This is a genomic window from Rhodococcus sp. p52, from assembly GCF_000763325.2.
GTDB lineage: Bacteria > Actinomycetota > Actinomycetes > Mycobacteriales > Mycobacteriaceae > Rhodococcus > Rhodococcus pyridinivorans.
The window spans coordinates 1,373,205-1,429,070 of sequence record NZ_CP016819.1 but is presented as its reverse complement, the minus strand read 5'-3'; the positions used below and the strand labels follow the sequence as shown (position 1 = coordinate 1,429,070).

At 65.9% G+C, this 55,866-nt stretch carries 61 protein-coding genes and 3 tRNA genes (2 of these 64 running past the window's edge); 19 read left to right on the top strand and 45 right to left on the bottom strand.

Going from position 1 to position 55,866, the window contains the following annotated elements; all coding sequences use genetic code 11:
* From IM25_RS06590 to IM25_RS06580, 3 genes are all read right to left on the bottom strand, one after another.
* Positions 1 to 641, bottom strand: the 5' portion of a protein-coding gene (locus IM25_RS06590; protein ID WP_033098093.1) for a Dyp-type peroxidase. It extends 535 nt beyond the left edge of the window; 641 of the gene's 1,176 nt are visible here — the first part of the coding sequence; it begins with the start codon at positions 639 to 641; its stop codon lies beyond the left edge, outside the window.
* Positions 634 to 1,140: a copper chaperone PCu(A)C gene (locus tag IM25_RS06585; protein WP_019290458.1), complete on the bottom strand. Its 507-nt coding sequence runs from the start codon at positions 1,138 to 1,140 to the stop codon at positions 634 to 636. Before IM25_RS06585 ends, IM25_RS06590 begins: the two co-directional genes overlap by 8 nt.
* A gap of 77 nt (positions 1,141 to 1,217) precedes the next feature.
* Complete coding sequence (locus IM25_RS06580) at positions 1,218 to 1,718, bottom strand: hypothetical protein (protein WP_019290459.1); 501 nt, start codon at positions 1,716 to 1,718, stop codon at positions 1,218 to 1,220.
* Between the two features lie 142 nt (positions 1,719 to 1,860).
* Here IM25_RS06580 and IM25_RS06575 point away from each other — a divergent pair, with 142 nt between their 5' ends.
* Genes IM25_RS06575 through IM25_RS06565 form a run of 3 tightly spaced genes read left to right on the top strand, consistent with a single transcriptional unit; the run spans position 1,861 to position 4,272 of the window.
* Positions 1,861 to 2,991 (top strand): FtsX-like permease family protein, encoded by a 1,131-nt coding sequence (locus tag IM25_RS06575; protein WP_033098092.1) that lies wholly within the window; start codon positions 1,861 to 1,863, stop codon positions 2,989 to 2,991.
* The gene (locus IM25_RS06570; protein ID WP_006550926.1) at positions 2,988 to 3,668 is read left to right on the top strand and encodes an ABC transporter ATP-binding protein; all 681 of its coding nucleotides are present in this window, start codon (positions 2,988 to 2,990) and stop codon (positions 3,666 to 3,668) included. Before IM25_RS06575 ends, IM25_RS06570 begins: the two co-directional genes overlap by 4 nt.
* A 31-nt stretch (positions 3,669 to 3,699) precedes the next feature.
* A complete protein-coding gene (locus IM25_RS06565; RefSeq protein WP_024102552.1) occupies positions 3,700 to 4,272 on the top strand; it encodes a TetR/AcrR family transcriptional regulator in 573 nt (190 codons plus the stop codon).
* Positions 4,273 to 4,629: 357 nt separating this feature from the next.
* Here IM25_RS06565 and IM25_RS26015 read toward each other — a convergent pair.
* Positions 4,630 to 4,701: transfer RNA gene (locus IM25_RS26015), tRNA-Ala, on the bottom strand.
* A gap of 218 nt (positions 4,702 to 4,919) precedes the next feature.
* Between IM25_RS26015 and IM25_RS26010 the strand changes: the two genes are divergently transcribed.
* From IM25_RS26010 to IM25_RS06560, 3 genes are all read left to right on the top strand, one after another.
* Positions 4,920 to 5,132, top strand: a complete 213-nt coding sequence (locus tag IM25_RS26010; RefSeq protein WP_157126941.1) for a hypothetical protein — start codon at positions 4,920 to 4,922, stop codon at positions 5,130 to 5,132.
* 133 nt (positions 5,133 to 5,265) lie between these two features.
* Positions 5,266 to 5,685, top strand: a complete 420-nt coding sequence (locus IM25_RS25345) for a helix-turn-helix domain-containing protein (RefSeq protein ID WP_198162540.1) — start codon at positions 5,266 to 5,268, stop codon at positions 5,683 to 5,685.
* Positions 5,686 to 5,745: 60 nt separating this feature from the next.
* Positions 5,746 to 6,174 carry a hypothetical protein gene (locus IM25_RS06560; RefSeq protein WP_033098091.1) on the top strand — a complete coding sequence of 143 codons (429 nt, stop codon included), beginning with the start codon at positions 5,746 to 5,748 and terminating at the stop codon, positions 6,172 to 6,174.
* Positions 6,175 to 6,462: 288 nt separating this feature from the next.
* On the opposite strand, the gene IM25_RS26005 is transcribed toward IM25_RS06560, so the two are convergent.
* The 4 genes from IM25_RS26005 to IM25_RS06540 all read right to left on the bottom strand — a co-directional run bounded on the left by IM25_RS26005 (position 6,463) and on the right by IM25_RS06540 (position 8,465).
* Complete coding sequence (locus IM25_RS26005) at positions 6,463 to 7,380, bottom strand: hypothetical protein (protein WP_157126939.1); 918 nt, start codon at positions 7,378 to 7,380, stop codon at positions 6,463 to 6,465.
* Positions 7,381 to 7,504: 124 nt separating this feature from the next.
* Positions 7,505 to 7,858 (bottom strand): hypothetical protein, encoded by a 354-nt coding sequence (locus IM25_RS06550; protein WP_157126938.1) that lies wholly within the window; start codon positions 7,856 to 7,858, stop codon positions 7,505 to 7,507.
* Between the two features lie 53 nt (positions 7,859 to 7,911).
* Complete coding sequence (locus IM25_RS06545) at positions 7,912 to 8,244, bottom strand: hypothetical protein (RefSeq protein WP_157126937.1); 333 nt, start codon at positions 8,242 to 8,244, stop codon at positions 7,912 to 7,914.
* 29 nt (positions 8,245 to 8,273) lie between these two features.
* On the bottom strand, positions 8,274 to 8,465 hold the full coding sequence (locus IM25_RS06540; RefSeq protein ID WP_157126936.1) for a helix-turn-helix domain-containing protein: 192 nt from the start codon (positions 8,463 to 8,465) through the stop codon (positions 8,274 to 8,276).
* A 157-nt stretch (positions 8,466 to 8,622) separates the two neighbouring features.
* Here IM25_RS06540 and IM25_RS06535 point away from each other — a divergent pair, with 157 nt between their 5' ends.
* The gene (locus IM25_RS06535; RefSeq protein ID WP_157126935.1) at positions 8,623 to 9,147 is read left to right on the top strand and encodes a hypothetical protein; all 525 of its coding nucleotides are present in this window, start codon (positions 8,623 to 8,625) and stop codon (positions 9,145 to 9,147) included.
* Between the two features lie 230 nt (positions 9,148 to 9,377).
* Here IM25_RS06535 and IM25_RS06530 read toward each other — a convergent pair whose 3' ends face one another.
* The 14 genes from IM25_RS06530 to IM25_RS06475 form a co-directional block, all read right to left on the bottom strand.
* Positions 9,378 to 9,578, bottom strand: a complete 201-nt coding sequence (locus IM25_RS06530) for a hypothetical protein (RefSeq protein WP_033098086.1) — start codon at positions 9,576 to 9,578, stop codon at positions 9,378 to 9,380.
* A 41-nt stretch (positions 9,579 to 9,619) separates the two neighbouring features.
* Positions 9,620 to 11,128, bottom strand: coding sequence for a hypothetical protein (locus IM25_RS06525; protein ID WP_065995882.1), 1,509 nt, complete (start codon positions 11,126 to 11,128; stop codon positions 9,620 to 9,622).
* A gap of 126 nt (positions 11,129 to 11,254) precedes the next feature.
* A complete protein-coding gene (locus IM25_RS06520) occupies positions 11,255 to 11,671 on the bottom strand; it encodes a hypothetical protein (RefSeq protein ID WP_033098084.1) in 417 nt (138 codons plus the stop codon).
* Between the two features lie 679 nt (positions 11,672 to 12,350).
* Positions 12,351 to 12,947, bottom strand: a complete 597-nt coding sequence (locus IM25_RS06510) for a hypothetical protein (protein ID WP_157126934.1) — start codon at positions 12,945 to 12,947, stop codon at positions 12,351 to 12,353.
* Complete coding sequence (locus tag IM25_RS27570; protein WP_442971916.1) at positions 12,913 to 13,296, bottom strand: helix-turn-helix domain-containing protein; 384 nt, start codon at positions 13,294 to 13,296, stop codon at positions 12,913 to 12,915. The genes IM25_RS06510 and IM25_RS27570 overlap by 35 nt, the downstream gene beginning before the upstream one ends.
* Positions 13,297 to 13,352: 56 nt before the next feature.
* Positions 13,353 to 13,547 carry a hypothetical protein gene (locus IM25_RS06505; RefSeq protein WP_033098082.1) on the bottom strand — a complete coding sequence of 65 codons (195 nt, stop codon included), beginning with the start codon at positions 13,545 to 13,547 and terminating at the stop codon, positions 13,353 to 13,355.
* Complete coding sequence (locus IM25_RS25330) at positions 13,544 to 13,837, bottom strand: WhiB family transcriptional regulator (RefSeq protein WP_084294971.1); 294 nt, start codon at positions 13,835 to 13,837, stop codon at positions 13,544 to 13,546. The genes IM25_RS06505 and IM25_RS25330 overlap by 4 nt, the downstream gene beginning before the upstream one ends.
* Positions 13,838 to 14,257: 420 nt before the next feature.
* The gene (locus IM25_RS06500; protein ID WP_084294970.1) at positions 14,258 to 15,298 is read right to left on the bottom strand and encodes an AAA family ATPase; all 1,041 of its coding nucleotides are present in this window, start codon (positions 15,296 to 15,298) and stop codon (positions 14,258 to 14,260) included.
* Positions 15,295 to 15,798: a hypothetical protein gene (locus IM25_RS06495; protein WP_157126933.1), complete on the bottom strand. Its 504-nt coding sequence runs from the start codon at positions 15,796 to 15,798 to the stop codon at positions 15,295 to 15,297. The genes IM25_RS06500 and IM25_RS06495 overlap by 4 nt, the downstream gene beginning before the upstream one ends.
* Positions 15,795 to 15,974: a DUF6011 domain-containing protein gene (locus tag IM25_RS06490; RefSeq protein ID WP_033098081.1), complete on the bottom strand. Its 180-nt coding sequence runs from the start codon at positions 15,972 to 15,974 to the stop codon at positions 15,795 to 15,797. The genes IM25_RS06495 and IM25_RS06490 overlap by 4 nt, the downstream gene beginning before the upstream one ends.
* A gap of 117 nt (positions 15,975 to 16,091) precedes the next feature.
* Positions 16,092 to 16,238, bottom strand: a complete 147-nt coding sequence (locus IM25_RS26000; protein WP_157126932.1) for a hypothetical protein — start codon at positions 16,236 to 16,238, stop codon at positions 16,092 to 16,094.
* The gene (locus IM25_RS06485; RefSeq protein WP_033098080.1) at positions 16,235 to 16,486 is read right to left on the bottom strand and encodes a hypothetical protein; all 252 of its coding nucleotides are present in this window, start codon (positions 16,484 to 16,486) and stop codon (positions 16,235 to 16,237) included. Before IM25_RS06485 ends, IM25_RS26000 begins: the two co-directional genes overlap by 4 nt.
* Positions 16,483 to 16,902 (bottom strand): hypothetical protein, encoded by a 420-nt coding sequence (locus IM25_RS06480; RefSeq protein WP_157126931.1) that lies wholly within the window; start codon positions 16,900 to 16,902, stop codon positions 16,483 to 16,485. Before IM25_RS06480 ends, IM25_RS06485 begins: the two co-directional genes overlap by 4 nt.
* A gap of 65 nt (positions 16,903 to 16,967) precedes the next feature.
* Positions 16,968 to 17,183 carry a helix-turn-helix transcriptional regulator gene (locus IM25_RS06475; RefSeq protein WP_033098078.1) on the bottom strand — a complete coding sequence of 72 codons (216 nt, stop codon included), beginning with the start codon at positions 17,181 to 17,183 and terminating at the stop codon, positions 16,968 to 16,970.
* A 93-nt stretch (positions 17,184 to 17,276) separates the two neighbouring features.
* Between IM25_RS06475 and IM25_RS06470 the strand changes: the two genes are divergently transcribed.
* Positions 17,277 to 17,969, top strand: a complete 693-nt coding sequence (locus tag IM25_RS06470) for a hypothetical protein (protein WP_156665169.1) — start codon at positions 17,277 to 17,279, stop codon at positions 17,967 to 17,969.
* Complete coding sequence (locus IM25_RS06465; protein ID WP_033098076.1) at positions 17,953 to 19,032, top strand: tyrosine-type recombinase/integrase; 1,080 nt, start codon at positions 17,953 to 17,955, stop codon at positions 19,030 to 19,032. Before IM25_RS06470 ends, IM25_RS06465 begins: the two co-directional genes overlap by 17 nt.
* Before the next feature lie 99 nt (positions 19,033 to 19,131).
* Here IM25_RS06465 and IM25_RS06460 read toward each other — a convergent pair.
* From IM25_RS06460 to dnaA, 16 genes are all read right to left on the bottom strand, one after another.
* Positions 19,132 to 19,204, bottom strand: a tRNA-Ala gene (locus IM25_RS06460).
* Between the two features lie 137 nt (positions 19,205 to 19,341).
* Positions 19,342 to 19,415: transfer RNA gene (locus tag IM25_RS06455), tRNA-Ile, on the bottom strand.
* A gap of 75 nt (positions 19,416 to 19,490) precedes the next feature.
* Positions 19,491 to 20,753, bottom strand: coding sequence for a DUF3566 domain-containing protein (locus IM25_RS06450; RefSeq protein WP_065995881.1), 1,263 nt, complete (start codon positions 20,751 to 20,753; stop codon positions 19,491 to 19,493).
* Positions 20,754 to 23,258, bottom strand: coding sequence for a DNA gyrase subunit A (gene gyrA / locus IM25_RS06445; RefSeq protein WP_006550923.1), 2,505 nt, complete (start codon positions 23,256 to 23,258; stop codon positions 20,754 to 20,756).
* Positions 23,259 to 23,374: 116 nt separating this feature from the next.
* A complete protein-coding gene (locus IM25_RS06440; RefSeq protein ID WP_232333414.1) occupies positions 23,375 to 24,241 on the bottom strand; it encodes an MHYT domain-containing protein in 867 nt (288 codons plus the stop codon).
* 133 nt (positions 24,242 to 24,374) lie between these two features.
* Entirely contained in the window at positions 24,375 to 25,214 is an 840-nt protein-coding gene (locus tag IM25_RS06435) for an MHYT domain-containing protein (RefSeq protein ID WP_024102548.1), read from the bottom strand.
* 146 nt (positions 25,215 to 25,360) lie between these two features.
* A complete protein-coding gene (locus tag IM25_RS06430; RefSeq protein WP_006550920.1) occupies positions 25,361 to 26,173 on the bottom strand; it encodes an MHYT domain-containing protein in 813 nt (270 codons plus the stop codon).
* Complete coding sequence (locus IM25_RS06425; RefSeq protein ID WP_024102547.1) at positions 26,173 to 26,727, bottom strand: GTP-binding protein; 555 nt, start codon at positions 26,725 to 26,727, stop codon at positions 26,173 to 26,175. The genes IM25_RS06430 and IM25_RS06425 overlap by 1 nt, the downstream gene beginning before the upstream one ends.
* A 13-nt stretch (positions 26,728 to 26,740) precedes the next feature.
* A complete protein-coding gene (locus IM25_RS06420) occupies positions 26,741 to 27,115 on the bottom strand; it encodes a DUF742 domain-containing protein (protein WP_006550918.1) in 375 nt (124 codons plus the stop codon).
* Positions 27,116 to 27,128: 13 nt separating this feature from the next.
* Positions 27,129 to 27,545, bottom strand: coding sequence for a roadblock/LC7 domain-containing protein (locus IM25_RS06415; RefSeq protein WP_006550917.1), 417 nt, complete (start codon positions 27,543 to 27,545; stop codon positions 27,129 to 27,131).
* A complete protein-coding gene (locus tag IM25_RS06410; RefSeq protein WP_065995880.1) occupies positions 27,542 to 31,036 on the bottom strand; it encodes a sensor histidine kinase in 3,495 nt (1,164 codons plus the stop codon). Before IM25_RS06410 ends, IM25_RS06415 begins: the two co-directional genes overlap by 4 nt.
* A gap of 349 nt (positions 31,037 to 31,385) precedes the next feature.
* A complete protein-coding gene (gene gyrB, locus IM25_RS06405) occupies positions 31,386 to 33,422 on the bottom strand; it encodes a DNA topoisomerase (ATP-hydrolyzing) subunit B (protein WP_019290470.1) in 2,037 nt (678 codons plus the stop codon).
* 215 nt (positions 33,423 to 33,637) lie between these two features.
* Positions 33,638 to 34,210 (bottom strand): DUF721 family protein, encoded by a 573-nt coding sequence (locus IM25_RS06400; protein WP_019290471.1) that lies wholly within the window; start codon positions 34,208 to 34,210, stop codon positions 33,638 to 33,640.
* A complete protein-coding gene (gene recF / locus IM25_RS06395) occupies positions 34,207 to 35,439 on the bottom strand; it encodes a DNA replication/repair protein RecF (RefSeq protein WP_006550913.1) in 1,233 nt (410 codons plus the stop codon). Before recF ends, IM25_RS06400 begins: the two co-directional genes overlap by 4 nt.
* A gap of 22 nt (positions 35,440 to 35,461) precedes the next feature.
* Positions 35,462 to 36,646, bottom strand: a complete 1,185-nt coding sequence (gene dnaN / locus IM25_RS06390) for a DNA polymerase III subunit beta (RefSeq protein WP_065995879.1) — start codon at positions 36,644 to 36,646, stop codon at positions 35,462 to 35,464.
* A 502-nt stretch (positions 36,647 to 37,148) separates the two neighbouring features.
* The gene (gene dnaA / locus IM25_RS06385; protein WP_065995878.1) at positions 37,149 to 39,014 is read right to left on the bottom strand and encodes a chromosomal replication initiator protein DnaA; all 1,866 of its coding nucleotides are present in this window, start codon (positions 39,012 to 39,014) and stop codon (positions 37,149 to 37,151) included.
* A gap of 587 nt (positions 39,015 to 39,601) precedes the next feature.
* Here dnaA and rpmH point away from each other — a divergent pair.
* From rpmH to IM25_RS06345, 9 genes are all read left to right on the top strand, one after another.
* The gene (gene rpmH, locus IM25_RS06380) at positions 39,602 to 39,745 is read left to right on the top strand and encodes a 50S ribosomal protein L34 (protein WP_006550910.1); all 144 of its coding nucleotides are present in this window, start codon (positions 39,602 to 39,604) and stop codon (positions 39,743 to 39,745) included.
* Positions 39,746 to 39,765: 20 nt separating this feature from the next.
* Positions 39,766 to 40,161, top strand: coding sequence for a ribonuclease P protein component (gene rnpA / locus IM25_RS06375; protein WP_084294969.1), 396 nt, complete (start codon positions 39,766 to 39,768; stop codon positions 40,159 to 40,161).
* Positions 40,158 to 40,448: a membrane protein insertion efficiency factor YidD gene (gene yidD / locus IM25_RS25325; protein WP_084294968.1), complete on the top strand. Its 291-nt coding sequence runs from the start codon at positions 40,158 to 40,160 to the stop codon at positions 40,446 to 40,448. The genes rnpA and yidD overlap by 4 nt, the downstream gene beginning before the upstream one ends.
* A gap of 69 nt (positions 40,449 to 40,517) precedes the next feature.
* On the top strand, positions 40,518 to 41,612 hold the full coding sequence (gene yidC / locus IM25_RS06370; RefSeq protein ID WP_006550907.1) for a membrane protein insertase YidC: 1,095 nt from the start codon (positions 40,518 to 40,520) through the stop codon (positions 41,610 to 41,612).
* Between the two features lie 22 nt (positions 41,613 to 41,634).
* A complete protein-coding gene (locus IM25_RS06365) occupies positions 41,635 to 42,180 on the top strand; it encodes a Jag family protein (RefSeq protein ID WP_006550906.1) in 546 nt (181 codons plus the stop codon).
* 110 nt (positions 42,181 to 42,290) lie between these two features.
* Entirely contained in the window at positions 42,291 to 42,971 is a 681-nt protein-coding gene (gene rsmG / locus IM25_RS06360; protein WP_033098073.1) for a 16S rRNA (guanine(527)-N(7))-methyltransferase RsmG, read from the top strand.
* 624 nt (positions 42,972 to 43,595) lie between these two features.
* On the top strand, positions 43,596 to 44,567 hold the full coding sequence (locus IM25_RS06355; protein ID WP_065995877.1) for a ParA family protein: 972 nt from the start codon (positions 43,596 to 43,598) through the stop codon (positions 44,565 to 44,567).
* Positions 44,564 to 45,796 carry a ParB/RepB/Spo0J family partition protein gene (locus IM25_RS06350; RefSeq protein WP_157126930.1) on the top strand — a complete coding sequence of 411 codons (1,233 nt, stop codon included), beginning with the start codon at positions 44,564 to 44,566 and terminating at the stop codon, positions 45,794 to 45,796. The genes IM25_RS06355 and IM25_RS06350 overlap by 4 nt, the downstream gene beginning before the upstream one ends.
* Before the next feature lie 58 nt (positions 45,797 to 45,854).
* On the top strand, positions 45,855 to 46,544 hold the full coding sequence (locus IM25_RS06345; protein WP_033098129.1) for a hypothetical protein: 690 nt from the start codon (positions 45,855 to 45,857) through the stop codon (positions 46,542 to 46,544).
* Between the two features lie 75 nt (positions 46,545 to 46,619).
* Here IM25_RS06345 and IM25_RS06340 read toward each other — a convergent pair whose 3' ends face one another.
* The 4 genes from IM25_RS06340 to IM25_RS06325 all read right to left on the bottom strand — a co-directional run bounded on the left by IM25_RS06340 (position 46,620) and on the right by IM25_RS06325 (position 50,675).
* Positions 46,620 to 47,798 (bottom strand): N-acetylmuramoyl-L-alanine amidase, encoded by a 1,179-nt coding sequence (locus IM25_RS06340; protein WP_006550901.1) that lies wholly within the window; start codon positions 47,796 to 47,798, stop codon positions 46,620 to 46,622.
* 135 nt (positions 47,799 to 47,933) lie between these two features.
* Positions 47,934 to 48,263 (bottom strand): thioredoxin, encoded by a 330-nt coding sequence (gene trxA / locus IM25_RS06335; protein WP_006550900.1) that lies wholly within the window; start codon positions 48,261 to 48,263, stop codon positions 47,934 to 47,936.
* A 46-nt stretch (positions 48,264 to 48,309) separates the two neighbouring features.
* Positions 48,310 to 49,275: a thioredoxin-disulfide reductase gene (gene trxB, locus IM25_RS06330; protein WP_065995876.1), complete on the bottom strand. Its 966-nt coding sequence runs from the start codon at positions 49,273 to 49,275 to the stop codon at positions 48,310 to 48,312.
* 200 nt (positions 49,276 to 49,475) lie between these two features.
* A complete protein-coding gene (locus IM25_RS06325; protein WP_033098071.1) occupies positions 49,476 to 50,675 on the bottom strand; it encodes an NADH:flavin oxidoreductase in 1,200 nt (399 codons plus the stop codon).
* A gap of 105 nt (positions 50,676 to 50,780) precedes the next feature.
* On the opposite strand from IM25_RS06325, the gene IM25_RS06320 reads away from it, so the two are divergent.
* Positions 50,781 to 51,332 carry a TetR family transcriptional regulator gene (locus IM25_RS06320; protein WP_006550897.1) on the top strand — a complete coding sequence of 184 codons (552 nt, stop codon included), beginning with the start codon at positions 50,781 to 50,783 and terminating at the stop codon, positions 51,330 to 51,332.
* 23 nt (positions 51,333 to 51,355) lie between these two features.
* Here IM25_RS06320 and IM25_RS06315 read toward each other — a convergent pair whose 3' ends face one another.
* The 3 genes from IM25_RS06315 to murJ form a co-directional block, all read right to left on the bottom strand.
* Positions 51,356 to 52,078 carry a hypothetical protein gene (locus tag IM25_RS06315; protein ID WP_033098128.1) on the bottom strand — a complete coding sequence of 241 codons (723 nt, stop codon included), beginning with the start codon at positions 52,076 to 52,078 and terminating at the stop codon, positions 51,356 to 51,358.
* Between the two features lie 54 nt (positions 52,079 to 52,132).
* On the bottom strand, positions 52,133 to 52,681 hold the full coding sequence (sigM, locus tag IM25_RS06310) for an RNA polymerase sigma factor SigM (RefSeq protein WP_033098127.1): 549 nt from the start codon (positions 52,679 to 52,681) through the stop codon (positions 52,133 to 52,135).
* A 142-nt stretch (positions 52,682 to 52,823) separates the two neighbouring features.
* On the bottom strand, positions 52,824 to 55,866 hold the 3' portion of the coding sequence (gene murJ, locus IM25_RS06305; protein ID WP_065995875.1) for a murein biosynthesis integral membrane protein MurJ. It continues 776 nt past the right edge of the window; only the last 3,043 of its 3,819 coding nucleotides appear in the window; the start codon falls outside the window, past its right edge; it ends in the stop codon at positions 52,824 to 52,826.

Here is a 55,866-nt window from a genome sequence, read left to right as displayed (position 1 = left end):
TCTACCTGCCCCATGAGGTTGCGCATGGTCGTCCCGTCGGGTCGCGTGCCGGCCGCACGCCGGAACCCTCGCTGGATCCAGCGGACCGTCGCCACCGATCGCACACTCCTGGTGAGTGTGCGGACCGCGTGCGAGACGGTCACCGGGTCGTCGGCGCAGACCTGCAACAGCAGGTCGCCGCTGGACCATCGTTCCTCGAGCCGGTCGATCGGGAAGGCCGGCAGCGGCTTCAGCCACGCGGGTCGTCGGTCGGTCAGGCCCGCGGCGTCGAAGACCGCGGGACCGTAGCCGACCGTGACCGTCAGCCGGGCCGGGTCGACGGCGAGTTCGGGTTCGGTGTCGCCCAGCGCCGGCGTCCCGGTGGTGAGTCGCCGCGAATCCTCGGCCCACACCCGCATGATCCCGACGAGCCCGTCACGATCGACACCCTCGGCGAGGTCCAGTGCCACGAACGACGCGAAGGACTGCGCGGGGGTGTCGATACCGGCCTGATGGGTGCCGTGGATCTCCACGGTCCGCGCGCCGATCGGTTCGGAGATGCGGGACGCGACCGCCGTCCCACCTCCGACCGCGCCGAGTCCTGCTGCACCCAGCGCGGCGACACCGCCCCCGAGCAGGGTGCGTCGAGTGAACCTAGCCATCGTGGGTTGCCCCGTCGTGGGACGGCACGTACTCCTCCTGTGCCCCGGCGAAGTCGCGGACCTGGGCCGTGAACTCCTCGGTCGATCCGTCCGCGAACTCGAGTGTGAAGGTCACCGTGTTCCCGGGTCGCAGAGGCTCCACGAGGTCCATGAGCATGAGGTGGTCGCCGCCGGGCGCGAGGCTGTGCACGGTGTCCGCGGGGATGACGAGCCCGTCCCCCATCTCCTGCATCACCATCGAGGCGCCGCCGGACGACACCATCTCGTGCAGTTCCGTGGTGGCGGATGCAGGACTGGACGCGCCGACGATGTGCACGTCACTGCTGCCGGTGTTCTCGATCTCGGCGAAGGCACCGGTCATCCCGGTGTCGGATGCCTTGACCCAGGCTTCGGACACGACGACGGCCTCGGCCGAGTCGGTGGTGCCGGTGTCGGAACCGCAGGCGGCGGCGAGCAGGGCCGTTGCGGCGATCGCAGTGCCGAACATGGTCTTCTTCATGATTCTCCGTAAGTGTCGGTGCCTCTGCGGGCACACGGAACGAGCGGTCGCCGGCGGCGGCGATCGAGAAGGTTGACCTAGCGGAGAACAACGGGAGGTGCGCGGCTGCCGGTTCCGCCGACGAGTAGTACGCCGGGACCGATATCGGGGCGGTGGATCGTCGGGACAGGTTCGGCGACGGCCACGGGCAGCGTGCGGTACGTCTCGGGAACGATCCGGCGCAGCGCTGCGAGTGCTGCTTCGCAGCCCTTCTCGGCACCCCGTACCAATACTGCGGCGAGGAGGACGGCAACCGCGTGGGCGGACATCATTCCGGATCCCGGTGTGTGCAGGTGACCGTCGTGGAGTCCCAGCACGAGGTGGCCGGCGACCTGCCCGAGGACGAGGACGAGCGGCACCGGAAGCCTGGTTTCGCCGGTGAGGACTCCGACAGCGAAGGCAAGCCCGAGGAGGAACACCAGGGCGTCCTGGTGGGGAATCGCTCCGCCGGCGAAGGCGTGCGCGGCGATGCTCAGTGCGGCCGAGATTCCGCTCACGAAGACCGCGCGCATGCGCATCACGGTGTTCACCTCGGCCATGAAGTCAGAATACTTCCCTCACCTGCGATTACTACCCCATGTAGTAACTATCACCGAATATAACGACAGAGCGTCGGTAAGATATCGACGTGCCGTCGAGAAGATTGGGCACATACCCGGTCCAGCCCACGAAGGACTCCACATGTTTCTTGCCATGCGCGAACTATGGTTCGCGCGCACCCGCTTCCTGTTGATGGGCGCCGTCGTCGCGCTCATCTCGATCCTCATGGTGATCCTGTCCGGTCTGTCGTCCGGTCTCGTCGTCGACGGCGTCTCCGCACTGCAGCGCACACCGGTGCAGGCATTCGCCTTCGCCGAAGGAACCAAGGCCGACTCCGCATTCTCCCGATCCGTGGTCACGGAAGACCAGGCCGACACCTGGCGTGCCCGCCCGGACGTCGCTCGCGCCGAACTGTTCGGCAACACCATCGTCAACGCGAAAACCGAGAGCGGGGTCCCCGTGGACCTCACACTCTTCGGCATCCGGCCGGGCTCGTTCCTCGAACCCTCGGTCTCCGAGGGGGCACCGCTCGGTGGTGACACCGATGTCGTCCTCAGCGACAGCGCCCGCGCCACCGGCGTCGAACTCGGCGACACGATCGTCGTCGATCGTCTCGGTACCCGGTTGGACGTCGTCGGGTTCACCTCCGACAAGCGCACCTTCGGTCACGTCGACGTCGCCTACCTTCCCCTGAGCACCTGGCAGGAGATCCACGCCGGTGTCCGGCTCGGTGAACAGGTCCCTCCGAGCGCGTACACCGAAGCCAGTGTGGTCGCGATCGAGGGTGTGGACGGAGCACTGCCCGATCTCACCGCGGGTGACGCAGCAGCCGGTACGACAGCGAAGACCCTGGAGGAATCGTTCGATTCCTCCCCCGGCTACAGCGCCGAGATGATGACGATGTCGATGATCACCGCCTTCCTCTACGCGATCTCAGCCCTCGTCGTAGGAGCGTTCTTCACGATCTGGACCGTGCAGCGCAGCCGTGAGATCGCCGTCCTCCGCGCCATGGGCGCCTCCACCGGATTCCTCCTGCGCGACGCCCTCCTGCAGGCCGTGATCGTGCTCGTCGGCTCAGTCGCCTTCGGTGTGCTCGTCGGTCTCGGACTCGGGTCGGGCCTCGAGGGCAGCGGCATGCCTTTCGTCCTCGAATCCGGCCCCGTCGCTCGAGGTGCCGTTCTGCTCGTCGTCCTCGGCCTGCTCGGCGCCGCCCTCGCCGTGGTCCGCATCGTCCGTGTCGATCCGCTCGCTGCCCTGGGAGAGAACAGATGACCGTCACCACCTCCACCGGCCTCGCACTGTCCGACGTCTGCCTGTCCTTCGGCGACGGCGACAGCACGGTCCACGCCCTCGATCACGTCGACCTGGGCGTCGAGCCGGGTGAACTGGTCGCCGTCGTCGGGCCGTCCGGTGCCGGCAAATCGAGTCTGCTGGCGGTCGCCGGTGGCCTCGGCCGACCCACTTCCGGCACCGTGAGTGTCGACGGTATCGAGGTGACCGCACTCGACCCGCGGGCGACCGCGAAGCTGCGCCGAGAGCGGGTCGGGTTCGTATTCCAGTCCGGCAATCTCCTCCCCGCCCTGACCGCACGCGATCAACTGCTCCTCGTCGAGAAGATCGCCGGACGCCCCGGACGGAACCCTGACGAGCTGCTCGCCTCGGTGGGTATGGAGCACCGCGCCCAGCGGCGACCCGGGCAGCTCTCGGGCGGTGAGCGTCAACGTGTCGGCATCGCGCGGGCCCTGATGGCCGAACCGTCGTTGTTGCTCGTCGACGAACCCACCGCCGCCCTCGATCGGAAACGCAGCCACGAGGTCGTCGAACTGCTGGCACGGGAAACCCACACCAGTGGAGTGGCTACGATCATGGTCACCCACGACCACGAAATCCTGCGGCACTGCGACCGCGTGCTCGAAATGGTCGACGGAAGACTTCGACCACACGACTGAACGGTCGACAGCCGAACGAGGAGGGCCGGCGGTGCCGAAGATTTCCGCAGCGACGGTCGCGGAGCACCGCGCAGCGCAGCGCCGTGCCCTCCTCGACGCGGCGCTCGAACTCCTCGCCGAGAAACCGGAACAGGCACCCTCGCTCGGCGACGTGGCGCGTCGTGCGGGTCTGGCCCGGTCGAGCGTCTACAACTACTTCGATTCGCGCGACGACCTGCTGCACGCGGTCGTCGTCGACATGTTCCCGCGCTGGAACACGCGCGTGATCGAGGCGATGGAGAAGGTGTCCGATCCGACGGAGCGGGTGCTGACGTACATCGACGTCAATCTGCAGCTGGTCGCCGAGGGAGAGCACGCGATCGTCGGTGCTCTCGCCGCTTTCACGCCTCAGGCGTTCAGTGACGAGAGCATGCACGCCATGCATCAGGACCTCGTCCTCCCCCTCGTCGAGTCGCTGCGGGTCCTCGGAGTCGCGGATCCCGAACTCGATGCCGAGCTCGTCACCGCGCTCGTGCACAAGGGAACGGAATTGATCGAATCCGGCCGCAAGCTCGACGAGGTGCGCTCCTCGATCCGCAGGGTTCTCACCACCGCGCTCTCCTGATGTTTCACGTGAAACGGACCGTCGATCCGGGACCGTTCACGATCACCTCGGGGTGACAAGCTCCCGGAGCGGGTCACCACCGTCGACGAACAGGCGCGCATCCGGCCGTGTCGCCGCCGCGATCCGCTCCAGAGCGACCCTGCCGGCTTCGGGTGCCGACCGTCGAGTGCACCGACCCTGATCCAGTACACGTAGGTGCGGCTCCAGCGGCAGCGCCGCGACGATCTCGGCGAGTCGCGGAGAGAGGCGAGGCGTCACCCTTCGAGTGTGGAATGTGGGCAGACGGGCCGAGGCAGCAACAGAGAAAGGGCGCTTCCGAAAGATCGGAAGCGCCCTTTACCTGCATTCATGTGATTGTGGAGCCTAGGAGATTCGAACTCCTGACATCTGCCTTGCAAAGGCGAAACACCGTGCAGGTCAGACGGTCAAAAATCTTTTGACCTGCCGAAATGCCCTTTCGGAGCTCACTTCACATCACCCGGTTTTACGACCTAGTGTGTCCAAAATGTGTCCACACTTGAAACAATTCAAGCCAGGAAACGCTCCTCAGAGGCGAACACAGGGAGCACTGAAACGCTATCTACCGATAGAGCCGGAGGAAGGCCAGGTCATGTCTATGATCGCCTCACCCTACGGAAGGAACGATCTTGTCTACGGACTGGGAAGCCGTCGCATTCGCTGGCTACATGAATTGGGTCAACGCCAATCTTCCAGCGCCTGAAGTGGTCGGCGAAGAACTCTGGCGCGTCTACGCTCTCTACAGGAAAGCCGCGCACAATCCGCTCTCAACGGACGACCCAGCTCCTCATCTCAAACGGATGATTGAACTGGCAAAGAAGGGCATCACGTTCCAGTCCTGAGAACAGGTCTGCCGACCCGCCCTGGAATCCCCAGACCCGTAGCCGAGGCGAGCACGTATACCGAAGGCTGTTGGCTGGGGTGGGGCGGGGGGCAGTAGCGTGGCGCTGCATGAATCCTCCGAGTTCTCCATGGATGACGACGAAGGAAGCCGCCGAGTACGCGCGCGTCAACCCGCACACCATCTATGACGCACTCCGGGCCGGTGAGCTCGAGGGCCACCAGATCAACGGAAAAGCATCCAACCCGTGGCTGACCACCGCCGAATCAATCGACGCGTGGATCCGGGGGGAGAAGCCCGGCGTCAGAAGATCACCGGAGAGCCATAGGCCCCCGCAAGAGATTCTTGCGCCCGTTCGATCGGAAAGTGGGGAATCCGATTTGGGCCCCAAGCTCCTCTTGAACGCCACCGAAGCCGCCGAACTCCTCGGGGTTTCCGACACCACCATCCGTGAACTGTGGGGCGCAGGCCACCTCCGATTCGTGCGGATCGGTAAAGGCCGCAAGGTGACCCGCGCCGAGTTGGAGCGGTTCATCGCCGACCACGAAGGATGATCACATGTACTAGGCACCGACTCCTGTAACGAAGACCAGACCTAACGGGATGTTTCCGACATGAGCATCCGCGCAGCCCTCACCTTGCCGGCCTTTGCCCTCCTACTTGTTGCATGCAGCGACGCTAGCGAACCGGCCAGCCCGGAGCCCTTGTCGGGGATGCAGGAGTACACGAGCGCCGAAGAGATCTCTACGGACCTCGCAGATCGCGGGCATGAATGCCGATACGAGAAGAGGCAGGGCTCGAAGTTCGCCACCAGCTCTGGAAGCTGTTGGGTGGGCGATCACGAGCTCGTACTGTCCGTGTATACGACGCAGGACCTTGCGGAAGAAGCTCTGTCGGTGAATGAGCTCTTCGAAGACGCAGGGATCGACTACGGAATCATTGTCGGGAACCGCTGGACCGTGAACTGTGGGTCCCGGGACGAATGCTTGCCACTGCAGGACGTCCTCGGCGGTCGACTCGAAGCTCCGCTCAACATCGGCTGAGGTTGGAACCCAGGCAGAGGCAGCCCGGGTGATCACTTTGATCTACCGGCTAGGCAGAGGAGCGCTCCCACCCCCTTAACGAGGTGGGAGCGAATACGCGACTAGTAGAGCTACTTCGCGTCCTCTGCGCGTGCACTCTGCTCAGCAGTGTCTGGAGCGACGAACCCGAACGGTTGGCGTCGCGTCTGCTGGAAGTACTTCACGGGGTCGGACTTCAGGAGTCTAAGCGCTTCGGCGTCGACTACATCCCACTCAACAGCCTTGTTGCTCGACATGTTTACCTCCCCACTAGTTCCATTCCCACAGGGCGTCGGGATCGCTGGGGCTTGACGCTACCTTACCTTCATTGACGCTGGGTGACCCGTGTTCGTCGTCATCTTCACACTGGTATGTGATCGCCAACAGGCCTGCTAGGACTGCCATACGGGGTGCGTCAACCTCTTTCTCAAGTTCACCAGTGTTGAGGCAGTCGACCGTCAACGCTCCATATATCCGGTCCTGGCCGAGTGACACGGGATGAGTCATGTAGGTCCTGTACGGGAGATCCTCATCGTCCGCATCAGGCTCAAATCGAGCCCGGTTGGCCAGCGTCGCGGTCATCGTCGTGTCGCCCAGCTTGAACGTACGCCGCGACTTTTCCCCGCGACCAGCGAATCCCCCTTCCTCAAGTTCCATAGTCCATTCGTCACCAATTTGGTGAAGACGGAACAGATTAGCCCTAGTGCCAAGTTGTGCACTCTGCCCCACAATGTTTACTGCACAGTTCAAAATCGACGTTCTCGCCGCGGTATTGAGACGGGATCGCTTCCGCGGTTCTGGTTCAGCGACAGCCTCTGCCACCCACCAGATCGCCGCCGTCAGTTGGTCACGTAGAAGCCAAATTGTTTGATTCCGGTACGTAGCTTCCGCCTCTGCAAGCAAGAGATCGCTTAATCTCTTCTCTCGCTTGACCGCGTCCTCCTGGGCTTTTATTTCTCGCTTATCCGCCGAATCATGGGCTCGTGCCACGCCAGTAGCAAAGAAAAGGGTGAGAACAAGAAGTACTGCTACGGGGATGCTCCACCAGTTGATCGTTACACCGATTATTACCCCGAGTCCGCTGGCAACGGCGAAACACGTATTAGGAATCCATCGCGGCTGGCCTTCTAAGAACTTCTGCCAGACGCCACCCTCCCCCTTGGCTGAACCGGTCAATTGCTCTGTCATCGACGCCCCACCTCTCCCAAGCCCCAGTCGGTCGACAATACAGGCGAGGGTGAGTCGACCGATTCCAGAGGTGAGAGAGGTCTCGGCACCAAGGCAGCAGCACATCCACAGCGAGAAAAGCCACTCAGAACGGCGCCGGGTCACCCACACGGGCAGTTCCAGCTGCAGAATTCATGGGCCACATCGACCGGAACACGAGCTGTTTGCGTTCGCGTCGCCACTGCATGACAGGGAAGCCTGACTCTGCCATCTTCATCTGATCGGGCATCGGATGCCCTCCGTTGAACGCCGCGTTGATCCATCCCTGTTCCACGACGTACTTGTCAGCAGCGCGCATCAGTCGCTTCCAGCGCCCCAGGCGGCACACGGCTTCCTCGACCTCAGTGGGGACTGCGGTGAACAGTTCTCGCAGCAACGCCAGATCACGACGATCGTCCTGCCACACCGGGGCGTCGGGATCCAGTAGCTCGGCGGGCAATGCGGAAGAGGCCGCCTGGGGCACATACGCGTGCGGCTGCTCGTGGCATGGCGTTATCCCCTCTTGAGGTACGTCTGGGCTGCGAGTCCTCGTTCGACGCGGTCGTGGCGGAATGCTTCGTTGAGGTCGTAGCCGTGGAACTCGCTCTTGTATTGCATCGGTGGGTTGTCGACGAGTTGCTGCATGCGGTTGTTGGTGGACTTGAGGCGACTGACCATGGCGTCGAGTCGCGGGGTTGCGTCCCTTTCCGCTCGCAGTGCTGCAAGCTCCTGGAGGTCTCGCCGGTGTTGTCGGCGTTGTTCTCCGGCCTGGACCCATTCCTCTTCGCCGGAGAGGTTCAGTGCTGCGACGCCGTGCGGGAGCGGACCGCCCATGTCGCGGAGCACGGCCGGCACTCTCAGGGGTCTTGGCACGGCTACCGCGTGTACTCAGCCTCGAACCGCTCGACCTCGGAGATGGCGATGCGAATTGCCTGACCGATGTGCAGGGCGGCGAGGTTCCCCGCATTGATCTGCCGGTAGATGATTGATCGGTGGCAACTCCAGCGAACGGCCAGGTCCTTGACCGAAAGATATTTGCCGACTTCAGTGGCATCGCGATCGCCCATCACACCTGCTCTCAAACCCTTACCCAACAACTGGAGCCCTCTCCTCGACGTTGTTCCGGGCGATTGATATGAAAAACGAGATCACTACGGACATGTCACGTTGAAGGCTATGTAGGAAATCGGTAACGCGGACCAGACCGATTGGGATGATCCGGGCGTGAAACTTCGTTCTGCACTCATCGCCATCCCGGCAACCCTTGTCCTCGCCGCCTGTGGCAGTTCCACCGACTCCGACGGCACTACGAAAGAGACGGTCGCCCCTGCAACCACCACAGCGGCCGCCACCGTTTCATGCCCCGAGTTCAAATCCATCGGTGATAATCCGGCAGTTATCGAGACCGTGCGCGCGATGCCGGAGCTCACCGAGCACACTCCAGTGTCAGTGCGACAATCGACAGACTCGGATCACCCCGGCGAGTGGGCCCTGGCCGTGACCCTGTGCGACCCGTCGATCGAGAATGCGGATGATCTGCGACCGATCGCCACGAAGTTCGCGAAGGCGGTGAAAGCTCAGGCGTGGACTGAGGAAGTATTCGCGGTCTACGTGAGCAACTTGTGGCTGGTTGACGGCGAGTCCACACCGGAGTCGCGCGTGAAGGACGGTGACTTCCAGATGCATCTCTGGAACGGCAAGCCGTCGGAGAAAGCTGAGAACGAGCGATGGGAAGTCATCTCGGGTTGACATTCGATAGTATGTTCGAGCGCGGGCGGTGGGGACCGAGGCCCCGGGAAGCACCGTCCGCGTCTCTCATCTCGGTGTGTTCGGACATCACTCTGAATCGCAGCAGGTTGCGAGCCTCGTCAACCATTGTGTGAGGTTGGACGCGGACGGCACGCGATCAGTTTGGGAAACGCCCCCCACTCTCATCGGGGAGCGGGGGGCGTTTCTTGTTGACCAAAAGCTACGTGGGGTCAGTCCTCGTCACTTCCTAGAGCCGTATTAACGAACACGATGCCGGCCCCACTCTCCAGCTTCGTGTTGACGATCTGATCGATCATCTTCTTCCAATGAATCCGAACGCGTTCAGGGTCTTCACTCTTCTCGATCCGGAGGAGAATGTCGCGCTGTGCAGCGCGAAGTGCTCCGGCGGTGTCGATCTCAAGGTTGCTCATGCCATCTACCTCTCTGCCGATTCGGATGCATTACGAGCGGGTCAGGCCAGTGCGGCGCCTCCGGACAGCGTCCAGTCCGCCGCCGCGCCGTCGGTGAAGTCCTCGTCCACGTAGACGACGCTTCCGTCGAGTGAAGTGATCCGCAACGACTCGACGTCACCTGCGAAACCGCCTACCTCGATCGGAGCGGTGCCCGCGAAGATCGTCGTCGCAGCTCCCGTGACCGGGGTGCCGAGTTGCGTCCAGTTCGTGCCGTCCGTCGAGGTGTAGAACGTCACCGAGCGGACAGCTGCGTCGACGTCGAACCGCAGGCCTAGACGATCGCCGGCCGTGTAGATCGGAGGAACCGTGGCGTCGAGCGTGACGACCGGCGTGGCGGTGCCCGACTGGAACAGCTGCAAACGCGGACGCATATTCGACAAGGTCAACAATGCCCACGACCGCTGATCTCCGGCAATGGTGGACCGTCGCACAATCGACCCAAGAGAGACCAACGAATCGAAGTGACCGACCACCTGGACGGACAAGTTCTGCGCGTTCCGTAGTTCAGTGCTTGCCGCCTTCGATGCGAACGCGCTCGACGTCGGCAGATCCAGCACCGTGTCAGTCGGCGGGGTCGGTGTGCGCGACGGTGGGATGACAACCGATGCCGGATCAACCCAGCCCTTATCGACGATGAGCTGCGCGACCTTGCGGGCGATGACCCAATGCCCGTTCGCGTTGGGATGCACAGTGTCGGCGCGCAGCGAGGTCGGCACGGTGTCGTTCGCGATATCGGTGGTGTCCTGCGCGGTGGGGGGGATTCCGGCATCGGTCAGGCCGTGGTCGATGAGGTAGCGGCGCATGTCGAAATAGTTCGCGCCGAACTCGGTGGCGAGCTGGGCGTTGCGCTGCGTCCCCGCCGTGTGTCCAGCCGAGCCGCTCACGTCTGCGCCGCCGGTGAGGATCGAGAACACCAGGAACCGTTTCGGTTCGGTGAGGTAGGCCCGCATCGACCGGGTGTCCCGCAACACGGTCGAGTTGTCGTTGCGGCCACCCCAGAATGTCTGGATGTCTCCCCGGTGTGCCTTGGACTCGTCGACCCGGAAGACCGATCCCGGCGGGCAGGGGATCGCCACGGTGCCGCCGGTGGTGCGGGTGAACGTCCACGCCCCGGTGCTCTGGTCGTGCAGTAGAGTGCCGGGCACGCCGCACAGGCGACCGACGAACCGGCCCCGATCGGCGTTGCCGGGGGCGTTGGTGATCCATCCGGTCGACGGGGAGATCGCGGTGACGGTGACCGGATCGGTGGTTGCGGGGATGCTGTCCCCGGTGACCGTGAGTGCGGGGGCGAGTCCACCCTGACGGGTGGCAATGTCGGCGGGAGCCTCGCCGGGCACGGACGGGTTGTAGGCGGGGATGCCGAGCCAGTCGGAGACCAGTTCGTGCCACTTGATGCCGCCACCCTGGCCGGCTGCGGTGATCGAGTCACCGAATGTTGACAGTGCGGCGATGGCCGTGCCGCCGCCTGTGCTCGGGGTCGTCCAGGCGTAACCGTCGGCGGTCTTCACGGGGACCTGTCCTGTGGTGCCGCCTGTGGGGAGCGCGCGAGCGACCGGGGCATAAGCGGCGTTAGCCTTCGCTTCGGTTACGAGGCGCTTCGACGCCGGCTGCGTTGGTGTCGGCTGGGTCATGGATCAGACTCCCGTCACGTAGGGGACGCCGTCGGCGTCGAGTGCAATAGATCCGCCACCGGTGGCGGTTGTGTCGAAGTAGGGCACGCCGTCGGCGTCGAGGAAGATCCCCCCGCCACCCGTGCCGCCGCCTTGTTCGGCGCGGTCGGCCGCGGCCTCGGCGCGCTGCACGTACTCGAACACCTTCGACACCACAGGCGGGTCGTAGTCGACCTGCTGCTCGATCAGATCCCACAGATCTACCGCGGATCCCTCCGGGACAACAACATCCCACTTTCGCAACCGTCCACCCGTACTCAGCGTGAGGCTTGCAGGACCCGGCTCGATCGTCGGAGAATTGGTGATCGCACCGTTGATGATGTGGATATCGAACTGTCGTTCATCCACCAACCCGGTGCCGTTCGACTTCTGCCTCACCATCGGGGCACGAACTTGCAATCTTCCCGCGGCCGGACGACCGCCAACATCTGTAATCGAACCCGTCAAGACAGGCATACAAACTCCTTTCACATGCTGTAAGAAATCCCCAGACCCGTACGGAGCTTGAGCGCGTAAGCCTTCGGTGCCGTCTCTGGTGGGGGGAGGGGGCCTTGCCCCGGGGCTGGCTAGAGCAATCCGGGGTGCGGTTCGGGTGGATGCCGGTCGTTGCGTCGACGGGTGCGGCCCTGCCCGATGTCGTTTCCTCGGCGGGAGTTGCATCCGAGGTGTGCGGGCTGGAGTGGCCCGTGGTTGTGCCCGCCTCGGCTCACAGGCTCAAGATGATCTGCGCTGCCACTCAGCGGATCCGGCCATTTGAGAGTGCGGTCGATGGGCTCTCCGCACAGGTGGCAGATGGGACTGCCTCTGAGGACACGGGCACGGTTGCGCTGGTATCGGCTGTCATTGGTGCGGCTCATTCGATCCTCTTCGGGGTGAATGCATGGTGCAGGGGGTAACGGGGGGAGATGGGCCGAATGCCACAGGCCTGCCCTACCGCGGCGGGAGGGGAGTCGAAAGCGTGGTGGAAAAAACGACGGAGGGGGCGCTCGCCTCTGCCGGAGGTGGCGCCGTGGTTGAGGCTGGTCGAACCCCCCTGGGGTGCCGGCACGTTACGCCGTCGTCAGATACCCCATTCGTCGGCGAGCTCGGAAGGCTTGATGAGCCAGGTGGTGACCGTCGTGCGCAGTGGCCGATTGGAATTGGTGGACGCTTTGCTGAGCTCCAGTAATTCCCGCAGGTCGTCCTCAGTCGTGGGGTGCTCGTCGACGTAGGCGTTGATCACGTCGAGCCAGTGCTGCGGTCTGCCGTTGAACGGGTTCAGCTCGGCGCCGGCCTCGAATGCGCGGCGGAGGATGGCGCGCTGCAGCATGCGGTCCTGGAAGGTGATGGCGCTCTGCATCATCGCGAGGGCTTCTTCTTCGCTGGTCAGGGATGCTGCTCGATCGTTCGCGTCCCGCTGCGCAATGACGTCCTGGGCTGAGGTTCCGACTGTGCCGAACAGTCGTCGCTGCAACGTGGTGATGCGGTTCGCCTCGTCCTGCTCTGTTTGCGTCTTGAGCTTGTCCATCTTGGATTTTGAGCTGATGTACAGGTCTCGGATGCGCGACTTCTTACCTTCGTCGCTGAGCATGCGGTCGGATCGGATCTCTTCGAGCGCACGGGCGAAGCTCGCCTGGATCTTCTCAGCTTGCACGCGCAGATCTTCCATGGTTGCCATGTGTGTCTCCTCTGGCTTGGTAGTGGGCGAGGTCTTCTCTGTTGATGAACCAGCGTCCTTCGATGTTTTCGGCGGGGATCGCTCCGCGGTCGATCGCTTTCCGCACGGCACGGTCTGTGATCCCTAAGCGGCTGGCGACCTGGGCGGTGCTCAACCACTGGGGACAGGGTGCCGGTGGTTCCGCGGGTTCCGCTGGTGCAGTTCCGTCTACGGAATTTCGCCAGACCAAAGCGCCGAGGTGCAGTGCTCCTAGGACGGCGTCTACTTCAGGGTCGAGGCCGCGGTTGTTGATGCGAAGTGTGTTGAGGCCGGCTCGTCGTTCCAGCCAGGCGGCGACTCGCCCGGGCACGATCACCACGTGGCCGTCGCCGTGTAGGTAGTGCTCGATGGGGCGTGGCGAGGGGGTCACATCAGTCTCCTGTGGTCTCTCATGTGTTCGCCTGTTGTGGTGAGTTTTTCGGTGGCGTCAACGAGAAGGTCTGCCATTTGGATTGCTTCGGATGCGGTCAGTACGTAGTGGTCGTGCCCGATCTCGAGCAGGACACGGTCGGTTCCGGCGTAGATACGGGGTCGCATACCGGAGATGCCGGCGCGCTTCATCCCGCGGTCCTTCCGGGATGACCGGGTAGGCCGTGGACCTTGCCGCCCCACATTCCGAGGGGGTGCTCCTGCTCTCCTGCTGCGGTTCGGCATGGCCCTTGGACGGGGCATCGGGTGCATTGTCCGCGTGCCCACGAGAGGCGTTCGGAGCGTTCCTCGGCGGTCTCGTTGTCGAGTTCGGCATCGAACAACGGTGACTTGCCAGCACATCGAGCACCGGCGAGACGTTCGTCGATGAGGCTTGCGATGGGATCAAGGATCTGTGGAAGCCGTGAGGCCCTGCGGGTCATGGCACATTCCGAAGCTGATGTGCGATCGCTGCACGTGTGCTGCCGATGCGTCGGATGTGGTCAAAGTTGTCATGCCAGGAATGGGGGCAGTCCGGCCACCAATCGGAGTGAAGATTCCGACGGTTGAGGCAACGACTGCACATCACCCGTCCGTGGTCGGTGACGTTGTGGCCGGCGTTCTTCCCGATCGTCCGATGGCACGCCTGGCACTCGAATTCGGTCATGATCACCTCGATTCGAAGCTTGCTACGGTAGCGCTACGCGGTAGCGGAGTAGCGTCCTCGGCGCTGCTACTCGCTACTCCGCCCCGAGTAGCGCTCTTTTCAGATGTTTGTGCTGGTGAAAGCGATTTCGGTGCTACTGCTACTCGCTACCGCACCTAGGGTTACGAGTAGCGAGTAGCAGCCCGTAGCGCTCCGGCTACTCCCGCCTGGAATCACGCCAGGCGCGTAGCGCTTCCGCTGCCCGGTTGCCACCCCACGACATACGCGCGCACACGTCTCGCTGAGAGCTCGGAGGCGGGTCGAGAGCATCGAGTGTGGCTACATCCTCAGCGAGCCGTTGCGGATCACCACCGCTGATACCGAAGTCGGTCGGCGCCGACTGTCCATCCTTCGGCGCGTGAATGACCGGTTCGAGAACGCCGCCGTCGAACACCCTCAGCTCGAACAGGCCGGCCAGTGGTTCACGGTCACCTGACGGGCAATGCTCCCTGAGTCCTCCGTGACGGTCCTTGTTGATCGTCAGATACGCAGAGCCACCCTTGCCAGGGGTGAAGGCGTCCTTGGCCCGTACACGCAGCGAGACGCCTCCGACGGCGCGTTTCTTCGCTGCGGTTCCGCCGGCCCCGAACGTGCGCGAGTCCGAACCTTTTGACAGGTGGTCGATCACGATGACGCACGCACCGGCCTTCGCCAACGGTTTGAGGATCCGCGAATGCACCGTGGTGAAGTCGTCAGCAGAGTTGCTGGAACTTCCGAACAGGGGCAACAGCTCCCCCATCGAGTCCACTACGGCGATGGCCGGTTTCCAGGCCGCCATATCCGCGACAACTTCCGTGGCATGAAGCCGATCTTCGGGTTCGACGTACAGGAACCGTTCAGGATCAGCGAGGGCGTCCCGGTCGGCTCCGAGTGCGAGCAGCCTGGTCACCGTGGCTGCTGCACCGTTGTGGTCGAGGTCGATCACGAGCACTCGTCCCGTCGCGCCAAGGCGGAGCAGTTCGGAAGCCGCGGTCAGGGCAAGCCATGTCTTTCCACCTTCGGGGTCTCCGAAGACGAAGTTCACCTGTTCGTCGTAGAACAGCGCGTGCCCATCGTCGCGGATGCCGTACTTTGGCACCGGAGATGGTGGAAGTTCACCCTTCAGTAACGCAGCAATGTCGAAGTATCGGTTGTAGTCGATGTCGGTCTCGTCGGCCCACGGCGCTTCGTCGTAGTTCTTCCCTACTGGAAGGCTCATGCTGCCTCCCCGCGAAGTGTCGTGAGTCGCTGAGCGTGCGTCACAGCTTCGGTTCCGGCCTGGCGCAACATCGGGAGAAGGTCGTCCTCAGGCATCGTGTCGGCAGCCTCGACGAGCGACTTCCCCAGCAGCTCGTAGCGGCGACGGTAGGCGTCGGAAACCACTGCGCGGGCGTATGTCGCCGGAGCGAGATGGTTCGAGGCGGCGCCTGAGGTGATCGCGTCGAGGAGGATCTTCTTCACCGCGGTGCCGGAGTCCCCACCGAGGCGGCCGGAGCGTTGCAGCTGGTCGCCGACTGCGGTGCCATCATGGGGTTGGCCGGCGCCGACGAGCCAACGGATTGCGAACAGGACCACGCGGGCATTCGGGTCCTCGAGGTCATCGTCGGCGATGAGGGGAAGCACCTCACGTACGTCGTCTGCGGCAGCCCACATGAGGGAGCCGAGGAGAAGCACTTCGGTTGTCGGGTCCGGGCCGATCGGACGAATAGCTCGGGTCACTCCATGCCTCCCTTCTGGCACTTCGGGCCGACATGAGCGGCACGGGATTTCGGGGCGATGAGCCAGCGGCCGCACACGCTGCACCGGGTGGCGATACGGGCGCCGTAGAGACGTGCTTCAGCATCGATACGGGCGACGGGGTCGGGTTCGATTGGGATATCCTTGTCCTGACGCATCGGGGCGTCTCCTTCTGGTTCGATGTGGGGCCGGGAACCGCGGATCGGGTTCCCGGCCTTGCTCGTCCGCGGCGTGCGGGGCTCCGCATCGAGCTGGGGTCGGGACACTCGGTCAGGTCACGGGCTACGCCTTCGCATCGCGGTGGTGGCGTCCTCTCCGAATCCGTCGCGATCGGTGATCTGCCGGTCGACGATGTGCGCGAGGATCAGGGCGATGTTCTCGGCGAAGAGTGCGACGACGAGGAAGAGTTCGAGGTCGGTCACTGTCCGGCCTCCTTCTGCGCCCAGTACTCGAGTGCTCCGAGCATGTCGGTGCGTCCAGTCGCGGCCTGGTATTCCTTCGAGCGGCGCTTGCCGGACTTGATCCAATCGTTCGGGAGATTCCACGGCTGTCCGTTGTGCCGATTGGATTCGGCTTGGATTTCCTCGACGGGGATTCCGAGCAGGAGGGACATACCCTTGGGGGCGAGCATCGGTTCGCCGTCGATGTAGCGGTACAGTTCGTCGCTCACAGTGCCTCCCGAACGTCGGCAGCCGCGCGGATCTTGCCTTCGTCCCAGACGAGAACGTGGTCTGTGTCGGCTTCCCGTTCGGCACGAGCGCGGCGGAGAGCATCGGTGATCTCGAGGCAGTGCTCGCACATCTCGGCGGGGGCACTGCCGTTGGTCTCGTGACCGGCATCGGGTGTAGTCACGTCCCAGTTTCGGTCAGTAACACCGCAGAACGCGGGGACCTCGACGTCGAGTTGGTTCGCTACCCAGATGTGCCATTCGCTCACGAGATGAGTCAGGTTCGAGCGATTGCGGTTAGAGTGCATGTCAGAATCTCCTGCTTCCTGGTTGGCGGATTCGCTGCCCTCGATGCCCTGCCCGGCATCGGGGGCGTTCTCATTCGGAGGCTCGGTGTAGTCGTGTTCGACTCCGAGCAAGTGGTGCAGGCGACGGGGGTAGTCGCACCTAGCGCACGTCGGCTCCGTTCCGAAGTAGCCGGCCATCATGCAGCACCGGGACGGTCGTCGGTGCGCTGCATGGTGTTCTGGTCGATCCAGGCGTGAACGTCGGACCACTTGTAGAAGATCCGACGATTGAGACGGACGAACTTCGGTCCAGTCCCCCTATACCGCCATTGCGCAAGTGCGGCTTCAGTCATGTTGAAGAACGCCGCCACCTCTTTCGCTGGTGCGATGAGCGGAGTATTCCCGTCACTCATGCCGTTTCCTCTCACTGGATTTCTAGCGACGTCACAAGTAGATCAGTGAGGCGAGGTGCTGTCAAGTCGCGAGATTTCTAGTACCGTGTGACTGTGACCGAAACGAAGCCATTAGCCGAGGTTGTTGGCCAGAACGCCCGCGCTCACCGGATTCGCCATGACGCGAAACTCGATGACGTAGCGCGTGTAGCCAGGCACTACGGCTTGAAATGGAGCACGGGGCGAGTTGGGGACCTCGAGGGCGGAAGAATGCCCGCTACGTTGCCGACCTTGTTCGCGGTCGCACTCACACTTGGCGAGGTGACCGGAGAACCTATATCGATCGCGGATCTCACGTGGTTCGACGGTTGGATCGAAGTGAATCCGGGGCTGAAGGTCCGCGGTGACGCTCTTACACGTGCATTGCAAGGAGAGCCGGCCCGGTTGATGGCGAGAGATGTTATGGAACCGGGGGAAGCCAAGCAGATCGTGCAAAAGGCGATCGAGCAGATGCGCGCAGACAATGACCTTCTTCAAGGAATTGGCGCCAACCTGCGAATTGACGATCTGCAGAGAGCTGTCCACGACGCGGGGGTGACAGAACATCGAGTTGCAAAAGAGTTGGATGTGACTCAGAACGTGCTGGCCACGCTGTCGCTGCATCTTTGGCAGTCGACCTTCTCGGAGGAACGCGACCGCAGGGCAGGTCCCGATTCCAACGCGCAGAGGAAGGGTCAGATCACCAGGCAGATGAAGGACGAACTGAGATCAACTCTCGCAGGACTGCGCCGTGGCGACGGTCAGTAGCTACGACACCGCCAGCGGGAAACGCTGGGAAGTCCGGTACCGCACCCCAGAGCGCACCACCACCCGGAAACGCGGATTCACCTCGAAACGGCAGGCACAGGACTTCGCTGCCACGGTCGAGGTAGAGAAGATGACGGGGAGTTATGTCGCGCCATCGGCCGGCCGGGTGCTTTTCGGTGACGTCGCCGAAAAGTGGATCGCGAGCAAGGTCAACCTGTCGGCCTCGACCGCCTCGAGGTACAGGTCAGCGCTCGATGTGCACATCCTCCCTGCCTTCAAGACCACCCCACTTGCCGACGTCACACGAGAGCGGCTGCGGCGATGGGTAGCGAGCATGGCAGAGACCAGCTCGGCCGCGACCGTACGGAAGAACGTCGGCGTCTTATCGCAGATCCTCGACCAGACGGTCGAGGACTCGAGGATCGTGTCGAATCCCGCGGCCGGCCTCGACCTGCCCCGCATCGAACACGAGGAACGCCGATACCTGACGCCCCACCAGGTCGATCTGCTGGCGAAGGCAGCGGAAAGTCACGCCGTGCTCGTCTACACGCTCGCGTACTGCGGTCTGCGGTTCGGTGAGGCCGCCGCGCTCACCGTTGCGGACGTGAACCTCGACCGCGGCCGGCTACGTATCCACAGGTCTGCGACTGTCGTCGACAGCAAGGTCGTGGTGTCGAGCACGAAGTCGAACAAGGGCCGCGATGTACCGCTCCCCCGGTTCCTAGCGGAGATGCTGGCGAAGCACACCGAGAGCATGAGTCCCGAGCAGTTGGTGTTCCCCGACAGTCGCGGCGGACACCTCCGTGCGAACAACGTCCGGCGACGATGGTGGAACGACGCGGTGAAGGCATCCGGTGTCCCCGAGGGACTGACACCGCACGAGCTACGACACACCGCGGCCTCGCTGGCGATCAGCGCCGGAGCGAGCATCAAAGCGGTACAGCGGATGCTCGGTCACAGCAGCGCGGCGCTCACCCTCGATCGGTACGGGCACCTGTTCGACGACGATCTCGGAATGGTGGCTCAGCGGCTTCACGATCTCGCTCGACCACACTCCACGTGACACTGCTCGAGCACCGAGTGTGTCCAAACTGTGTCCAGGAACGCGGAGAGGGCATTTTCCCCTATTGGAGAAAATACCCTCTACCTGCACTTTTACTTGTGGAGCCTAGGAGATTCGAACTCCTGACATCTGCCTTGCAAAGGCAGCGCTCTACCAACTGAGCTAAGGCCCCGTCCGCCGCGTCAGCGACTGGGAACCGCGTGCCATTCGTCTTCGCTCCGAAGCATGCGAGCGATTCCGAGAACGATCAGAATCCCGGTTCCCACGAGCGCGAGAACCCTCATTCCGATCATCCTTTCGGCACGGGAGTGGGCCTAGGAGGACTTGAACCTCCGACCTCTTCGTTATCAGCGAAGCGCTCTAACCGCCTGAGCTATAGGCCCTCGAACCGAGATGGAACACTACCCCACCGGGGTCGCCGGAAACAAATCGCCTCGGCGGGGCAGCGTTCCGGCAGGTCAATCCGGGTCCGCGAGGGTGGCCTGAACGCCGCCTACGAGATCGGTGCAGAGGTTGTAGATGAACGCACCGAGGGTCGCGAGAGCCGTCAGCAACACCGTGTTGGCGATGCCGATGATCGTCGCGTAGCCGAACACCTGGCCGGCCGAGACGAGCGCACCGCTACCGGCGTCGGAGACGATGTCGGTGAACGCACTGTTGAGGCGTTCCCATACCCCCATGCCGGCCAGCACGCCGTAGAGTAGGCCGACCGCGATCATCCACACGAAGAACAACGACACCGAGATCACCGACGAGATCTTCAGCATCGACCAGGGGTCGATACGGCGGATCTGCACGGTGGCCCGCAGCGGTCCGGCGGCGGGGATCGCCGTGGGCACCGCGGTGGTGGCGGGGGCGCTCACCTGCGGGGGCTCCCCCGTGCTCGGCGAACCGGTCGACGGATGCTTCACTGCGGACAGATCCGGCAGGTCCTTGGCGAGATCCTTGCGTTCGATGTGCCGTGTCGGGCCGTCGATTACCGCGGACTTCGCCTTCGCTGCAGCAGCCCGGTCGCGCGTCCCGCGCGCGGCGTCTCCGCCCCCGGCCGGGCTAGCTCCTCCGGCGACATTGGGAGCCGCTGTGCCGGTCACGACGGGACGCGTCGACGGCTCCGGGCCTCCGGCCGCAGAGCCCTTGGCCGAGGCCCCAGCGGGGCGCTGAGGCGCTCCACCCTGCTTGGACAGACCCTGACCCACACCCGGAACGTTCGTCTGCGGAGCGTTCTGCGGGGAGCCCGACTGCGCCGACGCCGCTCCCCGCTGCCAGGGAGGGGTCGGGCCGCCGGAGCGGGGCATCTGGGCGGTGCGTTGCTGACCTGTGGCCGGCTGATCGGCCGCAGCCGATCCGTTCTTACCGTCCGCTGAGGCACCACCGGACTTCTGGGGGCCGCCCTGAGCAGGCGTGTCCTGCGCCGCCTTCGCCGTCGGCTCGGCGGCCTTCCGGCCTGCTGCCGGCTGCTGGTCGGCCGGACCCTGCACGGGTGCCGGGTCCGCTGCTCCCGCTGCGGGAGCGGACGAACCCTCCGCCGGTGCCCCAGGAGCCTGCGAAGGCTGGGCCGGTGACGACTGCGACGGCCGGTTCTCCGGCGCCGGTTTCTGCTCCGAGGCCGGGCCCTGCTGCGTGCCCTTGTTCTCGGGCTTCACCTCGTTCTCTGTACGGTCCTCCGGCTTCCGACCGGTTTGCCCGCGATCGGCCCCGTTCGGTCCCTGGGGAGTGCTCACTTACGACTCCTTAGCTCCGGCTGCGTCGGCTTCGTCCGGCTCGTCGGCGTTGCGCGCGATCGCGAGCAATGTATCGCCCTCGGCCAGGTTCATGAGCCGCACGCCCTTGGTCTGACGGCCTGCCTTGCGCACCTGCTTCGCCGCAGTGCGGATGACACCGCCGCTCGAGGTGATGGCGTACAACTCGTCGTCGTCCTCGACGATGCGCGCCCCGACCAGGTTGCCACGCTTGCGGTCGTACTGGATGGTCAGAACACCCTTACCGCCGCGACCTTGGACCGGGTAGTCCTCCATCGGGGTGCGCTTGGCGTAACCACCCGAGGTAGCGACCAGCAGGTACGTGCCCTCCTTGACGACGTTGAGCGAGAGCAGCTTGTCCTCGCCGTTGAACCGCATGCCCTGCACACCGGAGGTCGCGCGGCCCATCGGACGCAGCGCCTCGTCGGTGGCCGAGAAACGGATCGACTGGCCCTGCTGCGAGACGAGCAGCAGATCGTCCTCGGCGGAGCACAACACCGCGCCGACGAGCTCGTCGTCGCCGCGCAGGTTGATCGCGACGATGCCGCCCGAACGGTTGGAGTCGAAGTCCGACAGGCGCGACTTCTTGACCAGGCCGTTGCGGGTCGCGAGCACCAGGTACGGCGCATCCTCGTAGGTTTTGAGGCGGATGACGCCCTGGATGCGCTCGTCGGGCTGGAAGGCCAGGAGGTTCGCGACGTGCTGACCACGCGCCGTGCGATTCGCCTCGGGCAGCTCGTACGCCTTCGCGCGGTAGACGCGGCCCTTCGTCGTGAAGAACAGCAGCCAGTCGTGCGTGGACGTCACGAAGAAGTGCTTGACGATGTCGTCCTGCTTGAGCTCGGCACCCTTGACGCCCTTGCCGCCGCGCTTCTGCGAGCGGTACAGGTCGGTGCGCGTGCGCTTGGCGTAACCGGTCTCGGTGATGGTGACGACGACGTCCTCACGTGCGATGAGGTCCTCGTCGTTGACATCACCGTCGGCCGCGACAAGCCGCGTGCGGCGCTCGTCGCCGTACTTGTCGACGATCTCCTTCAGCTCGTCGCGGACGATGGCGCGCTGCCGCTCCGGACGGGCCAGGATGTCCTTGTAGTCCTCGATCTCGCGCTCGATCTCGGCGAGGTCGTCGACGATCTTCTGACGCTCGAGAGCAGCCAGGCGACGCAGCTGCATCGCCAGGATGGCGTCGGCCTGGATCTCGTCGACCGTGAGCAGATCGATCAGGCCGGCGCGCGCGATGTCGACGGTCTGCGACGCGCGGATGAGCGCGATGACCTCGTCGAGCGCGTCGAGGGCCTTGACCAGGCCGCGCAAAATGTGGGCGCGTTCCTCGGCCTTGCGCAGCAGGTACCGCGTACGCCGGACGATGACCTCGATCTGGTGGTCGACGTACAACCGGATCATCTGGTCGAGGCGCAGCGTGCGCGGCACCCCGTCGACGATCGACAGCATGTTGCAGCCGAAACTCGTCTGCAGCTGCGTGTGCTTGTAGAGGTTGTTGAGAACCACCTTGGCCACCGCGTCGCGGCGGACAGTGACGACGATGCGCATGCCCACGCGGTCGGACGACTCGTCGTGGATGTCGGAGATGCCCGCGATCTTGCCGTCGCGGACCTGTTCGGCGATCGACGTGATGAGGTTGTCCGGGTTGACCATGTACGGCAGCTCGGTGATGACGATGCTGGTGCGGCCCTTGGAGTCCTCTTCGATCTCCACGACGCCGCGCATCTTCACCGATCCGCGACCGGTCGTGTAGGCATCGTGGATGCCCTGCGTGCCCGTGATCAGGCCGGCGGTCGGGAAGTCCGGTCCCTTGATCCGCTCCATGACCGCGGCGAGGGTGGTCTCCTCGTCGGCCTCGAAGTTGTCGAGCGCCCAGTAGATGGCCTCCGCAACCTCCCCGAGATTGTGCGGCGGGATGTTGGTGGCCATACCGACCGCGATACCGCCCGAACCGTTGATCAACAGGTTGGGGATACGGCTGGGGAGAACCGTCGGTTCCTGCGTGCGGCCGTCGTAGTTCGGCTGGAAATCGACCGTCTCGTGGTCGATCTCCCGCAGCATCTCCATCGCGAGCGGCGTGAGCCGGCACTCGGTGTACCGCATGGCGGCGGCGCCGTCGTTGCCGCGGGAACCGAAGTTGCCCTGACCGTCGACGAGTGGATAGCGCATCGACCACGGCTGCGCCAGACGCACGAGCGTGTCGTAGATCGACGCGTCGCCGTGCGGGTGGTAGTTGCCCATGGTCTCGGCGACCGCGCGCGCCGACTTCACGTACCCGCGGTCGGGACGGAAGCCGTTGTCGAACATCGCATAGAGCACGCGACGGTGCACCGGTTTGAGACCGTCACGCACGTCGGGCAGAGCACGGCCCACGATCACGCTCATCGCATAATCGATGTAACTGCTCTGCATCTCCTGCTGGATGTCGACGGGCTCGATGCGGTCGTGCCCCGGCCCCTCCGGAGGCAACGTGGTGTCGGTCATGAGCTCCTTCTTCTACTCGGCTCGCACGCCCGGCTCCGGCCTTCGGCCCGACGGACGTCTCGCAACCACACGAGTCTATAGGTGCAGGTCAGCCGATGCCGAGAAGGACAGGCACTTCACAGCCCGAGATCTGTCCGGAACCGAGTTCTCACATGTGGGATCCGGTGACCGGGTCGCGGTCCCCCTGCCGTTCCGCCTCCGACGCCCACTGCCCGAGCCGGGCGTCGCGCACGGCGTCCTCCGGGTCGGAGGCGAGCAGCAGCGCGGTGATCGGCACGGCCAGGACGATGATGCCGAGGACGAACGCAGGGAACAGCAGCGACATCACGGTCATGCCTTCGGGCGCGGGCATGCTCGGATCGAGGGGTGACCCGCACGCCGGCCATGCCGGTGTAGTGCAGCGCCACGACCGCGCATCCCATGACGAAGGCCGCGACGACGCGGATCTCGAGACGACGCGTGCGGCGGGCCAGTGCGAGCGCGGCCGTGGAGGCGACGACACCGATGATCACCGAGGCGATCACGTACCCCGTCTCGTGTTCGATCGCGCCCCGGATGCGGATGGCGTACATGCCGCTGTAGTGCATCATGCTGACGGCGGCGCCCATGAGCAGACCGCCGATGAGCAACCGCACCGATTCGGGAATGCGGTGCTTGCTGACGTCGTGCACGTCGGCGATCCGCAGACCCACGAGGGTCGCGACGACGGCGAGCACGACAGAGAAGACCGTCGGTGCCAGTTCGTATCGGATGGTCGTACCCGGCACGGAGAAGCCCATCATGCCGATGAAGTGCATGAGCCAGATGCCCACGCCGCCGATGGACAACGACGCCATGAGGAGCCACCAGTTGCCGCTGCGCCGCGGCTCTTCGAGCGACCGCCGGACACAGGACAATCCGACGAAGGAACCCATCACAGCGGTGGCATAGGAGAGGAGGAAAACCCACATCCCCATGGAGAAGTGGTGTACGTCGTGCGACACGTGAGGTCCTCACAGCGGCGCGCTGTCACCACCGCGCTCGGAGGGCACGCGCCACGACCTACCCGATGCGGGCTGCACCCCGACTTTCCAGCAGCGTAAGCGAGCTTATCGCGCTGTGGGTGTTCACATCACATCACCGTTTCACATGTCGCCCGTAAGGACGGGAGACCGTCTCGGGGCCGTCCCCACCGAGCCAGATCGCCATCTCCCGCTCCTGCTCGAGGTCCTGTGTGCTCGCCGATGCCATCAGAGCTACGACCGGCACCGCGAGCAGCGCGACACCGATGATGAATCCAGGGAACAGCAGGGTCATGATGGTCATCCCCTCCGGATTCGGAGCGGACGGATCGACGGTCACCGCGATCCCGGCCATGCCCGTGTAGTGCAGTGCCACCACGGCGCATCCCATGACGGCGGCGGCCGGGATCCGCACGGCCGGCCGTTCCGCGACCCGCGACAGCCACAACGCGACGATCGACGCGACGACACCGATCGCGACGGACGCCGCGACGTACGACCGTCCCTGCTCGAGTTCGCCCTGGATCCGCACCGCGGCCATGCCGCTGTAGTGCATGCCGGCGACCGCGAAGCCCATGATCACGCCGCCGACGAGAAGCCGGACATCCGACGGCAACCCACGGATCCACTGCACGTCGGTGTCGAGGATCCGCAATCCGACCAGCGTGGCCGTCACGGCGAGCGCGACCGACAGCAGCGTCAGTCCGAGGTCGTAACGGATCGCGGAACCGGGTACGTCGAAGCCCATCATCCCGATGAAGTGCATCAACCAGATTCCGACGCCCCCGATGGACAGGGCTGCCATGAGTGTCCATCGGGTCCGGGCGACCGACGTCCATGCGTTCGCAGCCTTGCGCGCGCAGGACAGACCGGCATAGCACCCCACTGCGGACGTGATGTAGGCGAGTGCGAAAAGCCAACCGCCCATGGAAAAATGGTGAACCTCGTGCGACATGTTGCCCCCCAGGAAGCGGCACGCACGGCACATCGATCCGTGTCGTGCCGAGTAGACCGACAGCGACCCCCGACGCTGCACAGAAGACTACTCCACTTCCGGGATTTCAACCAGATATGTTGACTTACAACATGTTCGGACGATATTCAGAAGGTCCGACCGTCGACGGGATCTACCGGGCCGTCGGCCGCCCACCGCTCGGATTCCTCTTCCAGTTCCGCCGCAAGACGATCCGGGGCCTGGAGCACCAGGACGATCGGAACGGCCAGCAGCAACAGGCCTACGACGAAGAGCGGGAAGAGAATGGAGAAGACCTCGATCCCACCGGAAACCACCACGGCGGGGTCGATCTCCACACGGACCGACGCGGCGGCGAGGAAGTGCACCGCGATCACGGCGACGCCGGCCAACGCGCTGCTCAGCAGGCGCTTGGGCCACGTGTCCGCCGTCTTCACCTGGGCCAGGAAGCCCACGGCCGTCGCGATCGCCAGCCCCACTGCTGCGGCGACCCAGAGCGGATCGAAGGTCAGCGATCCCTGGATCCGCACCGCTGCGAGGACCGAGAACGGCGCGCCCGCAAGGCCGGCGCCCAGCACGAGAGCACCCGTGACCGTCCGGGCGAGGGTGGCGGGAGCGTTGTCCGGGATCGCGACGAGCAGCGCCACGTACACCGACACCAGCGCGACGAGCATCGAGAACACGATGGTGACGGTGTCGAACCGCACCACACTGTCCTCGACGTTGAAGCCCGCCATCGGAAGGAACATAGCGAGCCAGACACCGACGCCACCGCTCACCAGGGCAGCGAGAATCATCCAGTACGAACGCAATCGGTCGCTGGAGGTGGTGCGGACCCGTCGAGCACCGGTGACCCCGATGAACACCCCGATCGCCGAGGTCAGATAGGCAAGGACCGTGACCCACGAGCCCATCGTGAAGAGTTCGAGGCCCTCCCCCATTACTGGGTCACCGGCTGGTGCAGCTTCCGCAGAGCGTATTCGGTGACGGTGACCAGGGCCTGCTTCGCCGACTCACGTGCTCGCGCATCGATCGACACGATCGGCACATCCGCCGAGATCGCCATCGCTTGACGGATGTCCTCGAGCGGGTATCGGGGAGCATCGTCGAATTCGTTGATGGCGACGATGAACGGGAGATTGCGCGCCTCGAAGAAGTCGACGGCGGCGAAGCTCTCATCCAGGCGACGCGTATCGATCAGCACAATCGCCCCGATGGCGCCGCGGATCAGGTCGTCCCACATGAACCAGAAGCGGTGCTGTCCGGGCGTGCCGAACAGGTAGAGGACGAGGTCGTCGGCCAGACTGATACGACCGAAGTCCATGGCGACCGTGGTGGTCGCCTTCTGCGGTGTCGCAGAGAGGTTGTCGACGCCGTCGCTGGCGTTCGTAACGAGCGCCTCGGTACGAAGCGGCACGATTTCCGACACCGTCCCGACCAGAGTCGTCTTACCGACGCCGAAGCCTCCGGCGATCACGATCTTGGTCGAGGTCACGCGCTTCGTGGCGTTAGAGTTCGCGAAGTCCACTGAGGACCCTTTCAATCAGCTCACGACGCTCCGCGTCGCTCGAATCGTCTTTCAGCGTGGCCAGGATCTGTACGTGTCCGGCTTCGACGAGATCGGCGACGAGCACGCGTGCCACGCCGATCGGCACCCCCACGCGCGCGGCGATCTCCGCGACGGAGGGTGATTCCTTGCACAGCTCCAGGATCGTGGCATTGATGTTGTCCAGATCCCGGGACCGATCGTCGGTTCCCGGAATGGCCTGGATGAGCGCCTCCAACGCCAGTTCGACCGCAGGACTCGTACGTCCCGAAGTCAGGGAGTAGGGCCGGACCAGACTGGGCTGATCCGGCACGGACTCCGGCTTCCGCGATTCCATGGCCACCTCGACGTCAGGACCCTAGACCGACCCGCGGGGTGGCTTCGACCGAAGCACCCACTCGATCGACCAAGAGCGCCATCTCGTAACCGACCTGTCCGATGTCGCACTCGGAGGCGGTCAGAGCCGCCAGGTGCGAGCCGTCGCCGACGCTCATCAGCAGCAAGTAGCCGTGCTGCATCTCCACGACGGACTGCAGCACACCCCCACCGTCGAACAGCTGCGACACACCGTTGGACAGGCTGGCCAGGCCCGAGGTCACCGCAGCGAGCTGCTCGGCACGATCCACCGGGAGGTGGGCGCTGGCGGCCATGAGCAGACCGTCGGCGGACACGAGCACGGCATGCGAGACACCCGGGACTTCGCGCGCGAAGTTGGAAACCAACCAGTCCAATGGACGAGCTGCGTCGGATCCATGATCAATATTCATCGAACTCCCTGTTCGTCGTTCTCGCGATTGCTGGAATTCGCCGAGGCGCGTCCGTTGCGGACACCCTGCTGATGGCGGCTCAAGTTGGCCCGGATGGCTTCCGGGTCTCGACGTCGAATGGTCCTCGGCAGCTCACCCGTTGCCGGTGCCCGAACAGCACCCGGCACCAGACGCTCGCCGGGAGCGCGCCGCGGAAGACCCGCGGTGGTGTGCTCCTCCACGGGGGACTCGGTAGCACGCTGTGCGGCTTCCCAACCCGCGTCCGCCGCGGAGTGCCACTCCCGCTTCCTGCGGTCCTCCGGAAGGCTCGTCGGGTCGACGAGCCAGTCCGACATCATCGTGGTGAAGATCGGGGTGTTCGCCGGCTGCGGACGGGCCGACGCGAGGTCGGACCGCGGCTGGAAGAACGATGCGGTCTTCGCCGAGTTGGTCCGGTAGCGATGGCGGGCCGCCTGCTGCGCGTCGCTGTGCGGCGAGACGGAGCCACCGTCGGCGATGCTCGGGCCGGAGACCGCTGCGGCCGAATCGGGTTCGGAAGCGTTGGTCGACGCAGCGGGTTGCTGCGGAAGCCCCGGCGTGCTGCCCGGCTGACGACGCGGCAGACCGGGCGTGCTTCCCGGACGACGCTGCGGGAAACCCGTCGAGGGTTCCTGCTGCCGACGGTCCGCATCCTGCTCGGGGGCGCGCTGTGCGTCCGGCGCGGGGGCGCGCTGGGGCAGGTCGGGACGGTTCGGTGTGTCCGGGCGACCTGCGGCGTCGCCACCTGCGAGCGGTCCCGCCGACGGCTGTTGCTGCGGCCGGTTCTGCGGAACGGACGGGGACGATCCGGAAGCCCGTCCCGGCAGGCCGGGAGTCGCGCCCGGCCGACGCTGCGGAAGACCGGGGGACGCGGGTCGCTGCTGCGGGGCGGGTGCACGATGCGCCGAACCCTGCTGGGGCTCACGGACCGGCAAGGACTGCGACTGCTGGGAGTCCGTTGGCGACAGGCCCGGTGTGGCACCGGGACGACGCTGCGGAAGACCCGAAAGCCCTTCCCGGCGAGACCGATCGGCGTCGGGTCGTGGCCCGGCACCGTTGCGGCCGTCGCCGTTGCGGCCGTCGAGCGGGTGACCGTTGGTCTCGTCCGGCCCGCGACGAGGACCGCGCGGAGGCAGCGACGACGCGAAGGCTGCTGCGGCGTCCGGCTCGATCCGGCGCGGCTGCGGCGACCGGGGTGGAGTCGGGAGACCAGGCGTCTCGCCCGGCTGACGCGTGGGCAGACCCGGAGTTCCACCCGGGCGACGCTGCGGAAGACCCGACGGGCCGAACTCGCGGGATGCCGGCGGTGCCTGATTGTCGCGCTGCGGCTCGTCGCGTCGCTCGTCGTCGTAGGACGGCTCCGCATCCCATGCGGCGGAAGCGCTCTCGTCGACATCGACGGCGTAACCGTTGTTCGCGTAGCCGTTGTCGTAGGCATCGTCGGACTCGTCCGCACGGACATCGTCGGCGGAGTCGAGCGGCTGCGAGGACGCGTACTCGTGCCGGTCGTCGGCCGCGGGCAGACCCTGCGGGGCGACGGGCGCCGAGAGCGCCTGCGGTGCCGAGTACTCCTCCGCTTCGATCTCGATGCGCGGCTGGGGACCGGTGTGCGACAACGCCAACGGGGAGACCAGCAGGACGTCCGGGATGTGGACGCTCGCGGTGATACCCGGGTTGCGCGCGGTGTCGAAGGTCGGGCGCAGGCGCACGGTGAGACCGTGCCGCTCGGCCAGTCGCGAGACCACGAACAGACCCATGTGGCGTGCGGTGTCGGGACCGACCTCGCCGCCCTTGGCGAGACGCTGGTTGATGGACTCGAGTTCGTCGGCCGGGATACCGATACCGCGGTCGGCGATCTCGACGAGCAGGCCACCGTCGACGGCTCGCGCGAAGCTGAAGGTGACGTTGCTGTCGGGCGGCGACGCGCGCAGCGAGTTGTCGACCAGCTCGGCGAGCAGATGCACGATGTCGGTCGCGACCGCGCCGCTGAGGGCACCGTCGGGAGTCGAACCGATCTGCACGCGCTGGTAGTCTTCGACCTCCGACATCGCGGCGCGCAGGATGTCGCCGAGCTGCACGGGCGCGGAGTGACCGCGGCGCGTGCGGGTACCGGAGAGAATCAGCAGGTTGTCGCCGTTCCGGCGCATACGCGCGGCGAGGTGGTCGAGGCGGAACAGGCTCTCGAGTCGGGCCGGATCCTTCTCCTCGTACTCGAGTCGTTCGATGAGGCCGAGCTGCTGCTCGACGAGCGACTTGGAGCGACGTGCGAGTGTCTCGAACATGTCGCTGATCTGCAGGCGGAGGTGTGCCTGCTCGCCGGCGAGACGCAGTGCCTGCCCGTGCATGTCGTCGACGGCGCGGGCGAGCTGACCGATCTCCTCGGTGGTGTGCACCGGGACTCGGGTGAACTCGATATCCTCGATGTTGTCGCCGACCTTGATGCGGTCGATGGCCTCGGGCAGCTCCTGCCGCGCGACCTTCAGCGTGCCGTAACGCAGGCGGCGGATCGGGCCGACCAGTGAGCGGGACACGAGCAATGCGAGCACGAGGGCTGCGAGCAGGGCTGCGAGCACGATCGCGGTGTCGCGGAGAGCGGCCGAGCGGGTTTCCGCGGCGCGGTCCCGAATCGTGGTGCTGACCTGCGACGACGCTTCGTCGATGATGGTGCCGTAGATGTCGACACTGTTGAGCAGCGACGCGCGGATGTCGAGGATCGGGAGCGGACCGGAACCGGCCGCGTCGACCATGTCGGCACGTTCCTGGACGCCGGCCCGCAGTTCGGCGATTTGCTGATCGGCCATCAGGTAGGAGCGGGCGAGCAGGTCGAGCATCGCGAGCTCGGCGCCGGAGGCGGACACCAGCGCGGTGCCCGGCTGGGTCGGGGCGTCGACCAGCTGGAGCAGACCGAGAACCTGACCGAAGAGGTAGCGCTGCGAGTACCACGCGTTGATCAGCTGGTCGCCGTAGCCGATGATCTCGCGATCGTCGACCTCGCCGAGGATGGCCTCGACGACACGGTTGAGGCTGTCGCGCACCTCGTTGGTGACGGCACCGATCTCCTCGATCGGCACCGGACCCGCCTGAATCTTCGTGTAGAGCGACTGGGCCGTGGCGGCGGTGCGGCTGAGGTCGGCGGCCACGGCGGGATCGAGCTCGGGGTTCTCCGTGATCGCGGCGATCGTGCCGAAAGCGTCACCGAGAGCCGCCATTTCCTCGGGGGTCGCCGTTCCGACCGCGGCATCCGCGGTGGCGGTGGCGAACGCCGTCGAGAAATCCACGATGTCCGGCACGGCTGCGACCTGATCGGCCGCGGACGAGAAGTGGACGGCGTTGCTGAGCTCGTTCTCGACCCGAAGACCACCGAGGACCATTGCCACAGTCACGGGGACAGCGAGAACGGCGGTGACCTTCCTGCGAAGACCCCACCCCTCGATGTTCCACCACCGCTGCTGGGGCGGCGACTTGTCACTCATGGATCACAGCTCTCCTTCCACCCCGTCCGCGCCGGGCGACGAACACCAGTCGGCACTGCACTCCGTTGAGCGCGTTTTCGATCGAGTGCAGTCGAACGAGACGTTTCGGGTGAGGGCACCATATCGGGACATACAGCGGATACGGAAGAGTGAGTTCTTCCCGTACCCCGCGCTGCCCCAGCCCCCTCGTCGGCAGCCACACGTACAGATGGCCGATAGAAGTGTACTCACGAGTAACGAAGAAGGCTAACGGCCCTGCCCACTTCCGGGCGCACGACATGCGAATCCCCGCCGTGCTGTACGACACAGCGGGGATTCGCATGCAGTTCTCCGGCGCTGCCGGCCGTGATCAGACGTCGAGGAAGCGGACATCCTTCGCGTTACGGGTGATGAAGCTCCGTCGTGCCGCGACGTCCTCACCCATCAGAACGCTGAACAGCTCGTCGGCGGCAGCGGCGTCGTCAAGGGTCACCTGACGCAGGACGCGGACGCTCGGATCCATGGTGGTCTCCCACAGCTCTTTGGCGTTCATTTCACCGAGGCCCTTGTAGCGCTGGATGCCGTCGTCCTTGTTGATCCTCTTGCCGGCCTTCAGACCCGCCTCGAGCAGGGCGTCGCGCTCGCGGTCGGAGTACGCGAACTCCGGCTCGCTGCGCTGCCACTTGAGCTTGTACAGCGGCGGCTGTGCCAGGAAGACGTGGCCTTCCTCGACCAGCGGCCGCATGAAGCGGAAGAGCAGCGTGAGCAGCAGCGTCGCGATGTGCTGACCGTCGACGTCGGCGTCGGCCATCAGGACGATCTTGTGGTACCGCAGCTTCGAGATGTCGAATTCCTCGTGGATGCCGGTACCGAACGCCGTGATGATCGACTGGACCTCGGCGTTCTTGAGGACCTTGTCGATCCGGGCCTTCTCGACGTTGATGATCTTGCCGCGCAGCGGAAGGATCGCCTGGTACATCGAGTCGCGACCCGACTTGGCGGAGCCACCCGCGGAGTCGCCCTCCACGATGTAGATCTCACACTTGCTCGGGTCCTTCGACCGGCAGTCGGCGAGCTTGCCGGGCAGACCACCGATGTCGGTCGCGCTCTTGCGGCGGACGAGCTCGCGCGCCTTACGAGCGGCGACACGCGCGTGCGCCGACGACACGGCCTTGGTGACGATCGTCTTCGCGTCGGCCGGGTTGGCCTCGAACCAGTGCGAGATGTGCTCGTTGCACGCCTTCTGCACGAAGGACTTCACCTCGGTGTTGCCGAGCTTGGTCTTCGTCTGGCCCTCGAACTGCGGCTCAGCGACCTTGACGGAGATGATCGCCGCGAGACCCTCACGGATGTCGTCACCCGTGAGGTTCGGGTCCTTGTCCTTGAGGAGTTTCTTGTCCTTCGCGTAGCGGTTGACGACCGTGGTCAGCGCCGCACGGAAGCCTTCCTCGTGCGTACCGCCCTCGTGGGTGTTGATGGTGTTGGCGAAGGTGTGGACGGACTCGGAGTAACCCGAGTTCCACTGCATCGCGACCTCGAGTTCGTGGCCGGTGCCCTTGGCGGTGAACCCGACGACGGAGTTATGGATCGGCGACTTCGTGCGGTTGATGTGGCGCACGTAGTCCTCGAGACCACCCGGGTAGTGGTAGGTGCGGACCTTGACCTTGTGCACCTCGGGCTCGGTTGCCTCGACGGCCTGGTCCTCGGCGGTCTTCGGCGCCTCGGCGGTCTCCGGGACGTCCTCGTCGGTGACCTCTTCGGGAGCGACCCGCTCGTCGGTGAGAGTGATGGTCAGTCCCTTGTTGAGGAACGCCATCTCCTGCAGGCGACGCGCGACGGTCTCGAAGTTGAACGTCGTGGTCTCGAAGATCTCCGGGTCCGGCCAGAAGCGGACGGTGGTACCGGTCTGCTTGGTGGCCTCACCGCGGACGAGCTCGCCCGGCTTCGAGGCGGTGTACGTCTGCTCCCAGTGGTAGCCGTCGTTGTCGATCTCGACCTCGAGGGTTGTGGACAGGGCGTTCACCACGGAGATACCGACACCGTGCAGACCGCCGGAGACGGCGTAGGCATCGGAGTCGAACTTGCCACCCGCGTGGAGCTGGGTGAGGACGACCTCGACGGTGGGCACACCGGAGGCGTGCATACCGACGGGGATACCGCGACCGTCGTCGACGACCTGGACACCGCCGTCGGCGAGGAGGGTGACCTCCACCTTCGACGCGTAACCGGCCATGGCCTCGTCGACGGAGTTGTCGACGACCTCCCAGATCAGGTGGTGCAGGCCACGCTCTCCGGTGGAACCGATGTACATACCGGGGCGCTTGCGCACCGCCTCGAGACCCTCGAGGACGGTGATGGACGACGCACCGTACTCACTCTTGTTGTTGTTCGACTTCTGGGCAGCCACGGGTGGGTAGCTCTCCTTCTCCGATCGGCCCCGCGCACGCGCGCGACGCATTCCTGTCCATCCTACGTGCCTGTGAGCCTTGCGCCGGGGCGGACACGAAAGCGGGCGTTCCGTACCGCTGACGTCCCCGTAGCGGCCTCTTCGCGACCCGGACAACGTGATTTCCTACGCGCTCCGATTTTCGCCCCTCGTACGGGCCGGGAGCGAGCCCGGGATCACCCGTAGGTGTCGCGCGGTCCGCGGCCGCGGATGTGGCGTTCGCCTTTCCGCCAGCTCGGAGCCGTCGGGCCGGTGATCCGCAGTTCCTTGACCACCCCGTGCCCCACGGCCGCGGCGATCTTGGCGAGAATCTGCGATTGCATCATCCGCAGCTGGGTCGCCCAGGCGGTCGACTCGGCCGAGACGTGCAGGATCCCGTCGCGCAGTGTGGTCGGCTGGGCATGGCTCGCGATGTCGTCGCCGACGACCCGCGCCCAGCTTCCCATGACGGTGCCCTCGGACACGTGCGCCGACCAGCCCCGCTGTTTGGACAGCGACTGCGCGAGCGAACCGAGGGTCTGGGGATCGCGGTCGTCCGGCCCGGGTCCCGACCAGCCACGACGTCGGCGTTTCGGGCGCAGCGGCCCGCGCGACGCGCGTCCCTGGCCGACGGCCTTACCGCTCGCCTTGGCGGCAGCTCGAGCCTCCTCGAGCGCGCGGCGGGCCAGATCGATGCCCTTCGGCTCCGGCTCGTCCGCGCTGCGCTCCGGCCCGGCACCGCGTTCGGGACCTGCTTGTTCGTCGTTCATCCGACCTCCCCGGTGAGCGGGTCCGTCTCCCGTTGCACCGATCCCAGCACAGAGATACGACCTTCTTCGGTGTCCTCGGCATGCACGGGGTATCGGGCGCCGTTCAGTTCGGCCGGCACGTCCTCCGGCACGGCCGCCGTGATCAGCACCTGTTCGGCCGTCGCGGCGACCTCGGCGAGGGCGGAGCGGCGCCGTCGGTCGAGTTCGGCGAAGACGTCGTCGAGCATGAGAACGGGATCGGTGCCGTCGGTGCGGAGCAGGGCGAATGCCCCGAGCCGCAGTGCGAGCGCGAACGACCACGATTCGCCGTGGCTCGCATAGCCTTTCGCGGGTTCGGCACCGAGCGTCAGGTCGAGATCGTCGCGGTGGGGTCCGACGAGGCAGACGCCGCGTTCGATCTCCTTCGACCGCACCTCCGCGAGGCGGTGGAGGAAGACGGTCTCGAGAAACTCCCGGTCGTCGGGCGCGGGCGTGCGGGCCGGGTCGGAGAACTCCGGCGGCAGCGCGTCGGCCAGGCTGCTGCGATAACGCAGGCTCGCCGGACGCGACTCGGGTGCGATCGACCGGTACGCCTCGGACACGTGCGGGGCCAGTTCGTGCAGCAACGCGATGCGCGCGGCGAGCAGCTCGGCTCCGTGGGCCGCGAGATGACCGTCCCACACGTCGAGGGTCGCCAGAGCGCCCGCCCCGTCGCTCGAGCGACTCCCTCGCCGCAGTGCTCCCCCCGCGGTCTTGAGCAGGGCGGATCGCTGGCGCAGCACCTTGTCGTAGTCGGCCCGAACCCCGCTCATCCGCGGGAAACGCGTGCTGAGCAGTTCATCGAGGAACCGCCGGCGATCACCCGGGTCGCCGCGCACGAGCGACAGATCCTCCGGGGCGAAGAGCACCGTGCGGAGGATGCCGAGGATCTCTCGAGGACGCCGGGCGGGCGACTGATTGATCCGCGCCCGGTTCTGCTTGGCCTCGTTGATCTCGATGTCGATACCGAGCTCACGACCGTTGTTGACGACCAGCGCCCCGGCGAACGCCCGCGACGTGCCGGCCCGCAGCAGCGGGCCGTCGGAGGACACCCGGTGCGACGACAGCGTCGACAGATATCCGAGGGCCTCGAGCAGATTGGTCTTCCCGTGTCCGTTGCGCCCGACGAAGACCGTCGCCCCCGGAGTGAGGTCGACGGAAACCGTTCTCCACGAACGGAAGTCGCGCAGCGAGAAGGTGCGAACGTACACGGGGGTCCAGTCTCGGGGCCGGTCAGCCCGGCAGGCGCACCGGCATCAGAAGATAGGTGTAATCGCTGTCCGGAGCGGCGAACGTACCCGAGGAATCCGGCACGGGCTCCTCGTCGAGCGCCGGCCGCAGCACGGCCGGACGACTCGAAGTGGTGAACCCGAACGAGACCTTGTCGGTGTGCAGCGACGTCAGACCGTCGAGCAGGTAGCCGGGGTTGAACGCGATGATCAGCGGCTCACCGAAGAACTCCGCGGGATGCGATTCCTCGGCGCGGCCGGCGTCGTCGCCACCGGCGGACAGCATCACGCTGCCCTCGGTGAACTCGAGTCGGACCTGCGCACCGCGCTCGGCGACCAGCGCGACACGCTTGATCGCGTCGACCAACGGTGCGATTTCGACGGTCGCCATCGCGGTGTGCTCGTTGGGGAGCAACTGGCGGAACTTGGGGAATTCGGCGTCGAGCAGGCGCGTGGTGGTGCGGCGACCTTCGGCGACGATGCCGAGCAGGCCCTCGGCGCCCACCGACGACCCGCTGCCGAGCGCGAGCTGGACCGGGGAGTTGGACGACCCGCCAACAGTTTTCGCGGCCTCGGAGAGGGTCTTTGCGGGCACGAGCACGGCCGAGCTGGTGGACTCCGCGGTGGGCATCCACTCGAGCTTGCGCACTGCGAGACGGAAACGGTCGGTGGCAGCGAGCACCATGTCGGTGCCCTCGATCTCGACTCGGATGCCCGTGAGCATGGGAAGCGTGTCGTCCTTGCCGGCGGCGACGGCGACCTGGCTGATGGCCTCGGCGAACAGATCGCCGGAGAGTGCACCGGTCTGCTGCGGGAGCGCGGGCAGCTGCGGGTAGTCCTCCACAGGCATGGTGGGGAGCGAGAACTTGGCGCTACCGCACGTGATGAGCACACGGGTGCCGTCGAGCACGACATCCACAGGCTTGTGGGGCAACGCGCGGGGGATGTCGGCGAGCAGCTTGCCGGACACCAGCACCTGACCGGGGGTGATGACCTCGGCCGAGACGTGGACCTGCGCGGATACCTCGTAATCGAAGCCCGAGACCGTCAGCCCGCGTTCGTCCGCTCCGAGTAGGACACCGCCCAGGACGGGAAGGGGGGGTCGCGACGGAAGGCTTCGGGCAACCCATGCAACGGAATCAGCGAAGTCCTCGCGAGGCACACGAAACTTCATACTTCCCAGCTCCATCGCCCGGTGGATCCCTTCGATCGTGGTCTCGACAAGTCTACGAAGTCTGTCACAGAACCCCGACACCGATGAGAGCGGAGCCGGGGGATGCGGGTCCACGTTATGCCTTCCCTCGCTGCTTGGAAAGCCGGGAGGCTCGAGGCGTGAGCCTCATTCGAGGGCCTGTGGACCGACGCTCTCCACACACCTGTTTTGAAAGAAGATTTCTGAAGAGAACTCACAGAAGTAGTAATAGGGCCTGTGGAATCTGTGGACGAACGACCGTCTAGGCTGGTGGGGCAACGTTCTCGAGGGCGTCGAACTCGAGGATGAACTCGAGGAGTTCTCGAGGATGAATGTGGATTCCTCGAGACTGTTCATTCTTTGTCCACCGTTCGTCCACAAAGATCCCACGTTCTGCACACCCTTGTCCACAGGTGTGGGGACCGGAAATTTCTCGAGATACGGGACAGGGAGCGCCCTGTGGACGCTCCCTGTGGATGGAAACTCGAGGCTTGAGGAATCAGCGCTTGGACCGCTGTTTGATACGCGCGGTGAGCTCCTGAACCTGGTCGTAGACCTTGCGACGCTCGGTCATCTCCTTGCGAATCTTCTTGTCCGCGTACATGACTGTGGTGTGGTCGCGACCGAAGGTCTGCCCGATCTTCGGCAGCGACAGGTCGGTGAGCTCGCGGCACAGATACATCGCGATCTGGCGGGCCTGCGCCAGCGGCCGTGCCTTTCCGGGCCCGCACAGGTCGTCTATCGACGTCCCGAAGTACTCCGCGGTCACAGCCATGATCGTGGCGGCATTGATCTCGAGAGCCGAGGAATCCGGCATCAGATCACGCAGCACGACCTCGGCGAGGGTGAGATCGAGCGGCTGCCTGTTGAGCGACGCGAAGGCCGTCACACGGATCAGGGCACCCTCGAGTTCGCGGATATTGCGTTCGATCCGGCTCGCGATCAGCTCGAGCACGTCGTGCGGCACGTTCAGACCGTCCATGCGTGCTTTCTTCGACAGGATCGCGATGCGCGTCTCGAGTTCGGGAGGCTGGACGTCGGTGATCAGTCCCCACTCGAACCGGGTCCGCAGTCGTTCCTCGAGCGTCGCGAGCTGCTTGGGCGGCCGGTCGGACGAGACGACGATCTGCTTGTTGGCGTTGTGGAGGGTGTTGAAAGTGTGGAAGAACTCCTCCTGGATGCCTTCCTTGCCCTCGATGAACTGGATGTCGTCGACGAGGAGGATGTCGGTCTCGCGGTAGCGCCGCTTGAACGCGACCTTGCGGTCGTCGCGGAGGCTGTTGATGAAGTCGTTGGTGAACTCCTCGGTGGAGACGTACTTCACCCGCATGCCCGGGAAGAGGCGCTGTGCATAGTGGCCGGCGGCGTGCAGCAGATGGGTCTTCCCCAGGCCCGAGGCGCCCCAGATGAACAGGGGGTTGTAGGCGCGCGCCGGTGCCTCGGCGATGGCCACCGCCGCGGCGTGCGCGAACCGGTTCGACGCACCGATCACGAAGGTGTCGAAGGTGTACTTCGCGTTGAGGCTGCTGCTGCCGATGGGCGGCGTCTCGGGCGGCGGGGGCTGGGTGAAATAGGACGGCCACGACTCGCGGACGGCGGTCATCGCCTCCCGGTCGTCGTCGACCTCCTCGAGTTCGCCGTGGTCGGCCTCGAGCATGTCGTGCTCGCGCGAGGAGATCAGGCGTCGCCGATAGGCCGCACCCTCACCGGGAAGCATGCCGTCCCGGGTGAATCCCCCGTCCATCGGCCCGACGCCGTCCCTGGCCACAGCCCCGTCCCGCGCGCCGGCGACATCCCGGGGCATCGGAGGGTCGCGACGCAGATCACGGCTGCGGGGCTCTGCCGTGCGCAGATCACGGCTGCGGGGCTCTGCCGTGCGCGGGTCACGGCTGCGGGGCTCTGCCGTGCGCGGGTCACGGCTGCGGGGCTCTGCCGTGCGCGGGTCACGGCTGCGGGGCTCTGCCGTGCGCGGGTCACGGCTGCGGGGCTCTGCCGTGCGCGGATTCACAGGCTGTGCATCTTCCGGCAGACCCTCGAGGGGCAGCGTGTCGCGGGGTTCGGCGTAGGGATCCTCGGCGGGGTCGTCCATGCGTTCCCGCGGTTCGACACGCACACCGAGACCCTCGACCCGGTGACCGAGGTGCCGGTTGAGGGTGCGGAGGATGGGTTCGCGCAGATCGCGTTCGATCGATTGCTGGGCGAGGGTGGACGGCACCGAGAGCAGCGCGAATCCCTGTGCGAGCGTGATCGGTTTTACCAGCGCGAGCCATGCCTTCTGGCTCTTCGTCAGCATTCCGTCGTCGATGGTCAGCTCGGATACGACGTCCGTCCACACATCGGCCAGCGCGTTCGGCTCGTCGCTCACGCAGCTTCCCTCCCTTTGGTCACCGGTTTTCCACACGATTATCCACAGGTGTGGACAACCGGGGGAATCACCCGGTTGATGTGTGGATGGGAGGTGTGTATTCGCTCGGCGGGGCTCGTGGGCCCGGGCGGTCTGCGAGGATCAGTGTGACACACGGTGCGACGCGGTCCGACTCCGTGTTCGGTGAACGCGCCCGGAGAAGCTGCGCGACGACGCCCGAAGAGGCGCGGGGCAGCAGGCCGTCACCGGCCGGCACATCGTCGTCGAACGGAGCGAGACGCGGGACTGCACAGGTAGTCGCGATGCGCCGTCGAAGACATGGCCCAAAGCGTACCCGAGCTGTGCTCCGGATCACATATCTTCTCGGCGAGTAGTTTTCGCCGAACAGGTCCGGCGTGTCGCGTTGATCGGCGCTGTTCGTCGCGGTTTGATTTCGCGCCCGCGTCCGAGTAGCCTCGAACAGTCACTCATACCGAGGTGACGGGTTCGTCCGGCTCGAGTCGAGCAATACGAATCCTGCGAATTCACGTACACGTTGGACGACGGTGCTTGCCGCGCCGTCGCAGAATTATCGAGGAGTGTCGACCGTGGCCAAGGGCAAGCGGACGTTCCAGCCGAACAACCGACGCCGCGCGCGCGTTCACGGCTTCCGTCTCCGGATGCGCACCCGTGCGGGTCGCGCGATCGTTTCGGCGCGTCGCCGTAAGGGCCGCGCTTCTCTCACCGCCTGATTCCCTAACGGGAGCTCGGGGTGCTACCTGAGCCGTATCGACTGCGGCGCCACTCGGATTTCTCGGATACCGTCCGCCGAGGGCGTCGTCAGGGGCGGCGGGATCTGGTGGTTCACGTTCTCGAACGCGATCGCACCGAGTCCTTGGTGAGTGTCGGCGGTCCGCGTTTCGGACTGGTCGTGAGCAAGGCTGTCGGGCCGGCGGGGATTCGACATCGAGTCGCACGCCGGCTTCGTCATATCTGTGCAGGTCTCGTCGAGGCTCTGCCCTCCGAGACCGACATCGTGCTGCGCGCACTACCCGGCGCTGCCATCGCGGATTCCCGTGAGCTCGACAAGCAGGTGCGGTCGGGTCTCACCCGCCTCGGACTGCTCGACGCCGGTGCTTCCGCCTCGCATGGGAGTGCTCGCGCATGACCGAGCCCGAGCGGAGGTCGTGGTGGCGGTCCCTGCGGTCCGCCCCGGCCCGGGCATTGATCTTCTGTATCGAGCTCTATCGCACCTATGTGTCGCCCACACGGATGCCGACCTGTCGATTCACCCCGACTTGTAGCGAGTACGCCGTGGAGGCGCTGCGCACGCGGGGTGTCGTCGTCGGTGTGGTCCTGGCATCGGTGAGACTGCTCAAGTGTGGCCCCTGGCACCCTGGTGGGTGGGATCCGGTACCCGAACGGAAACATCGGTCGTCCCCAGTGGGTACCTGACCGGAGCCGAGACCCGAGACCGACGCCTCTTCGTGGCGATCATGGACGACCAGAGGAGTACATAGAGCCGTGCTCGACTTCATCTACTATCCCGTGTCCTGGATCCTCTGGGTCTGGCACAAAGTCTTCGCCGCGATCCCGTTCCTAGGACCGGACAGCGGTTGGACCTGGGCGCTGTCGGTGGTGTTCCTCGTGTTCACCCTGCGCGCGATTCTCTACAAGCCTTTCGTCAAGCAGGTTCGCACGACCCGCCAGATGCAGGAGCTGCAGCCGCAGATCAAGGCACTTCAGAAGAAGTACGCCAAGGACCGGCAGCGCCAGGCACTCGAGATGCAGAAGCTCCAGAAGGAGCACGGCTTCAATCCGTTGATGGGCTGTCTGCCCGTTCTGCTGCAGGTCCCGGTCTTCATCGGCTTGTTCCACGTGCTGCGCTCGTTCAACCGCACGGGTACCGGCTTCGGCCAGCTCGGGCTGACTCCGGAGGAGAACGCGCAGATCGGCAACTATGCGTTCAGCCCGGAGGACGTCCAGTCGTTCCTGAGCGCCCGCCTGTTCGGTGCTCCGATTTCGTCGTGGATCACGCAGCCGATGGCGTCGCTCGAGGCGTTCGAGCCTTTCGGCGGCATTCCGACGCGCTGGCAAATTGCCGCCGTCGCGGTGCCGCTCATGATCGTCGCCGGCGTCGCCACGCACTTCAACGCTCGTGCCTCGGTCTCCCGCCAGAGCGCGCAGGCCGCCGCGAACCCGCAGGCCGCGATCATGAACAAGCTGGCTCTGTACGTCTTCCCACTCGGTGTGCTCGTCGGTGGTCCGTTCCTGCCGATCGCCGTCATCATCTACTGGGTCAGCAACAACATCTGGACCTACGGACAGCAGCACCTCGTCTTCCGCCGTATCGACAAGGAGGAAGAGGAGAAGAAGGCTGCGGCTCTGGCCCGCCGGAACGAGAACGCACCGAAGCCGGGTGCTCGCCCCGACAAGTCCAAGAAGAAAGGCTCGGCCGCAGCGTCCGACGCCGTCGATGCCACGGTCGACGAGACCGGCGAGGTGTCGCTGCAGAAGGACGCCGCGGCCGGCGACGGCTCGCCTGCGGCTTCGAAGTCCGGTGCGTCCGCTCCCAAGCCGGGTAGCCGACCCAAGAACTCCAAGCGCAAGCGGCGCTGACCGAAGTAGAAGAGAGCTGAATATGGCCAGTGACCTGGACAAGGTGGAAGAGGACCTCGCGGTGGCACCCGAGGAGCGCGACACTGCGGCGGACGCCGATCTCGATGACGACTACCTCATCGAAGAAGGCGAGATCGCCGGCGACTACCTGGAGCAGTTGCTCGACGTTCTCGATTTCGACGGTGACATCGACCTCGACGTCGAGGGCGACCGCGCGGTCGTGAGCATCGACGGCGGTAAGGATCTGACCAAGCTGGTGGGTCGCAACGGTGAGGTTCTCGACGCTCTGCAGGAGCTCACCCGTCTCGCCGTGCAGCAGGCGACCGGCGAGCGCAGCAAGCTCATGCTCGACATCGCCGGGTGGCGTGCAGGCAAGCGTGCCGAGCTCTCATCGCTCGGCGCGTCGGCCGCGAAGCGCGTGCTCGAGACCAGCAAGCGCGAAGAGCTCGAGCCGATGACGCCGTTCGAGCGCAAGATCGTGCACGACGCCGTCGCGAAGATCGACGGTGTGTCCAGCGAGAGCGAGGGTGCGGAACCGCACCGCCGTGTGGTGATCGTCAAGGATTGAGTCGGCCGTGCCGACCGAAGAGGGACTCTGCGTCGTCAGAGTCCCTCTTCGCCTTTTCGTAACTGATGCTGTGGGTCCCGATGTTGTTTCGGGTGAGCCGACAGGAAAGGATGTTTCACGTGGAACAGCACGAGGCGGAACTGTCGGCGGTCGCGCAGCGGGTCTTCGGGGATCGGACCGAACTTGCCGAGCGGTACCACCATTCGTTGTCGACGGCAGGTGTCGAGCGGGGGCTCATCGGGCCGCGTGAGGTGCCGCGCCTGTGGGAACGACACATTCTCAACTGCGCCGTGGTGGGCGAACTCATCCAGGAGGGTGAGACAGTCGTCGACGTGGGCAGCGGTGCCGGTCTGCCGGGTATTCCTCTCGCACTTGCCCGTCCCGACCTCCAGGTCACGCTCGTCGAGCCGCTTCTGCGCCGCACCGTCTATCTGGCGGAGTTCGTCGAATCCCACGGGATCGAGAACATTCTCGTGGTCCGTGGCCGTGCTGAGCAGCCGAGCGTCCTCCAGGAGGCGGGCGGCGCAGACGTCGTGACTTCCCGTGCCGTCGCACCTCTCGCCAAGCTCGCCAAGTGGTCGCTCCCCCTCGTCCACGAGGGAGGCCGGATGCTGGCGTTGAAGGGTTCGTCCGCTCGAGAAGAGATCGACCGCGATCACGACGAACTCGCTCGCCTCGGTGCCGGCAATCTCGAGGTGCTCGAGTGCGGAGGCAATCTCCTTCCGACACCGACGATCGTCGTGAAGGCCGAGCGGATTCCGCGGCCGGCGCGGCGTCGCAAGAAGCGCTGAGCGAATCGCCTGGCGCGACGATCGCCCCGACACCCTCCCCTCCCCTACCGGGTCGGGAGGGTGTTGCCGTTTCCGAGACATTCTTTCCGACTCGAGGAATCTACTCGAGTACATTACCGGTGCAAAACGGTTGTTTCGGACGTTGTCACACCAGACCCGATCACCCCATGACGTTTCGTCACTGTGATGTTTCAGATTCCCTGAAATGTGCTTATTAAACGAATTATCTTCGTGTGCACTACGATTGAAACTCACTAATGTGAATAGTATTGCGGACCAAAGCATTTCAGTCTGGGTGTTCGCGGTTCTCGGGCCCACTCGTGTGGGTCGGGATTGTTTCACGTGAACCCACCGAGCCGCTCCTCCGCCTGTTTCACGTGAAACAACTCCGCTCCCCGTTTCACGTGAAACGTCACCCGGCCATGTCGCCGACGGAACCTAGAATGCGGATGGGATACTGAACCGACTGAGAATGCGTGCGCGTGGTCGGAAGGCCGGCGACAGCTCCGGGCCCGGGACTCGCATTCTCCCTTCGGCGCCTCGACCCGGTCTTCGAAGTCGCGACCGGGAAGCGACGAGGATGTAGCGTGCGAACCGAGCGGATCTACGTGTAAGGAGTGTTCTATGACGGGTGGATCTGAATCCGCTGTTTCACGTGAAACCGGAGGCGCCGAGGACGACTTCTCCCCCGTACCCTTCGACGGTTTCTCCACCGTCGACACCCCGATCGGCGCGGCTGCTCATCGCGCCACCCAGGTCCTGCATCCGAGCGATGCCAACGCACTGCCCAAGCCGCGCGAGCGTCGCGTCTTCACGATCGCCAATCAGAAGGGCGGGGTCGGTAAGACCACCACGGCGGTGAACATCGCCTCCGCGCTCGCCGTGCAAGGATTGTCGGTCCTCGTGGTCGACCTCGATCCGCAGGGCAACGCGAGCACCGCCCTGGGCGTGCCGCACTATTCCGGTGTGCCCTCGAGCTACGAGATCCTCCTCGGCGAGATCAATGCCGCCGAGGCCGTGCAGCAGAGCCCGCACAACGAACGCCTCTTCTGTACCCCCGCCACGATCGATCTCGCCGGTGCCGAGATCGAACTCGTCTCGATGGTCGCGCGCGAGAACCGCCTCCGGAACGCCCTCACCAAGGAGGCGCTAGGCGACCGCGAGTTCGACTACGTGATCATCGACTGCCCGCCGTCGCTCGGTCTGCTCACGGTCAACGCGCTCGTCGCGGCGAAGGAAGTTCTCATACCCATCCAATGCGAGTACTACGCACTCGAAGGTGTCGGGCAGCTCCTGCGCAACATCGAGCTCGTCCAGTCGCACCTCAACCCCGAACTGCACGTCTCCACCGTCCTCCTGACGATGTACGACGGTCGCACCAAGCTGGCCGATCAGGTCGCCGCAGAGGTGCGTGCGCACTTCGGCAGCGCGGTGCTGCGTTCGGTCATTCCCCGCAGCGTGAAGGTTTCCGAAGCTCCCGGTTACGGGATGACCGTTCTCGACTACGATCCTGGATCGCGCGGCGCGATGAGCTACCTCGACGCCGGGCGCGAGTTGGCGGCACGCGGGGTACACGAGAATCAGGGGAACGGATGAGCGCGACACGTAAAGGCGGGCTCGGTCGAGGTCTGGCAGCGCTCATCCCCACCGGGCCCCCGGTGGATGCAGAGCAGAAGCCCACGGCCGCCCCGAGTTCCACTGCCGCCGCCCCCACGGCCACCGCTCCCACCGATACCGCTGCTCCGGCCGTTCCTGCGCCGGCCAAGTCCGCACCGGCCGCGGGTGAACCGTCGAAGCCTGCTTCGGGCGGACAGTCCAAGTCGGCTGCGTCGCGTCGCCCCGGCTCGTCGGTCCTGACCCTCCCGTCATCGGGTCTGGGTATGGCAGCCGCCGATCTCATCATCGGCGACGGCAGAACGCCGGCGCCCGCGTCCCCGGCGGAGCCTGTCGAGGACGACGCGGCACGGGCGTCCGGAGCGGCATCCGAAAGCGAACCCCTCCCCTCCCCCACCGGAGCGGTGTACCTCGAGATCCCGATCGACCGGATCGAGCCCAACCCGAAGCAGCCGCGGCAGGTCTTCGACGAGGAAGCGCTCGCCGAGCTCGTCCACTCCGTCCGCGAGTTCGGGCTCATGCAGCCGGTCGTGGTCCGCCGTCTCGAAGGCGACCGATTCCAGCTCGTGATGGGTGAGCGTCGCTGGCGTGCCGTCCAGGAGGCAGGCCTCGGCACGATCCCCGCGATCGTCCGCGACACCGAGGACGAATCGCTGTTGCGCGACGCGCTGCTCGAGAACATCCACCGGGTGCAGCTCAACCCCCTCGAAGAGGCCGCGGCCTATCAGCAGTTGCTCGAGGAGTTCGAGGTCACCCACGAGGAACTCGCGAGTCGGCTCGGACGGTCGCGGCCGGTCATCACGAACATGATCCGGCTGCTCAAATTGCCGGTCGCGGTGCAACGACGCGTGGCGGCCGGAGTGCTGTCGGCCGGGCACGCGCGTGCCTTGTTGGCGCTCGAGGCCGGTGCCGACGCTCAGGAGGCACTCGCCGCACGCATCGTCGCCGAGGGCCTGTCCGTGCGGGCGACGGAAGAAGCCGTCGTGCTCGCCAACCGCAACGACACCCCCGACGCTCCGCAGCAGAAGCGTCGGAAGCCCATCCAGATGCCGGGGCTGCAGGACGTCGCGGAGCGTCTGTCGAACTCCTTCGACACGCGCGTGACCGTGAGCCTCGGCAAGCGCAAGGGCAAGATCGTGGTGGAGTTCGGTTCGGTCGACGACCTCGAACGCATCGTGAAGATGATGGAGTCTCAGACCGACCTTTCTTGACTCCTCGTCGGAGCAAGACAACAGTCTGTAGACGAAAGACGTGGAGGCGAGCTATCCCGTGTCGACCCGAGTATCACCGCTCACGTTGAGTGGGATCGAGCAGTTGCCTGCTCATGCGCGACGGTGCGTTTTCTGGGAGCTGGATCCCACCTCATCGCCCGACGTTCAGCAATTCGCCGACCCCGAATTCGAGAAGGAAGCATGGCTGTCCATGGTCCTTCTCGAATGGGGGTCGTGCGGCCAGATCGCGACGATCGGCGACAAGGCCGCCGGGTGCGCGCTCTACGCTCCGCCGGGCATGGTTCCCCGCGCGCAGGCCTTCCCTACCGCGCCCGTCAGCGCCGACGCGATCCTGCTGACATCCATGCGGACCGAACCGCACGCGGACGAGCCGGATGTCGGAGCCGACCTCATCCGCGGTGTCGTCGCCGATCTCGTCCGTCGTAACGTCCGTGCCATCGAGGCCTTCGGGATCCGACGTACCGCCGACGTAGAAGCGAGCGATGTGCCGCACGCGACGGCCGCACTCGGGTGCTCCGACACGGAGTGCATGATCGACGCAGACTTCCTCGAGGACATGGGCTTCGAGGTCGTCGCCCCGCACTACCGCTACCCGCGGCTGCGTCTCGAGCTCGACCGCGACCACGAGTGGAAGTTCGCCGTGGAGGCCGCCCTCGATCGGCTCCTCGAGGAGTCCTCTCTCACCGTCGCGGATCTGACCGCAGGTTCGGCCGTCGGCGCCCACTGACGTACACCCGACACCGACGAAAAAGGACCGCCCCGCAGACTCTGCGAGGCGGTCCTTTTCTCGTCTACGGGCCTGCTAGCGACTGTCGGAGATGGACAACTCTTCGGCAAGCAACTCGGCGAAGGTGTACGTGCCGGTCGGCTGGTCGTCCTGGCCGAGCAGGTACAGCCGCTTCACCGCGATGAGGATCGCCTCGGCGATGATGTCGCGGCTGCGCGGATCGGCGAGCAGCGCGGCGTCCTGCTCGTTGGTGAGGTAACCGAGATCGATCTGCACCGTCGGCATGTTCGTCAGGCGCAGCAGATCCCAGGTGCGGCCGTGGCTGCGGCAGTCCTGCAGGCTCGTGCGGGCGACGATCTCGCGCTGGATGTAACCGGAGAGCACCTGTCCGATCATCGACTCGGACCCGTGCGAGTTACCGTAGTGGAAGCTCGCGATGCCGTTCGCGGCGGGGCTGTGGCTCGCGTCGCACCGCAGCGAGATCATGAGGTCGGCACCGAACGCGTTGGACGTGCCCGCGCGTTCGACGTCGGTCGGATTCACGTGGTACGGCCGCGACAGGAAGGTCTCCATGCCCGTCGCCGCCATCCGGCCCTCGAGCCGACGCGCAAGATCCCACAGGATGTCGGCCTCGGAGATCGGGCCGTGAGGGCTCGGCACGATGATGCCGTGGGTGTTACCGCCGAGACCCGGGTCGATGACGATGCGCTTGCCGCTGAGCTGCGGACCGGAGCGGCGCACGATTTCCTCCTCGGAGATCGCGTGGGGCGACCCGCCCGACACGCGCGTGCCGAGCAGTTCGAGCGAGCGCAGTGTCTCGGCACCGCAGATGCCGTCGGAGGCGAGTCCGATCTCGCGCTGAAAGGAGCACAGACCCTCGTGGGTCTTCGGCCCGAAGTAGCCGTCCACGCGGTCGACGTAGAAGCCGAGATCCTGCAGACGGGTCTGCAGGGCCGCGACATCGTCGCCGTAAAGCGGAGCGGAGAGCTGATACATCAGGGTGCGCGCACCGAGCTTGTACGACGCTTCCTTCAAGGAACGGTAGGTCGCGGGGCCTACGGTCCCGTCGACGAGCAGACCGCGCTGCTGCTGGAACGCGCGCACGGCTCCGTCGAGTTCACGATCGAAGCGGACGTCCGATCCCATCCAGTCGCCCGACTCCTCGGGCTCGTTGTGCAGGAAGCCCAGGCCGGCCAAGGTGCTCCGGATCTCGGCGACCGCCGGACCGTGGTCGCCGTGACGAAGAGGGCGCATGTATCGGGCCTTTCCGTGCTGACAGGATCGGTGCCCGGCGTGAGGGCTGGGCAGCATCGAACGGGAGTGGGATGAAGGATGTGCCCGTGAAGACGGGCTCACGGGCACATCCGAGAGGTTGATCCTGGGACGGTACTACAGGACGTCCGCGAGATCCCGAAGCAACGCCGCCTTGCCCTTGGCCCCCACGATCGTCTTCGTCGGCTTGCCACCGGAGAAGAGGATCATCGTGGGAATCGACATGACCTGGTAGTCGCGTGCGGCCGACGGATTGGCGTCGATGTCGAGCTTGGCGACGGTCAGCTTGTCGCCGTGTTCGGCTGCGATCTCCTCGAGAACCGGAGCGACCATCTTGCACGGACCGCACCAAGTGGCCCAGAAGTCGACGAGGACGGGCTTCTCGGACTGCAGTACGTCCTCGACGAACGACGAGTCGGTGATGGTGACGGTGTTCTTGTCGGCCACGGATGTCTCCTGAATCTCGGGGTGGAATGTGGAACGGGGTGGTGGATCAGGCCTCGGCGAGCGTCGGCGCCTCGACCTCGCGGTTCGCGACGAGCCACCGCTCCGCGTCGATGGACGCCGAGCATCCGGTGCCGGCGGCGGTGATCGCCTGGCGGTAGGTGTGGTCGACGAGGTCGCCCGCGGCGAAGACACCCGGCACGGAGGTCGCGGTGGACGGCGCCGAGACCTTCACGTAGCCCTCGTCGTCGAGGTCGACCTGACCCTTGACGAGCGAGCTGCGCGGGTCGTGGCCGACGGCGACGAACAAGCCGGTGACCGGCAGGGCGCTGCGCTCGCCGGTGACGGTGTCCTCGAGGACGAGGTTGGTGACGCTGTTCTCGCCCTGCACCTCGGCGACCTTCGCGTTGGTGACGAAGCGGATCTTCTCGTTGGCGCGGGGGCGCTCGAGCATGATCTTCGAGGCGCGGAACTCCTCGCGGCGGTGGATGAGGGTGACGCTGCGCGCGAAGCGCGTCAGGAAGGTCGCCTCCTCCATCGCGGAGTCGCCACCGCCGACGACGGCGATGTCCTGGTCGCGGAAGAAGAAGCCGTCGCAGGTCGCGCAGGCGGAAACGCCGCGGCCGAGCAGCTGCGACTCCCCGGGCACACCGAGGTAACGCGGCTCGGCGCCCATCGCGAGGATGACGGCGTGGCTGCGGTAGGTCTCGCCATTGGCGACGACCGTCTTGACCGGGCCCGTGAGGTCCATCTCGTCGACGTCCTCGGTGCGCAGATCGGCGCCGAAACGCAGTGCCTGCTCACGCATCTGGTCCATGAGCTCCGGGCCCATGATCCCGTCCTTGAAGCCCGGGAAGTTCTCGACCTCGGTGGTGGTCATGAGCTCGCCACCGAACTGCGTTCCCTCGAAGACGAGCGGGGTGAGTTCGGCGCGGGCCGCGTAGATGGCGGCGGTGTATCCGGCCGGTCCCGAACCGACGATGATGAGGTCGTGAATCGTGGGCGAGGTCGTCATGCGGCGGAGCCTTCCGGTTGGGTGAACGGGGGCGCGAGGACTGCGGGCGATCCGGCCGGAACCGGACGGCAGCCTACAGATACTGTCAACACCAGGGTAAACGGTGTTGTTCCCCTTCCGCCGTGCGTCCCGCCACAGACGCCCTGTACGGACCGGCCGGTCGCCCGACCGGCCCGCCCTCGATGCGAACCGGTACGGTCTCAGGCCGCGCCGGGCACGTCCCGCAGCGTCTCGCGGATCACGCAACGCGTGCCCGTATAGATGGTCGGCATGCACTTGTTGCAGTGGATACACAGACCTTCGTGTGCCGTCTTCTCCTCGAACTTGCGGACGAGATACGGATCACGCAGCAGCGCGCGGCCCATGGCGACGAACTCGAAGCCTTCGTCGAGCGCCGTCTCGATAGTGTCGAGCCGGTTGATGCCGCCGAGCAGGATCAGCGGGATCTTCAGTTCCTCGCGGAACTGCCGGGCCATGGGCAGGAAGAATGCCTCCTCGAACGGGAGCTTCGGGAAGATCTTCGGCCCGTAGACCTTCAGTCCCCAGCCGACGACCTTCGGCTGCGACGCCTGGAACTCCTTCATGGGGACGTCGCCGCGGAAGAAGTACATCCCGTTCAACAGCGAGCTCCCGCCGGTGAGCTGCATGGCATGGATGGTGCCGTCGGACTCGATGAGCTTGGCCATGGGCAGGGACTCGTCGAGCCACAGACCCTGGGGCACGCCGTCGGTCATGTTGAACTTCGCGATGACGGCCACCCCCTCCCCCACCGCCGTGCGGACGGCCTCGAGCACGCGACGCGGGAAGGCGGTACGGCCCTCGATGCTGCCGCCGTACTTGTCGGAGCGCTTGTTGAGATTCGGGCTCATGAAGGAGCTGAGCAGGTAGTTGTGCCCGAGGTGGACCTCGACGGCGTCGAATCCGGCCTCGACGGCGAAGCGCGCGGCGCGTGCGTAGTCCTCGACCACCCGATCGAGCTGCTCGAGTGTCGCGCCGCGGACGAGCCCCATGGCGGGGGCGCTGATGCGCGTGGACGGCGCGAGCGTCTTCATCTTGTTGGAGATCTGGTTGGCGACGAGTCCGGCGTGGCCGATCTGCGAGGAGGCCAGACCCCCGGCGGCGTGCACGGCGTCGGTGAGCCGGGTCAGGCCGGGGACGGAGTCGGCGTCGAGCACGAGGGTGTCGCGGTGGACTCGGCCGTCGTGGGAGACCGAGCAGTAGGCGACGGTCGTGAGGGCGGTGCCGCCGCGGGCGACCTCGGCGTGGAATTCGACGAGTTCGTCGCTGACGGCTCCTCGAGGCATGACCCCTTCGAAGGTTGCCGCCTTGACGATGCGGTTGCGGAGGGTGAGCGGCCCGAGTCGGGCCGGTTCGAACACGGTGGGTCGCGGCGAAGACATGCCCCTACTTTCGATGCCAGTGGTATCGTAATTGCGCTTCGACTATAACGCTCGTCACACTCCGCGCCAGATCGATTCCCACTCGGTCCCGACATCACGGATCCCATGCCCAGCACCGCTCCGGGGCGCCCCCGCGACCCCCGAATAGACAACGACGTCCTCACCGCCACCCGCGAGATGCTCCGCTCCCACGGCTGGGACGGGCTGAGCCTGCGGGCGGTCGCCGCCCGCGCCGGCGTCGGCCGCGCCGCACTCACGCGTCGGTGGCCGACCAAGGCCCACCTGGTGCTCGACGCACTGCTCGGTTCCGCACCCGATCTGACGCCCTACGACGGCATCGATCGCAAGGGCTGGATCGAATGGGTGGTCACCGGGAGCATCGAATTGTTCTCCCGGCCGGAGGTCCGCGCTGCGCTCCCGGGGCTTCTCGCGGCACTGCGGGACCACGACGACCTCCGCAACACGCTCTGGCGCACGTTCAGCGGCCCCAGCACCGCCCTGTTCGCCGACGGCGACGGCTCGGACGTCGAGATCGACGCCAAGGCCGTGCTCGTGATGGCAGCGGGGTCGGCGTTGTTCGCCGGCCTCATCGCCGCGGAGGACGACACACCCGCGCTGCGCGCGCGGATCCTGGAACTGTTGTCGACCGTGGCGTAGCGCCGGACCCGAGCGCCGAAAGGTCAGCCGATCGTCTTGCGGACCAATATCGCGGGATCATCTGCGTCGCAGTCGGTTCCGACCACCAGAGCGGTAAGCGCCGGTGCGTCCGGTCCGCTCAACAGGACGAGGACGGCATCGTCGCCGGCGTACCGCACCGCGCGTGAACCGATCGGTGACCGGCCTTCGAAACCGTTCGCGTCCAAGCATTCTCGGAGACGATCGGCTCCACCGAGGAGACCGGGATCGGTGTCGCCGATCATCGCCCGCAGGGTGGAGGGTTCGAACAGGGCCTCGTCTTCCGCTGCCGCGACGGGAACACCGGTCGGGTCGTCGCTACCGAAAGCCGTTTCGCGCACGACCACCACGAGCAACACCGCCACTGCAGCCGCGACCGCGGCACCGGCCACCGCCCACCGGCGACGCCGTGCGATGCGGGACGGTGTGGACCGGACATCGGACCGGTCGTCGAATCGATCCTCCGCGAGCGCGGCACCGATACGCGCGGCGATCTCGGGCGGAATCGATTCCTTCGGTGGAGCGCCGCGCAGGGCCGACAACCGCGCCTGCGTCGCGTCGAGCCGCGCCAGATACACGACGGCCCCGGGATCGCGGCGCACGCGCGGCCACAACCGGGCGGCGAGCTCCTCGTCGAGCACCCCGGCATGCAGATCGGCGAGCAACTCCGCGGAGTACGGCGGGCGCATCTCGGCGGAGTTCGACGGACGCATCTCGTCCTCGTTCATGCGCGACTCTCCTCCGCGGTTCGGCATCCCTCACCAGAGTAAGACGGAGGAGGATCACGATCGGTTCCCCTCGGAGCGAAGGTCGTCGAGAAGAACTGCGAGCCGGCTCCGCGCGCGGGCACAGCGGCTCTTGACCGTTCCCTCCGGAACACCGAGACGTTGCGCCGCCTCCCGGACGGAGAAACCTTCCACATCCACCGCGACGACGGCTGCCCGCTGGTCGGGTGGCAGTGCGAACAGGGCGGATTCGATGTCGAGTGCGATCTCGGTGTCGTGGATGGGATCGCGCGGGGTACGCAGGTCGTGCGAATCGTCCTCGAACAGTGGGACGGTCACGCGGACACGATTGCGGCGGATGCGATCGAGGCACGCGTTGACGACGATCGAATGCAACCAGCTGCGGACCGCGGCGTCCTCCCGGAAACCCGAAGCCCTCCGGTGCGCCGAGAGCAGTGCCTCCTGCAGCGCGTCGGCCGCGTCCTCGTTCGAGTAACTCGTCCGCCGCGCGACCTGCCACAGATGGTCGTGATGTCGTGCCAGCAAGGCGGAGAAGGCATGCCGATCGCCTGCGATGTGTGCTGCGAGCAGCTCGGCATCCGACACTGCTCCATCGGACGCCACCCCGTCCGACACGCTTCCGCCGTCGTCGACACCCCCGTCGGGCACGGCGATTTTTGCGATCCCCCCGAAAATTCGCACGCGCGGATGGTAGCCGATCCGGACGATTCCGCCCGGCTGTCCGCGGTCAGCGTGCGGCTTCGAATTCCACTTCGGAGAGGGAACTCTTGTTGCTTCCGCCGCTCGAGCTCAGATCGGTGATCCACACCAGCACGTGCGAAGTCTGGCCGTCCGCCTCGACCGGGATCGTGGTCTCACCGGAAGCCAGTGTGCCCGAACCGATCACCTGCGTCTGATCGAGCGACGTCGACTCGGACGGTGCGCTGCGCACCTCGACGACCGTGCCCGGCGTGTCGGTGGTGACCTTCACCGCGGACAGTTCCGACGCGTCAGCGAGCGTGAACAGAAGTCCGACACCGTTCTTCAGCGACGGGAACGGATCGAAGTAGGCATCGGTGCTCCACGAGGTGGACGGATCACCGTCGATCGCCTGCGACGCGGTGGCGGGCGAATCGGGTGTGCCCTGAGGCGAGAACACCGACACGGAGGTCGCGGAGACCGGAGCGCTCGCCGCCGGTCGCGGCGGCGCGGCCTCGACCTGCTCGTCGCCCGCCCCCTCCTCGGCGGGTGCCTCGGCAGTGGGAGTCAGACCGAACTCCTGACTCGTCAGCGGAGCATCGTCGGCATCGCCGGCGAGCAGGTTCGCGATCCACCATCCGATGAGCGCGAGCAACAGCACCGTCGTGGCACCGAGCGCGGCCAGGGCGATGAGCATCCGCTGCGAATGTTTCTTCTTCTGTTCCAGCGCTTCGGGATCCGCGAGTGCATGCGTCTCCGCGGCGGCAGCGCGCTGCCCGATCCGCAGTGCCGGGATCATCTCGGTCTTCTGATCGACGACCGACGCCTGGTCGAGGATGTGCTGCACGGTCGCGGCGGTCCGGATACCGCCGTCCTCGGACAGGGCACGCACCGCGACCGCCGAGATCTCGAACGGCACATCGGGACGCAGGACGCGCGGCTCCACCGGCACACCGTCCTTGCGGTCGGGCTCCGGCATTCCGCCGACGGTGGCACCGCTGTGGTGCGGGACGGGAACGCCGCCCGGAGCCGATGGCTCACCGAGCGGCCACCGTCCGGTGATGAGTCCGTACAGGCTCGCGCCGAGACCGCGCACGTCGGACATCGCGTCGGAATCGGAGAAGGTCGCGGGGAAGGCCAGCACGGCGTCCCCCGCCACGCTGATGCGGATGCGATCCGGGTGGTCGATCGACAGCGCGCTGCCCGCACGGTGCGACGCCTCGGCGGCGGCCGCGAGCGCGCGGATCGCGCGTGCCGCACCGATCGGCGACGGCTCGGTGGTGGACATCTCCTTCAGCGACCGGCCGGGAGTCCACTCCGAGATGACGATGCCGCCCGAGCTGCCGCGCACCACGTCGAGGACGCGGGCGAGTCCGGGCGAATTGATACGACCGAGGCGCAGGGTGCGCGAGAGCACGGCCTGCGGCGAGTCGGGGCCGGTGCCGTCGGCCGCGCGCTGTTCCGCGTCGACGAAGGTCAGCGCGACCTCGCGATCGAGCTTGACGTCGAGTGCCTGCCAGAAACGCAGACCGCGCGCGCCTCCGTGCGGGGCGAGCAGACGGTAGCGACCACCGGCGACCGAGGCACCGGCGATGAGATCGGGGCCGCGCATCGGACGGCGCGGCTGGGAGGCCGGGCCCGCGACACGCACCGGCGGGAGCTGCGGGGATCCGACGGGGATGACACCCGTGTCGAGGTTCGGATCGCGCGGCGGGCGCTTGCCGTCCTTGTCGGCAGACTTCTGCCGTGCGGCGGCATCGATGGTGGACTTGCCGGCAGCGTGGTCGTCGCTCACCCTCACTCCTTCGTTGTCGACTCGTCCACTTCCGGTGTGCAGACGCGGGTCGCCGCTGGGGGCCGCGAAGAACCGTGGTCGACGGCTCCCGGACCGTACCTGCTGCTGATCAGGGTACGGGAGTTGTCCGTGCGCATTGCTGCGACCGGGCACGTCCCTGATGGCGGGCATGACCTCTGTGATGGCGTCATAAGGTCCGACGCCGTACTCGCCGTAGTCGATACGCGGCAGGATGACGGTCTTCTCGGCATCCGATTCGGCGTAGCGCGGACGCGGGACGGGGGCGGGAGCCGGTGCCTCGTCGGAGGTGGTTCCGGTCTCGGGTTCAGAGGGGGCCTCCTCGACCGGGGCGGTGCCGCGCAGTGCCGCGACCTTCCGTCGCACGGCCGCTTCGATCGCGAGGATCTCGGGCACCTTGAGCAGGTACATCCCGACCAGCGCGACGAGCACCATGAGCACACCGTTGAGCCCGCCCCGCACGAGCGAGCCGATGCCCCCGAAGCGGTCGGCAAGAACGTCGAGTTGCAGGAGACGGTCGGTGACGAGCACGACAATCGCCGCGGCGAGCGACGCGAGCACGACGTGCCAGACGGTGCGTCCGACGTTCGCCATCTGCAGGTCGCCGAGTGTGCGGTGCAGCAGATAGCCGCCGATGAACGCTCCGACGGTGAACGCGACGCCCGTGGCCGCGCCGAGGAGCAGCACCACCTGCTCGTCGTTCGCCGCGACGACGGGCGCCAGCGCGGACAGGCCGATCTTGACGGCGGTGATGCCGAGGATGATCCAGGTGGGGGTCCAGGCCTGTTCCCTGGCATAGAACACGCGCAGGTGGATGAGCACCAGCGCGTACGGGATGAGCGTGAACGCCGACCAGCTCACCGCCTGGCCGAGGCGTTCGGCGTTGCTGCCGCCGAAGTTGCCGTAGCCGTACAGCGCGGCGCCGACCTGCGAACCCGCGATCGTCAGGAAGGTGACGATCGGGATGAGCGAGATCATGGTGAGGCGGGGCGCGACGGACAGGTCGTCGACGACGGCCGGGGGGTCGTCCGCGGCGGCGTTGCGACTCAGGCGCGGCATGATCGCGGTGAGCACGGTGACCCCGAGGACGCCGTAGGGCAGCTGCAGCAGCAGCCACGCGTTGTTGTAGATCGCGGGACCTGCCTCGTCGGCGCCTGACGACACACGCGTGGCGAAGACCATCCCGGCCTGGCTGATCAGCACGTACAGCACGATCGCGGCGGCCATGCCACCGAACTGCCGGAGCCGGTCGTCGAGACCCCACAACGGCCTGAGATTG

Excerpts from the sequence above, each read along its gene's own strand:
- IM25_RS06410 (WP_065995880.1), bottom strand. The coding sequence starts at position 31,036 with ATGAGTGACAAGTCGCCGCCCCAGCAGCGGTGGTGGAACATCGAGGGG.
- IM25_RS06400 (WP_019290471.1), bottom strand. The coding sequence starts at position 34,210 with ATGAACGACGAACAAGCAGGTCCCGAACGCGGTGCCGGGCCGGAGCGC.
- dnaN (WP_065995879.1), bottom strand. The coding sequence starts at position 36,646 with ATGGAGCTGGGAAGTATGAAGTTTCGTGTGCCTCGCGAGGACTTCGCT.
- IM25_RS26005 (WP_157126939.1), bottom strand. The coding sequence starts at position 7,380 with ATGACAGAGCAATTGACCGGTTCAGCCAAGGGGGAGGGTGGCGTCTGG.
- IM25_RS06585 (WP_019290458.1), bottom strand. The coding sequence starts at position 1,140 with ATGAAGAAGACCATGTTCGGCACTGCGATCGCCGCAACGGCCCTGCTC.
- IM25_RS06325 (WP_033098071.1), bottom strand. The coding sequence starts at position 50,675 with ATGTCTTCGCCGCGACCCACCGTGTTCGAACCGGCCCGACTCGGGCCG.
- IM25_RS06475 (WP_033098078.1), bottom strand. The coding sequence starts at position 17,183 with ATGAGTGACGGGAATACTCCGCTCATCGCACCAGCGAAAGAGGTGGCG.
- rsmG (WP_033098073.1), top strand. The coding sequence starts at position 42,291 with ATGTTTCACGTGGAACAGCACGAGGCGGAACTGTCGGCGGTCGCGCAG.
- IM25_RS06315 (WP_033098128.1), bottom strand. The coding sequence starts at position 52,078 with ATGAACGAGGACGAGATGCGTCCGTCGAACTCCGCCGAGATGCGCCCG.
- IM25_RS06490 (WP_033098081.1), bottom strand. The coding sequence starts at position 15,974 with ATGCGTCAGGACAAGGATATCCCAATCGAACCCGACCCCGTCGCCCGT.
- IM25_RS06355 (WP_065995877.1), top strand. The coding sequence starts at position 43,596 with ATGACGGGTGGATCTGAATCCGCTGTTTCACGTGAAACCGGAGGCGCC.
- IM25_RS06575 (WP_033098092.1), top strand. The coding sequence starts at position 1,861 with ATGTTTCTTGCCATGCGCGAACTATGGTTCGCGCGCACCCGCTTCCTG.
- IM25_RS06420 (WP_006550918.1), bottom strand. The coding sequence starts at position 27,115 with ATGGAATCGCGGAAGCCGGAGTCCGTGCCGGATCAGCCCAGTCTGGTC.
- IM25_RS25330 (WP_084294971.1), bottom strand. The coding sequence starts at position 13,837 with ATGACCCGCAGGGCCTCACGGCTTCCACAGATCCTTGATCCCATCGCA.
- IM25_RS06505 (WP_033098082.1), bottom strand. The coding sequence starts at position 13,547 with ATGAAGCGCGCCGGCATCTCCGGTATGCGACCCCGTATCTACGCCGGA.
- IM25_RS06570 (WP_006550926.1), top strand. The coding sequence starts at position 2,988 with ATGACCGTCACCACCTCCACCGGCCTCGCACTGTCCGACGTCTGCCTG.
- IM25_RS06580 (WP_019290459.1), bottom strand. The coding sequence starts at position 1,718 with ATGGCCGAGGTGAACACCGTGATGCGCATGCGCGCGGTCTTCGTGAGC.
- IM25_RS06510 (WP_157126934.1), bottom strand. The coding sequence starts at position 12,947 with ATGGCAACCATGGAAGATCTGCGCGTGCAAGCTGAGAAGATCCAGGCG.
- IM25_RS06530 (WP_033098086.1), bottom strand. The coding sequence starts at position 9,578 with ATGAGCAACCTTGAGATCGACACCGCCGGAGCACTTCGCGCTGCACAG.
- IM25_RS06520 (WP_033098084.1), bottom strand. The coding sequence starts at position 11,671 with ATGGTGAGGCAGAAGTCGAACGGCACCGGGTTGGTGGATGAACGACAG.
- IM25_RS06540 (WP_157126936.1), bottom strand. The coding sequence starts at position 8,465 with ATGGGCGATCGCGATGCCACTGAAGTCGGCAAATATCTTTCGGTCAAG.
- IM25_RS06560 (WP_033098091.1), top strand. The coding sequence starts at position 5,746 with ATGAGCATCCGCGCAGCCCTCACCTTGCCGGCCTTTGCCCTCCTACTT.
- IM25_RS06415 (WP_006550917.1), bottom strand. The coding sequence starts at position 27,545 with ATGAATATTGATCATGGATCCGACGCAGCTCGTCCATTGGACTGGTTG.
- IM25_RS25345 (WP_198162540.1), top strand. The coding sequence starts at position 5,266 with ATGACGACGAAGGAAGCCGCCGAGTACGCGCGCGTCAACCCGCACACC.
- IM25_RS06435 (WP_024102548.1), bottom strand. The coding sequence starts at position 25,214 with ATGTCGCACGAGGTTCACCATTTTTCCATGGGCGGTTGGCTTTTCGCA.
- IM25_RS06340 (WP_006550901.1), bottom strand. The coding sequence starts at position 47,798 with ATGCGCCCTCTTCGTCACGGCGACCACGGTCCGGCGGTCGCCGAGATC.
- IM25_RS06320 (WP_006550897.1), top strand. The coding sequence starts at position 50,781 with ATGCCCAGCACCGCTCCGGGGCGCCCCCGCGACCCCCGAATAGACAAC.
- trxB (WP_065995876.1), bottom strand. The coding sequence starts at position 49,275 with ATGACGACCTCGCCCACGATTCACGACCTCATCATCGTCGGTTCGGGA.
- IM25_RS06350 (WP_157126930.1), top strand. The coding sequence starts at position 44,564 with ATGAGCGCGACACGTAAAGGCGGGCTCGGTCGAGGTCTGGCAGCGCTC.
- IM25_RS06430 (WP_006550920.1), bottom strand. The coding sequence starts at position 26,173 with ATGGGGGAGGGCCTCGAACTCTTCACGATGGGCTCGTGGGTCACGGTC.
- yidD (WP_084294968.1), top strand. The coding sequence starts at position 40,158 with ATGACCGAGCCCGAGCGGAGGTCGTGGTGGCGGTCCCTGCGGTCCGCC.
- gyrA (WP_006550923.1), bottom strand. The coding sequence starts at position 23,258 with ATGACCGACACCACGTTGCCTCCGGAGGGGCCGGGGCACGACCGCATC.
- IM25_RS06365 (WP_006550906.1), top strand. The coding sequence starts at position 41,635 with ATGGCCAGTGACCTGGACAAGGTGGAAGAGGACCTCGCGGTGGCACCC.
- IM25_RS06500 (WP_084294970.1), bottom strand. The coding sequence starts at position 15,298 with ATGAGCCTTCCAGTAGGGAAGAACTACGACGAAGCGCCGTGGGCCGAC.